56 protein-coding genes and 2 tRNA genes (2 of these 58 running past the window's edge) are annotated in these 55,637 nt (G+C 64.9%); 22 read left to right on the top strand and 36 right to left on the bottom strand.

Translation table 11 applies throughout. From position 1 onward, the window contains the following. Nucleotides 1–390, top strand: the final stretch of a protein-coding gene (locus EP380_RS05640) for an indolepyruvate ferredoxin oxidoreductase family protein (protein WP_127597269.1). 3,036 nt of this gene lie to the left of the window's left edge; only the last 390 of its 3,426 coding nucleotides appear in the window; its start codon lies off the left edge, out of view; the stop codon is at nucleotides 388–390. Nucleotides 391–460: 70 nt separating this feature from the next. Here the strand turns inward: EP380_RS05640 and EP380_RS05635 are convergent, their stop codons facing one another. From EP380_RS05635 to EP380_RS05620, 4 genes are all read right to left on the bottom strand, one after another. Then, entirely contained in the window at nucleotides 461–2,878 is a 2,418-nt protein-coding gene (locus tag EP380_RS05635) for a hypothetical protein (protein ID WP_127597267.1), read from the bottom strand. A gap of 218 nt (nucleotides 2,879–3,096) precedes the next feature. Next, complete coding sequence (locus tag EP380_RS05630; RefSeq protein ID WP_127597265.1) at nucleotides 3,097–4,218, bottom strand: hypothetical protein; 1,122 nt, start codon at nucleotides 4,216–4,218, stop codon at nucleotides 3,097–3,099. Between the two features lie 341 nt (nucleotides 4,219–4,559). After that, the gene (locus EP380_RS05625; protein WP_164749765.1) at nucleotides 4,560–6,155 is read right to left on the bottom strand and encodes a CYTH and CHAD domain-containing protein; all 1,596 of its coding nucleotides are present in this window, start codon (nucleotides 6,153–6,155) and stop codon (nucleotides 4,560–4,562) included. A 164-nt stretch (nucleotides 6,156–6,319) separates the two neighbouring features. After that, nucleotides 6,320–6,396, bottom strand: a tRNA-Asp gene (locus tag EP380_RS05620). Nucleotides 6,397–6,683: 287 nt separating this feature from the next. Here EP380_RS05620 and EP380_RS05615 point away from each other — a divergent pair. Further along, nucleotides 6,684–6,759: transfer RNA gene (locus EP380_RS05615), tRNA-Val, on the top strand. A 130-nt stretch (nucleotides 6,760–6,889) separates the two neighbouring features. On the opposite strand, the gene EP380_RS05610 is transcribed toward EP380_RS05615, so the two are convergent. Beyond that, entirely contained in the window at nucleotides 6,890–7,444 is a 555-nt protein-coding gene (locus EP380_RS05610; RefSeq protein ID WP_127597261.1) for a peptidylprolyl isomerase, read from the bottom strand. Nucleotides 7,445–7,495: 51 nt separating this feature from the next. Here EP380_RS05610 and EP380_RS05605 point away from each other — a divergent pair, with 51 nt between their 5' ends. Continuing rightward, nucleotides 7,496–8,005, top strand: a complete 510-nt coding sequence (locus tag EP380_RS05605) for an oligopeptide/dipeptide ABC transporter ATP-binding protein (protein ID WP_420845841.1) — start codon at nucleotides 7,496–7,498, stop codon at nucleotides 8,003–8,005. Between the two features lie 126 nt (nucleotides 8,006–8,131). Here EP380_RS05605 and EP380_RS05600 read toward each other — a convergent pair whose 3' ends face one another. The 8 genes from EP380_RS05600 to EP380_RS05565 form a co-directional block, all read right to left on the bottom strand. After that, the gene (locus EP380_RS05600; RefSeq protein WP_127597257.1) at nucleotides 8,132–8,977 is read right to left on the bottom strand and encodes a fumarylacetoacetate hydrolase family protein; all 846 of its coding nucleotides are present in this window, start codon (nucleotides 8,975–8,977) and stop codon (nucleotides 8,132–8,134) included. Nucleotides 8,978–9,049: 72 nt separating this feature from the next. Continuing rightward, entirely contained in the window at nucleotides 9,050–9,787 is a 738-nt protein-coding gene (locus EP380_RS05595) for an SDR family oxidoreductase (RefSeq protein ID WP_127597255.1), read from the bottom strand. A 3-nt stretch (nucleotides 9,788–9,790) separates the two neighbouring features. Then, the gene (locus tag EP380_RS05590) at nucleotides 9,791–10,468 is read right to left on the bottom strand and encodes an RraA family protein (RefSeq protein WP_238719742.1); all 678 of its coding nucleotides are present in this window, start codon (nucleotides 10,466–10,468) and stop codon (nucleotides 9,791–9,793) included. A 39-nt stretch (nucleotides 10,469–10,507) separates the two neighbouring features. Continuing rightward, entirely contained in the window at nucleotides 10,508–10,879 is a 372-nt protein-coding gene (locus tag EP380_RS05585; protein WP_106569840.1) for a RidA family protein, read from the bottom strand. A gap of 76 nt (nucleotides 10,880–10,955) precedes the next feature. Beyond that, nucleotides 10,956–11,738, bottom strand: coding sequence for a substrate-binding periplasmic protein (locus EP380_RS05580; protein ID WP_106569841.1), 783 nt, complete (start codon nucleotides 11,736–11,738; stop codon nucleotides 10,956–10,958). A 59-nt stretch (nucleotides 11,739–11,797) separates the two neighbouring features. Then, the gene (locus EP380_RS05575; protein WP_127597253.1) at nucleotides 11,798–12,544 is read right to left on the bottom strand and encodes an amino acid ABC transporter ATP-binding protein; all 747 of its coding nucleotides are present in this window, start codon (nucleotides 12,542–12,544) and stop codon (nucleotides 11,798–11,800) included. 25 nt (nucleotides 12,545–12,569) lie between these two features. Then, entirely contained in the window at nucleotides 12,570–13,235 is a 666-nt protein-coding gene (locus tag EP380_RS05570; RefSeq protein WP_127597251.1) for an amino acid ABC transporter permease, read from the bottom strand. A gap of 2 nt (nucleotides 13,236–13,237) precedes the next feature. Further along, a complete protein-coding gene (locus tag EP380_RS05565) occupies nucleotides 13,238–13,966 on the bottom strand; it encodes an amino acid ABC transporter permease (protein WP_164749764.1) in 729 nt (242 codons plus the stop codon). A gap of 255 nt (nucleotides 13,967–14,221) precedes the next feature. Here EP380_RS05565 and EP380_RS05560 point away from each other — a divergent pair, with 255 nt between their 5' ends. The 4 genes from EP380_RS05560 to EP380_RS05545 are packed head-to-tail and all read left to right on the top strand — an operon-like array spanning nucleotide 14,222 to nucleotide 18,435. Next, complete coding sequence (locus tag EP380_RS05560) at nucleotides 14,222–15,031, top strand: IclR family transcriptional regulator (RefSeq protein ID WP_127597249.1); 810 nt, start codon at nucleotides 14,222–14,224, stop codon at nucleotides 15,029–15,031. Between the two features lie 14 nt (nucleotides 15,032–15,045). After that, nucleotides 15,046–16,518 carry a M81 family metallopeptidase gene (locus EP380_RS05555; protein WP_127597247.1) on the top strand — a complete coding sequence of 491 codons (1,473 nt, stop codon included), beginning with the start codon at nucleotides 15,046–15,048 and terminating at the stop codon, nucleotides 16,516–16,518. After that, nucleotides 16,515–17,675 carry a M24 family metallopeptidase gene (locus EP380_RS05550; protein WP_106569847.1) on the top strand — a complete coding sequence of 387 codons (1,161 nt, stop codon included), beginning with the start codon at nucleotides 16,515–16,517 and terminating at the stop codon, nucleotides 17,673–17,675. The genes EP380_RS05555 and EP380_RS05550 overlap by 4 nt, the downstream gene beginning before the upstream one ends. 4 nt (nucleotides 17,676–17,679) lie before the next feature. Next, complete coding sequence (locus tag EP380_RS05545; RefSeq protein ID WP_127597246.1) at nucleotides 17,680–18,435, top strand: maleate cis-trans isomerase family protein; 756 nt, start codon at nucleotides 17,680–17,682, stop codon at nucleotides 18,433–18,435. 30 nt (nucleotides 18,436–18,465) lie between these two features. On the opposite strand, the gene EP380_RS05540 is transcribed toward EP380_RS05545, so the two are convergent. The 11 genes from EP380_RS05540 to EP380_RS05490 form a co-directional block, all read right to left on the bottom strand. After that, complete coding sequence (locus tag EP380_RS05540) at nucleotides 18,466–19,215, bottom strand: SDR family NAD(P)-dependent oxidoreductase (protein WP_127597244.1); 750 nt, start codon at nucleotides 19,213–19,215, stop codon at nucleotides 18,466–18,468. Between the two features lie 47 nt (nucleotides 19,216–19,262). Then, entirely contained in the window at nucleotides 19,263–20,126 is an 864-nt protein-coding gene (locus EP380_RS05535; RefSeq protein ID WP_106569849.1) for an amidohydrolase family protein, read from the bottom strand. Further along, on the bottom strand, nucleotides 20,123–21,040 hold the full coding sequence (locus EP380_RS05530) for a dihydrodipicolinate synthase family protein (RefSeq protein WP_127597242.1): 918 nt from the start codon (nucleotides 21,038–21,040) through the stop codon (nucleotides 20,123–20,125). Before EP380_RS05530 ends, EP380_RS05535 begins: the two co-directional genes overlap by 4 nt. A gap of 57 nt (nucleotides 21,041–21,097) precedes the next feature. Next, the gene (locus tag EP380_RS05525) at nucleotides 21,098–22,120 is read right to left on the bottom strand and encodes a LacI family DNA-binding transcriptional regulator (RefSeq protein ID WP_106569851.1); all 1,023 of its coding nucleotides are present in this window, start codon (nucleotides 22,118–22,120) and stop codon (nucleotides 21,098–21,100) included. A 33-nt stretch (nucleotides 22,121–22,153) separates the two neighbouring features. Further along, the gene (locus EP380_RS05520) at nucleotides 22,154–22,660 is read right to left on the bottom strand and encodes a DUF3830 family protein (protein WP_127597240.1); all 507 of its coding nucleotides are present in this window, start codon (nucleotides 22,658–22,660) and stop codon (nucleotides 22,154–22,156) included. Nucleotides 22,661–22,883: 223 nt separating this feature from the next. Further along, complete coding sequence (locus EP380_RS05515; RefSeq protein ID WP_127597238.1) at nucleotides 22,884–23,219, bottom strand: RidA family protein; 336 nt, start codon at nucleotides 23,217–23,219, stop codon at nucleotides 22,884–22,886. Between the two features lie 73 nt (nucleotides 23,220–23,292). Beyond that, on the bottom strand, nucleotides 23,293–24,135 hold the full coding sequence (locus EP380_RS05510) for a fumarylacetoacetate hydrolase family protein (protein WP_106569854.1): 843 nt from the start codon (nucleotides 24,133–24,135) through the stop codon (nucleotides 23,293–23,295). Between the two features lie 96 nt (nucleotides 24,136–24,231). Next, nucleotides 24,232–25,014, bottom strand: a complete 783-nt coding sequence (locus EP380_RS05505; protein ID WP_127597236.1) for a substrate-binding periplasmic protein — start codon at nucleotides 25,012–25,014, stop codon at nucleotides 24,232–24,234. Between the two features lie 77 nt (nucleotides 25,015–25,091). Continuing rightward, nucleotides 25,092–25,865 (bottom strand): amino acid ABC transporter ATP-binding protein, encoded by a 774-nt coding sequence (locus EP380_RS05500; protein WP_106569856.1) that lies wholly within the window; start codon nucleotides 25,863–25,865, stop codon nucleotides 25,092–25,094. Nucleotides 25,866–25,867: 2 nt separating this feature from the next. Then, a complete protein-coding gene (locus EP380_RS05495; RefSeq protein WP_106569857.1) occupies nucleotides 25,868–26,533 on the bottom strand; it encodes an amino acid ABC transporter permease in 666 nt (221 codons plus the stop codon). Nucleotides 26,534–26,545: 12 nt separating this feature from the next. Continuing rightward, nucleotides 26,546–27,319, bottom strand: a complete 774-nt coding sequence (locus EP380_RS05490; RefSeq protein ID WP_106569858.1) for an amino acid ABC transporter permease — start codon at nucleotides 27,317–27,319, stop codon at nucleotides 26,546–26,548. A gap of 223 nt (nucleotides 27,320–27,542) precedes the next feature. Between EP380_RS05490 and EP380_RS05485 the strand changes: the two genes are divergently transcribed. The 8 genes from EP380_RS05485 to EP380_RS05450 all read left to right on the top strand — a co-directional run bounded on the left by EP380_RS05485 (nucleotide 27,543) and on the right by EP380_RS05450 (nucleotide 36,295). Beyond that, nucleotides 27,543–28,280, top strand: coding sequence for a maleate cis-trans isomerase family protein (locus EP380_RS05485; RefSeq protein ID WP_127597234.1), 738 nt, complete (start codon nucleotides 27,543–27,545; stop codon nucleotides 28,278–28,280). Between the two features lie 302 nt (nucleotides 28,281–28,582). Continuing rightward, nucleotides 28,583–29,623: an ABC transporter substrate-binding protein gene (locus tag EP380_RS05480; RefSeq protein ID WP_127597232.1), complete on the top strand. Its 1,041-nt coding sequence runs from the start codon at nucleotides 28,583–28,585 to the stop codon at nucleotides 29,621–29,623. Nucleotides 29,624–29,786: 163 nt separating this feature from the next. Continuing rightward, entirely contained in the window at nucleotides 29,787–30,614 is an 828-nt protein-coding gene (locus EP380_RS05475; protein WP_127597230.1) for an ABC transporter permease, read from the top strand. 11 nt (nucleotides 30,615–30,625) lie between these two features. Further along, nucleotides 30,626–31,402: an ABC transporter permease gene (locus tag EP380_RS05470; protein WP_238719741.1), complete on the top strand. Its 777-nt coding sequence runs from the start codon at nucleotides 30,626–30,628 to the stop codon at nucleotides 31,400–31,402. 5 nt (nucleotides 31,403–31,407) lie between these two features. Then, on the top strand, nucleotides 31,408–32,469 hold the full coding sequence (locus EP380_RS05465) for an ABC transporter ATP-binding protein (RefSeq protein WP_127597228.1): 1,062 nt from the start codon (nucleotides 31,408–31,410) through the stop codon (nucleotides 32,467–32,469). Nucleotides 32,470–32,530: 61 nt separating this feature from the next. Then, nucleotides 32,531–33,853, top strand: coding sequence for an amidohydrolase family protein (locus tag EP380_RS05460; RefSeq protein ID WP_127597226.1), 1,323 nt, complete (start codon nucleotides 32,531–32,533; stop codon nucleotides 33,851–33,853). Between the two features lie 106 nt (nucleotides 33,854–33,959). After that, nucleotides 33,960–35,372 carry a dipeptidase gene (locus EP380_RS05455; RefSeq protein ID WP_127597224.1) on the top strand — a complete coding sequence of 471 codons (1,413 nt, stop codon included), beginning with the start codon at nucleotides 33,960–33,962 and terminating at the stop codon, nucleotides 35,370–35,372. Next, nucleotides 35,369–36,295, top strand: coding sequence for a nucleoside hydrolase (locus EP380_RS05450; RefSeq protein ID WP_127597222.1), 927 nt, complete (start codon nucleotides 35,369–35,371; stop codon nucleotides 36,293–36,295). Before EP380_RS05455 ends, EP380_RS05450 begins: the two co-directional genes overlap by 4 nt. 7 nt (nucleotides 36,296–36,302) lie before the next feature. On the opposite strand, the gene EP380_RS05445 is transcribed toward EP380_RS05450, so the two are convergent. After that, nucleotides 36,303–37,493 carry an amidohydrolase gene (locus EP380_RS05445; protein WP_127597220.1) on the bottom strand — a complete coding sequence of 397 codons (1,191 nt, stop codon included), beginning with the start codon at nucleotides 37,491–37,493 and terminating at the stop codon, nucleotides 36,303–36,305. A gap of 87 nt (nucleotides 37,494–37,580) precedes the next feature. On the opposite strand from EP380_RS05445, the gene EP380_RS05440 reads away from it, so the two are divergent. Then, nucleotides 37,581–38,324 carry a phosphoribosyltransferase gene (locus EP380_RS05440; protein WP_127597217.1) on the top strand — a complete coding sequence of 248 codons (744 nt, stop codon included), beginning with the start codon at nucleotides 37,581–37,583 and terminating at the stop codon, nucleotides 38,322–38,324. Nucleotides 38,325–38,449: 125 nt separating this feature from the next. On the opposite strand, the gene EP380_RS05435 is transcribed toward EP380_RS05440, so the two are convergent. The 5 genes from EP380_RS05435 to EP380_RS05415 all read right to left on the bottom strand — a co-directional run bounded on the left by EP380_RS05435 (nucleotide 38,450) and on the right by EP380_RS05415 (nucleotide 45,117). Continuing rightward, on the bottom strand, nucleotides 38,450–38,725 hold the full coding sequence (locus EP380_RS05435) for an HU family DNA-binding protein (RefSeq protein ID WP_106569869.1): 276 nt from the start codon (nucleotides 38,723–38,725) through the stop codon (nucleotides 38,450–38,452). Nucleotides 38,726–38,922: 197 nt separating this feature from the next. Continuing rightward, a complete protein-coding gene (lon, locus tag EP380_RS05430; protein WP_106569870.1) occupies nucleotides 38,923–41,349 on the bottom strand; it encodes an endopeptidase La in 2,427 nt (808 codons plus the stop codon). A 317-nt stretch (nucleotides 41,350–41,666) separates the two neighbouring features. After that, on the bottom strand, nucleotides 41,667–42,944 hold the full coding sequence (clpX, locus tag EP380_RS05425) for an ATP-dependent Clp protease ATP-binding subunit ClpX (RefSeq protein WP_106569871.1): 1,278 nt from the start codon (nucleotides 42,942–42,944) through the stop codon (nucleotides 41,667–41,669). Between the two features lie 289 nt (nucleotides 42,945–43,233). Further along, nucleotides 43,234–43,878 (bottom strand): ATP-dependent Clp protease proteolytic subunit, encoded by a 645-nt coding sequence (locus tag EP380_RS05420; RefSeq protein ID WP_106569872.1) that lies wholly within the window; start codon nucleotides 43,876–43,878, stop codon nucleotides 43,234–43,236. A gap of 135 nt (nucleotides 43,879–44,013) precedes the next feature. Continuing rightward, a complete protein-coding gene (locus tag EP380_RS05415; protein WP_127597215.1) occupies nucleotides 44,014–45,117 on the bottom strand; it encodes an NAD(P)/FAD-dependent oxidoreductase in 1,104 nt (367 codons plus the stop codon). A gap of 163 nt (nucleotides 45,118–45,280) precedes the next feature. Here EP380_RS05415 and blaOXA point away from each other — a divergent pair, with 163 nt between their 5' ends. Next, nucleotides 45,281–46,090, top strand: a complete 810-nt coding sequence (blaOXA, locus tag EP380_RS05410; RefSeq protein WP_127597212.1) for a class D beta-lactamase — start codon at nucleotides 45,281–45,283, stop codon at nucleotides 46,088–46,090. Between the two features lie 98 nt (nucleotides 46,091–46,188). Beyond that, nucleotides 46,189–47,433: a cytochrome P450 gene (locus EP380_RS05405; protein WP_127597209.1), complete on the top strand. Its 1,245-nt coding sequence runs from the start codon at nucleotides 46,189–46,191 to the stop codon at nucleotides 47,431–47,433. 6 nt (nucleotides 47,434–47,439) lie between these two features. Here the strand turns inward: EP380_RS05405 and EP380_RS05400 are convergent, their stop codons facing one another. Beyond that, nucleotides 47,440–47,931 (bottom strand): MarR family winged helix-turn-helix transcriptional regulator, encoded by a 492-nt coding sequence (locus EP380_RS05400; RefSeq protein ID WP_106569874.1) that lies wholly within the window; start codon nucleotides 47,929–47,931, stop codon nucleotides 47,440–47,442. An 87-nt stretch (nucleotides 47,932–48,018) separates the two neighbouring features. Here EP380_RS05400 and EP380_RS05395 point away from each other — a divergent pair, with 87 nt between their 5' ends. Then, nucleotides 48,019–48,981, top strand: coding sequence for a DMT family transporter (locus EP380_RS05395; RefSeq protein WP_127597207.1), 963 nt, complete (start codon nucleotides 48,019–48,021; stop codon nucleotides 48,979–48,981). Between the two features lie 715 nt (nucleotides 48,982–49,696). Here EP380_RS05395 and EP380_RS05390 read toward each other — a convergent pair. The 5 genes from EP380_RS05390 to EP380_RS05370 all read right to left on the bottom strand — a co-directional run bounded on the left by EP380_RS05390 (nucleotide 49,697) and on the right by EP380_RS05370 (nucleotide 53,602). Next, nucleotides 49,697–50,983, bottom strand: coding sequence for an O-acetylhomoserine aminocarboxypropyltransferase (locus EP380_RS05390; RefSeq protein ID WP_106569876.1), 1,287 nt, complete (start codon nucleotides 50,981–50,983; stop codon nucleotides 49,697–49,699). Between the two features lie 129 nt (nucleotides 50,984–51,112). Continuing rightward, nucleotides 51,113–51,496 (bottom strand): VOC family protein, encoded by a 384-nt coding sequence (locus tag EP380_RS05385; RefSeq protein ID WP_106569877.1) that lies wholly within the window; start codon nucleotides 51,494–51,496, stop codon nucleotides 51,113–51,115. 33 nt (nucleotides 51,497–51,529) lie between these two features. Further along, entirely contained in the window at nucleotides 51,530–52,135 is a 606-nt protein-coding gene (locus EP380_RS05380) for an RNA polymerase sigma factor (RefSeq protein ID WP_127597205.1), read from the bottom strand. Nucleotides 52,136–52,203: 68 nt separating this feature from the next. Beyond that, on the bottom strand, nucleotides 52,204–52,725 hold the full coding sequence (locus EP380_RS05375; RefSeq protein WP_127597203.1) for a CoA-binding protein: 522 nt from the start codon (nucleotides 52,723–52,725) through the stop codon (nucleotides 52,204–52,206). 52 nt (nucleotides 52,726–52,777) lie between these two features. Then, nucleotides 52,778–53,602, bottom strand: coding sequence for an enoyl-CoA hydratase (locus tag EP380_RS05370; RefSeq protein WP_106569880.1), 825 nt, complete (start codon nucleotides 53,600–53,602; stop codon nucleotides 52,778–52,780). 134 nt (nucleotides 53,603–53,736) lie between these two features. On the opposite strand from EP380_RS05370, the gene EP380_RS05365 reads away from it, so the two are divergent. The 3 genes in view from EP380_RS05365 to EP380_RS05355 are tightly spaced (at most 15 nt apart) and all read left to right on the top strand, a layout consistent with a single transcriptional unit that may run on beyond the window. Further along, entirely contained in the window at nucleotides 53,737–54,597 is an 861-nt protein-coding gene (locus EP380_RS05365) for a crotonase/enoyl-CoA hydratase family protein (protein ID WP_127597201.1), read from the top strand. Between the two features lie 13 nt (nucleotides 54,598–54,610). Continuing rightward, nucleotides 54,611–55,402: a GNAT family N-acetyltransferase gene (locus EP380_RS05360; protein ID WP_127597199.1), complete on the top strand. Its 792-nt coding sequence runs from the start codon at nucleotides 54,611–54,613 to the stop codon at nucleotides 55,400–55,402. A 15-nt stretch (nucleotides 55,403–55,417) separates the two neighbouring features. Then, a protein-coding gene (locus EP380_RS05355; protein WP_106569883.1) for a PaaI family thioesterase crosses the window boundary here: on the top strand, nucleotides 55,418–55,637 show its start. Its footprint extends 224 nt past the window's final position; 220 of the gene's 444 nt are visible here — the first part of the coding sequence; the start codon lies at nucleotides 55,418–55,420; its stop codon lies off the right edge, out of view.

Here is a 55,637-nt window from a genome sequence, read left to right as displayed (position 1 = left end):
CTGAAAGACGAGTTCGACGGCGAGTTCCGTATCGTCCATCATCTCGCGCCGCCCTTCCTGCCCGGCGGCAAGGATGCACGCGGCCGGCCGCTGAAACGCGCCTTCGGTCCCTGGATCCGCCTGCCCTTCTGGCTACTTGCGCGTATGAAAAGCCTGCGCGGCACGGCGATCGATCCGTTCGGCCACACCGCAGAGCGGCGCATGGAGCGCGCGCTGATTAGCTGGTACGAACACAAGATCGACCGCGCGCTTGGCGAACTCGCGCCCGACACGCAGGCCCGGCTGGCCGACGCCATGGCGCTGCCGATGCAAATCCGCGGCTACGGGCCGGTCAAGGAGGAGGCAGCGGCAAGGACCAAGGCCGAGATGGAGGCCGTGCTGGCCGGGTAGGCGCATTCACGGCCGGCATCCCTCCGCCACACCGTGCCCGGACGGGCGCCTCCCCCCGCGTCGCCCGCGATCAAGCCCGTTGCGGAACGCCCTTGCGCTCCACCGGCGTTGCGTGCGCGCCCTGCAGCCGGCCGACGAAACTGATCGCCTCGGCGATGTCGCGCGCCGTCGCCTCGTCGATATAGGTGGAACGATCCGGCGGCAGAAACTGCGTCCAGTAGCCTATGATCTGCGGCGCGGGCGCCCGGGCGATCATCTGGCCGTTCATGACGTAGCTGTTCATGCTGTCTTCCTCCGAGCTCGCGGCCTCGGAGCGCGAAATCGAAAACACCAGAAACCCGCCGCCCTGGCTCTTGACCGATTTCGACGTGCTGCGCAGCGCCTCGGATTCGGCCATGTCGATCTTGACCTTGATCGACACGTCCTTGGCCAGAAGCACGGCCACCGGATAGGCGGGGAAGGAATAGTTTTTGAGAACGTTGAGCAGCTTTTCCTCGCCCTTGTCGCCCATGAATTGATAGTTTTCGAGCTGGGTGTCGGGTGCGAGCGGCTTTTGCAGCGTGCGGAAGAAATCCGAGGTGTGGGTGAAAACCTCCGGCTTCATCCAGGCCCTGTCGATCAGCACCTTTTTGCACAGGAACCCGATCTGGATTTCGTCGGACGCCTGCATGAAGCGCTCGGCGAACTCGGTTCCGCTCACCTCGGTCGTGCCGCCGCCGCTGCCCAAAAACAGGTTCACGCCCCACTGCATGCGGTCGAAATAGGTGTTCATCGTCTTCGACGTCGCCAACTGGTCCTTGGAGATGGTGACGGTGAGCTGTGTCCAGCGGTTGTTGGCCGGGTAGTCGAGCTTGTTGGGGAAGGAATTGGTGCCGAACGCGTTGGTGTCATTCAGGTCGATATTGGGGTTTTGTTCCTTCAGCTTCTCGTTTTCCGGCGAATAGAGATAGTCGTAGTAGACGTTGGAGGCCGACGCCATCTGCCGTTCCAACCGCTCGATCGCCGCCAGCTTGGTCTCGAGCTGCTTGACATAGGCGTCGAGCCATTCGAACTGGATGCGGTTGGCGTCGGTCTGCAGAAATTTCGTCGCCGCTCCCGCCAGGGCCCAGCCGCTGTCGATCAAGGTTTGTTGCGCGTCGACGAGCTTGCCTTGGCCGGTGCCCACCTGATCGGCGATGTCCTTGATCATCGCCCAGTCCATGGTCTGCGGCACACCCTTGCTCGGTTCCGACTTGCCCAGATTGGTGCCCAGCTCGTTGATTTCGTCGGTCAGTTCCTTCTGCTCGTTGCTGTCGGTCACGTTGGCCAGCGGATTGCCGCGCGATTCCATGACGTCGCAGAATATCTTGACCGCGGTGACGGCGTTTTCGGTATAGGTCTTAATCAGCGCCGACTGGGCGTCGCTGAAGGCCTGGCCCGCCTTCTGGAAGGCATCCGCATCGGCTTTCACCGTCGCATCGTCGATCTGCGGGATGATCGCCATCCAGGTGCGGATCTCGAGCTCAAGCTGCGTGCGCGCGACGTCGAGCGCCTGTTGCTGGGCTTCCGGATCGGCCAGAAGATCGATGAACTTGGTCGAAGGCTTGATTTCCTTCGGCCATGAATACGGCACGCCGCGCGTGGGGTAATAGTTCATCCCTTCCTGGTAGGGAACAGGGATGACGGCGTTGCGCACGAGCTGCTTGGCCTCGTTCAATCCGCCGTCGTCGCTGGTGTCGAGCACGGTGATGGCGTCCTGCCAGGCCGTCAGCGGAAATTCGACGACGAGTTGATCGTATTTGGCGTTGATTTCCTGAATATGGCCGTCTGCGTTGACGGCATACCAGGCCAGATATTCGTCCCAGGCACGTGTAGGATCGAGCGGATTGTCGGCCTTGAATTTGGCCCGCATCTCGGCCTGCAGCTTGCCCCAGTTCTGCTTGGCCCTGATCCATTGCTGGAACAGATAATCGAAATAGTCGACCAGGCGGATGGTGACATCCTTGCCGTCGATCACCACGTCCACCTTGGTTTGCAGGCGCTCGCGAATGATTTCCTGCAGGCGGATCAGGTCGACGCTCGGCATGGGGCCGAGTTGCGCGACGGCCTGCTTGTAGCGATCCGACACCCGCGTCCCGTCGGGCTGGGTGATCGGCGCCGGGGGCACATATTGATCGAGGATCTGCGAGGTGCGGATGAGCGCGCGCTCGGGCATGTTGCCGGCCGTCTCCTCGCTATCCTCCCATCCGAGGTGTCCTGCATCGAGCACGGTGCCGGGCCAACACAGACAAAACATCTGGGTCGGGTTCTTGTTGGCGAAACTGGCGATGATGGCGTTGTAGATCGCCTCGGAAAAATCCTGCGCCGGCGGCGGCGCGGCCTTGACGCGGGTCTGGCCATTGGGTCGCGGCGTTGTCTTGGCGGTTTTTTCGGCCTGTTTGGCGTTCGCGGCCGGCGACGACGCATCGGCCTTGGCCACCTTGCCGGATTCCTTTTCGGTTTCGGGCATCCCATCCTCTCCCCTTGTTCAGCGCCGCGCTTGGCCGCGCGGTCATGGTGGCGATCGCCTTGTTTGCCCTCCGGCAGCCGCACGCATCCAACCGTCGCCCCGACCCCGGCCGCGAAGGCTGAAGCCTGGCTTCACGGATGGTCGTGTCGTTCGCGCGCCGTTTCGAAAACCGACATCCGCCGGTCGTTGCCATGCCCTCGTCAGGCGGTTTCGCCGCGTTAGTGCAGCATCTTCTTGTTACAGCCCTTGGCGTCCGGCGTGGCGTTGCAGGCCTGCAGCTTCTTCACCGAACTGTCGTAATTCTTGCTCCAGCTCGTCGGCTTGGCTCGCGGCGGCATCCAGTGGGTGTCATCGAATTCGCCGGTATCGAGCTGGTTCGGCGCCAGCTTGCCGGCCGAATAATCGGTGAACGAGCCGCTGGAATTGCCGAGCCCGAGGCTGTGGCAGGTCACGCACGCCCCCTCCTCGCCCGTCTTGCGCGGCTGAATGTCGAAGTAGCCGTGATATTGCTTCCAGCTCGCACCGAAATGGTCGAGCGCGACGATCTCGTAGGCTTCGCCGGAGCTACGCCGCGGTAGGCTGTCGGTCTTGTTGATCGTCACCTGATAGGCATAGGGCGTGCGCACATAGGGGTTGGCGTCGTGGCATTGGGCGCAGTTGATCTGTTCGACCACGGAAGGTTTGTCCCAGAACGCATCCGCGCCGGCCTCGAAGGGAGAAGGAATATCGGTTCCCGGGATCGCCTGCTGCGGGGCAAAGGCGCTGCCGGAGACGGTAAAGGCGGTCAGATTGGGGTCGGACAGCCGCTGGAAAAAGCAGGTTTTCTTGTTGGCCGGGCTGTAGACGATCATGGCGATATCGTCATATTCCGGCTTGATCTTCTCTTCCGCGAGGCTGCGATATTTGTAGTTGCGGCACAAAAGCGCGTAATAGGGCCAGTCCTTCTGATCCACGTCCTGCTGCTCGACCTGTCGCACCTGAAGGCGTGAGTTCGGCACGCATTGCCCGATTCCGCCGCGCGAGATGTCGAGGATGGGCGGCTTATCGCATGCCGTCTTGTCGGTGAAGTATTTCGAATCCGCCGGCGTGTCGGCGGGGATCGGCACCCCCTTCTGGCTTATCGGCAGAATAGGACCGTCAATGCATTGGAACCGCTTTGGAAAGGCGATCGGGTTTTTTCCGGAAAGCTCTGTCAAACATTGGTTTGCGTATTCGGAGAATTTTTGCTGCAACACGTCCCCTGCCACTTCGGAGCCGTCCTGAGCTTGCGCCTGTCTCAACCCGACAAGATCAGGCAAAAAGACGCTGAAAAACGATACAAAAACCACATTTCCGGCCACGACTCCACATAAATTGAAGCCGAAACCGCGACATCCCAGGGACATCTACGATCCCCTTTTGCACATAAAATGAACTCTACATCGATGGTTTCGGATTTTTACTTAAAATGCAACTAGAAAATGTATTTCATTGCTTATATTGAGATTTTCATACATTCGGAGTTGCAGACGGGACGAAAAGGGACGCCCGCGACGTCCGGACCGCGGCGGATCTTTGCGATCCGCGGCGGCGCTGCGGCGCTGCCGGCAGGTCAGGTTCTGCGACGGGTTGCCGTTGTCGGCAGGCTCTGTCGGCGACGGCCAGGCGGCGGCGTGATCCGCACGCGCCGCAAAGCCGCCCCTTATCCGGTCCAGGGCCGGCCGGCGGCGCGGAAGGCGTCCCACAAGGCACGCAGGCCCGCTTCCAGATCGGCCAGGTCGCGGGCCTGCCAGCCACGTATCGCGCCGCATGCCTCATGCCCGGCCGCCGGTGTTTCCGGCACGGCCAGCCGGTCGAGCAGAGCGGCGGTGACGGCGACGTCATTGTAACGGCCGAGCCCGTCCTGGAGAGCCGACAGCGTCTTGGCGTAGCGTTTTGCCCGCTTGCCCCTTGCGCACAACGGCAGCAGGAAGTCGGTGACGTAGCGAAGCTTCTTGACCGCCAGGCGCAATTCGTGGCGGGCTTCCGGTTCCAGCCTGTCGAAATGCCGCCCCTTGGCCAGCACCTTGCGGTGCTGGCGCGTCAGCACGGCGAGCGCATGGTCGGTCGCCGGCGCGGCAAGAGCGGCGCGCGCCTTGTCAGACAGTTCGGCGCGCCAACCCCGGCATTCGATCCAGCGGGCGAGCAGAAGCTGAAAGCGCTGGGCGCGACGGTCGGCCAGCGCGGTGCGGGCTTTATCGTAGCCCTCGGCGCGCAAGCGCTCGGCCGCGGCTTGCAGGACGGCGAAACCGGCAATCTCCGGGCAGCCCGAGGCGACGGGCGGCACGGTCTCGGCCAGGAAAACGTCCCACTCGCGGGCGTCGCCGTGCGCGCTGGCCAGCCAACGCGCCTCATCGGCGAACGCGCCGGCCTCGGACGAGTCGGTCAGCTTGCCCAGCAGCTTGAGGATGGCGCGCATGCGCCGCAGCGCGACGCGCAGCTGGTGGACCCCTTCGGGATGGCGACCGTCGACGGCGGCCGGCTTGTTGTGCACGAAATGTAGCAAGGCATCGACCAGCATAGCCGCGAAAACGTCGTCGAGGACGACCCGGCCGCGAAGGGCGCTTTTCTTCGCCTTCGCATAGGCCGGTGGCCGGCCGAGCGCCAGGTCGAAGCCGCGCGCCGCCTTGCTGCGGACGCTGAGCTCGGCCGGTCCGTGATCGAGAAGGCCGAGCGCCAGATCGTAGAGGGCCGATGCGGCGCCGCTTTCGAGCTCGAATTCGAGCTCGCAGATCGGCTCGCTCGCCGCTCCGGCCACGACGCGGCCTTCGTCGACGGCCAGTTCGATCACGGCGTCGGGCAGGTCGAGCTTGCGCGTGCGGCGCCTGACTTCGGTCGAAAACATCGGTTCGAGCGGGGCCGCGCCGAGCGCCGCGAAGAAGGCTTTGGGCAGGTGCGGGGCCAGCACCTCGATGCGCGGCTGCATGTCCGGCACCGGCGCCTCCCACTCGCTGCGCCCGAGCAGACCGCCATTGACGGGCGCCGTCGACTTGACCGTCATTGTGCAGGCCGAGCCCTTGCTGCGCACGCGCAGCGTAAAGCCGGCTTCCCAAAGGGACCGGTCGGGCGTGTCGTAATAGACCGAGTTCAGGCGGCGGACGGTCCCGGCATTGCGGGCATGACGCTCGATTACCGGCGCGCATGCTATCTCGGCCAGGCGCGCGGCGGGAACCACCAGCTTGAGCTCGATTTCCGTCGGCGCGGCGCGCGCGCCGGCCTCGGCGCCCGGATCGTCAAGGGTCTCGGCCGAAGCCGGCATCGAGCTTGCCTCCCTGTCGCGCAAAACCAACATTTCACACCTGGCACGCGCGGCGGCGACCGTGTCGTGGCGAACTGTCGGAAAAACGGCGACCAACGTCAAGACGGCGCAAGCCATAGGCGCTGCGCACTGCCTGTTTCAGGAAGACGGAATCGAGACAAGAATGGCGCGAGTGACGGGGCTCGAACCCGCGACCTCCGGCGTGACAGGCCGGCACTCTAACCGACTGAGCTACACCCGCGCTGCGACTTGCGTTGCCCACAGGCACCGTCGTCGTGGCGGCTGAATTAAGCGGTTCGCGAATGCCTGTCAAGCGCCCCGAGAGCGATTGTGCACGCCCTTGCCGGACCGAGGCGAGCGGCGTCGCGCCAACGACGCGGGCGGGTGGGTTTTATCCTGCCGCGGGCAGGCACACGGCAGGCTCAGCCTGCGACAAAAAACACGACACCGACCCCGGGCCGGCCATGCGTGCGCGCTGCCGGCGAAGGCTTGCACATTGCCCACGAAGCGCTTAAACCGCGCCGAGGCGGGCGATTAGCTCAGTTGGTAGAGCGCTTCGTTTACACCGAAGATGTCGGCAGTTCGAGCCTGTCATCGCCCACCATTTCAACTGCCTATTTCCGCAACGTCGCGCCAGACGAGGCCTTCTTGCTGCTACGCCCTCCCCCGGGGCCGCCAGCTTCGCTGGCAACACACATCGGCGACCACCGTTTTGGAGCGGGTCGATCGTCCGGTCACCGCGCTGCGTCCGGCGAAGCCATCCTGGCAACCCGGACGATACGGATCGGGGTTTCGAGATATTCCTTGCTTGTTGCGCGAGCGAACAGGCTTTCAATGGTCTGGCGGCCGGAGACAAGCTGGCCGAACGCCGCAAAGCCGGCGCGATCGGGATTGCGGCCGCCGCCCTCGTCCAGTTCGGGCTGGTCGCCGCGGCAGATGAAGAAACCCGGCCCCGCAGTGCCCGGCGCGCGCCGGGCCATCGACAGTGTCCCGTCCAGATGCCGCAGCCCGGTCTGCGAGGTCGGCTCGTGCGGGATCGGCGGAAATGGCGGTTCGGTGCCGTTGGTCAGGCGCCACCCCCATTGGATGACCTCGATCTTGTGCGGTGTCTCGGGCGGCTGATTGTGCATGGTGACGATCCGGTAGACCGCACTGCCGTCGAGATGGCCGCCATCGACATAGGCGAGAAAATTGCCGGCGCTGATCGGTGCGTTGGCCTCGTCAACAGCCAGCGTGAAGCTGCCAAGCTCGGTTTCGACCTCGACCCGTGTCGGGGCGGATGCGCTCATGTCGTCCTCGTTTTCATGCTGTGTGCCGCAGCGCGGCGAAAAAACGAGCCGGTGTCGGCGCTCGACGTCTCCGTGCAGGCTCAGATCATCAACCTGCTCAAGGACCTTCAGGCTCGCCTCGGCCTGGCCTATGTGTTCATCGCCCACGATCTGGCCGTCGTCCGCCACATGGCCGACCAGGTGGCGGTGACGTATCTCGGCTGCGTGGTGGAACGCGGGGACCGCAAGGCGCTGTTCGACGCCCCCGGCCATCCCTATACGCGCATGCTGGTGTCGGCCGTGCCGCGGGTGGGTAGTCTTGCGGGCGCCCGCAAGAGGGAAATTCTGGGCGAGATGCCGAGCCCGATCGACCCACCGCCCGGCTGCCATTTCCATCCGCGCTGCCCGTTCGCCGCCGAACGCTGCCGACGCGAGCCGCCGGCCCTGGCCGACAGGGCCGATCGTGGCCTCGCCTGCCACCGCGCCGATGAATTGCCGATTTTCAGCGACGACGCGAATCGGCGTGCACTCGGCCCAGGCGCAATGAAGCGCATGCAACGCTACGTCGACAGCACGCGCTGAGGCCGCTCTTGGATAGGCGGAATCCGCCGCTCCTCCGCATTTCGTGGCTTGGCCGGAGCCATTTGGCTCCGGCCGAGAGCCGTTCTGCTTTTTAACGGAAACGCAGAACGGCTCTCACTTCTTGTTTTAACGCGCGGCCACCACGGTCTGGCGCTGCGTCCCGAGCCCGTCAATGCCGAGTTCGACGACATCGCCCGCGCGCAGATAGCGTGGCGGCGTCTTGCCCATGCCGACGCCCGGCGGGGTGCCGGTGGAGATGATATCGCCCGGTTGCAAGGACATGAAGCGGCTGATGTAAGAAACCAGGAAAGCCGGCTTGAAGATCATCGTCGCCGTGGATCCGTCCTGCATGGTTTCGCCGTTCACCTTGAGCCACATCGGCAGCGCGAGCGGATTTTCGATTGCATCGGCCGGCACCAGCCAGGGTCCGGTTGGCCCGAACGTGTCTGCCGACTTGCCCTTGGTCCACTGCCCCTCGTGCTCGAGCTGGTAGGCGCGTTCGGATACGTCGTGCACAGTGCAATAGCCGGCCACGTGATCGAGCGCTTCGGCTTCGTCGACATATCTGGCCGTCCGCCCGATCACCACGCCGAGCTCGACCTCCCAGTCGGTCTTTTGTGAACCGCGCGGCAGGACGAGGTCGTCATTGGGGCCGCAAATCGCCGATGTCGCCTTCATGAACAGGATCGGTTCGGAAGGGACCGCGGCTCCCGCCTCGGCCGCATGGTCGGAATAGTTGAGGCCGACACAGATGAATTTCCCCGTACCGGCGACGCAAGGGCCGAGCCGCGGATCGCCCTCCACCTTCGGCAACGAGGAAGGATCGATCGTCTTGAGCCGGGCGAGCGCCCGCGGATCGAGCACCTCTCCAGCCAAGTCGTCGACGTGAGCCGACAGGTCGCGCAGCGCGCCCCGGTCGTCGACAAGCCCCGGCCGTTCCCGTCCGGGCGCACCATAACGCACGAGCTTCACATCAGTTCTCCAAATTTTTCGCAGGCAAGTCCGATGCGGCCCCGCGCGGCATCGGCGCGCGGGGCCAATGGATCAGGCGGTCCAGCCGCCATCGATGACATAGGCCTGGCCGGTGGTGAAAGTCGCCCCGGCCAGATGCAGGGCAAGATCGGCGATCTCGTCAGGCGTGCCGATGCGCCCCATCGGCTGGCGCGCGATGAAGGCCGCCCTGGCGGCCTCGTAGTCCCCGCCCGCCCGCATTCTTTGCTGGAGCGAGGGACTGTCGACCGTTCCCGGACAAATCGCATTGCAGCGGATGCCGCGGGCGACGAAATCGGCGGCCACGGACTTGGTCAGGCCGATCACCGCCGCCTTGGTTGTGGCGTAGACGAATCGGTTGGGAGCCGCCTTCACACTGGACACCACCGACGCGATGTTGACGATCGCGCCGTCGCCCTGCGCGAGCATGCCGGGCATAACAGCCCGAATGGTGCGCATCATCGCGCGCACGTTGACATCGACGGCACGGTCGAACTCCGCCTCCGTGGCGTCCATGATCGTGCCGGAATGCACGATCCCGGCGCAGTTCATCAACACATCGAACGGCCCGTGCTCGTCGACCAGCGCGCCGATCGCGCGTTCGTCGCATACATTGAGCCCGGCCGTGCGGATGCCCGCCGGCCCTTCCAGGCCGGCGAGCGCGCTGCGGTCGATGTCGGTGGCGAGCACATGCGCGCCCGCCGCAGCCATGCGCTCAGCGAAGGCCCGGCCGATGCCGGCGCCGGCCGCGGTGACGAGCACCCGCTTTCCCGTCAGGGGCGACACGGTCATGGCCTAAAGGATCCGGTGGCGCGTGAAGATCGTGCGCAGCGTTTCGCCGGCCGCCAGCTCGTTGCGTACCGTGGTTTCCGCGCGCACCTTGGCCAGCGCCACACCGACCACCTCGACGATCAGCGTGCGCGGCACGATCACCATGCCGTCCTCGTCGGCGAAAACCAGATCGCCGCTGTTGACGTCGACGCCGCCGATCTTGCCCGGCACGTCGTAAAGCACCAGCTTGCCGCGATATTTGGTGTCAACCGGCGTCGTGCCTGCACACACTACCGGAAAGCCCATTTCACGAATCATACGGGCGTCGCGCACCGAACCGTCGGTGACGAAACCGCCGGCCTTGAGCACCTGGGCGCGGGTCGACAGCAACTCGCCCCACGGCGCGATATGCGCCAACCCGTGGCAGGCAAGCACCGGCACCTCGTTCGGCTGCAGGCTGTCGACGAGATCGATCTCCTCGCCGTAGACGTCGAGCTCCTCACTGTCGTGATAGACCGGCATGTAGATGCCGACCCTGGCAAGGCCGCAGAGCGGCTTGGACACGTCGAGCAACCGCATGGCGCCGCGCGGCGACTGGTTGTAGAGACCGTGACGGTCGAGCGTGTCGCTCAAGACGGCGGCATAAAGCTCGCTGCGACACGATTCGATCGCGTCGTGAACGGTGGTCGGCATTTCGCTCATGAGATGGGCCTTTATATTGATGGATAGCTAGAGGTACGGTCAGACCGGTTTGTAGGCGACGACTTCGATCTCGATCTTGCCGTCGACGACAAGCGGCGAGACGACCGTGGAGCGCGCCGGCGGAGCGCTGCCGAAATGCTGCGCATAGACCTTGTTGAAGGCGCCGAAATCACGCGCGTCGTCGAGCCACACCGTGGTCTTGACCACATCGGCGAGCGTGCAGCCGCATTTTTGCAGAACCGCGACGATGCGCTGGATCGTCAGTTCGGTCTGCTCGGCGATGTTGCCGTTGATGATCGTGCCGGTCTCATCCAGCGCGGCCTGGCCGGACAGAAACAGAAAATCGCCGGCGCGCACGGCGGGCGCAAGCGGCAGGGGAGTTTTGGGGTCGACGCCGATCCGTTCGATCATGATGTCCTCGTCTTGAGCTTGGATAAAAAGACCCCGCCCGGCCGCCGGACGGCCTGGCGGGGTCGGGTGGAAAGAATTATTCGCTGAACATGGCCGACCAATCGGCCTTCAGGCCCTGCTGCTCGGCCGCTTCCTGCCAGATGTTGACCAGGCGCAGGAAATGATACTCGCCGCGCCGGATCCCGTAGGAATAGCCTTGCGGATCCAGCGGCTCGTCGGTTTCGAGAATGCGCACGTCGAGATTGTCGTTTTCCGCCACCAGCTTCTTGGCCGAAGCCGTATCGCTCACCATGGCGTCTGCACGACCGCTGGCAACGTCGACCAGCAACGTGGAAAGCTTGTCGGTGACCAGCGATTTCACCTCGGCGTTCTTGAAAAAGCGCTTGGCAAACCCCTCGTCGGCGGAGCCGGAGGTAACGACGATCACCTTGCCTTCCTGGTCGAGCGCGGCCAGATCGGCAATGTCGGTGTTGGGGCCGACGGTCACGCTTTTGGTCTCATGGCCGGAGGGCTCGCTGAACAGAATGCGCATGGCGCGCTCCGGCGTGCGGAACATCGGCGCCATGACGATGTCGCACTTGCCGGCCTCCAGGCTGGGGATCAACGTGCCCCAGGTGGCGTCGACATGCTCGACCTCGACTCCCATCGCCGCGGCCAGGTTCTTGGCGGCCTCGACATCGGACCCCTTCCATTCGTTGCTGGCCGGGTCCTTCACCGCCCAGGGAAACGCCTCGGCGTGACAGGCCTGCAGGACGCCGCGATCGCGGATTTCCTGGATCTGATTGTCGGCCGCGCCGGCGATCCCAGGTGCGGCGACCAGGGCGGCCAGCGCGGCCGCGATGAGCGTTTTGGATTTCATAGTGACTCCTCCAAGGTTGAACGTTTGTCTGTGGCGCCGCCGCGTGGCGGGCCGTCGTCTCACAACACCTTCGACAAAAACGCCTTCTGGCGTTCGTCCTCGGGCGCGGTGAAGAAGGTTGCGGGGGCGGCGTCGACCAGAAGCTGGCCCTCGGCCATGAAAAGGATGCGGTCGCCGACCTCGCGCGCAAACCCCATCTCGTGGGTCACGACGACCATGGTCATGCCGCCGCGGGCGAGATCGCGCATGACGTCGAGCACCTCGTTGACCATTTCGGGATCGAGCGCGGAGGTCGGTTCGTCGAACAGCATGATCTCCGGCTCCATCGCCAGCGCCCGGGCGATCGCAACGCGCTGCTGCTGGCCTCCCGAAAGCTGGGCTGGGTATTTATCGATCTGCTCGCCGATGCCGACCCGCGTCAGCAGCTTCTGCGCCGCCTCGTCGGCCTCGGCGCGGCCGAGGCCGCGTGCCGTCATCGGTGCCAGCACGAGGTTCTCGCGCACCGTCATGTGGCCGAACAGGTTGAAGTTCTGGAACACCATGCCGACCCGGCGGCGGATCGTCTCCAACTCGCGGCGCGGCCCCGGCAGGGTGTGGCCGAGCACATCGACCGTACCGCTGTCGATCGTCTCGAGCCCGTTCATGGTCCGAAGCAGGGTCGACTTGCCGCTGCCCGAGGGGCCGATCACGCAGACGACCTCGCCGGTCGCGATCGTGGTCGAGACCCGGTCGAGAGCGACGAACGTGCCGTAGCGCTTGACCACGTCCGTGCAACGGATCGCTAGCTTTGTCGCGCCGGCATTCATGGGCGTTGTGTCCAAGGAATGGAGATCATCGTGACGTCCTCTTGAAATGTCTGGTCTCGGCGCGGCGCACGTAAAGGCTGAGCGGGAAGATCAGCATGAAGAACAGCACCGCGACCGCCGTCAGGAATTCGAGATAGGCGAAGGTCTCGTTGCCCAATACGGTCGCCTGATAAACGATCTCGGCGACGCCGATCGTCGACAACAGGCTCGAGGCCTTCAGCAATTCAGTGAGAAAATTGACGAAGTTCGGCATCATCCGCCGAACCGCCGGCGGCAACACGACCCGCCGCCAGATCGTGGGTGCGGGCAGGCCGAGCGAAAAGGCGGCTTCCAACTGTCCCTTCTCGGTCGACAGGATCCCGGCGCGCAGGATCTCCGCGACATTGGCGGCCACGAACAGCGACAGCGCGACGATACCGCTGACCTCTGCCGACATGCGCAGCCCGAACAGGAGCGGCAAACAGGAATAGACCCAGAAAATCAGCACGACTTCCGGAATGGTGCGAAAAAAATCGATCACGAACACCGCGACCCGATAGCCGGGACCACGGCCCGACAGTTTGCCGAGGCAGAGCACGACACTGCCGACGGCCCCGAACAGGATTGCGTAAAACACGATGCGCAGCGTGACCAGCAGCCCCTGCAGGACAAGCGGATAATCGGCTTCGAGCGCGTTGAGGTCGAATGTCATGATCAGCGCCCCTCACGGCGGGCGAGCGAACGCTCGAGCCAATGCGTCGACTGGCTTATGGCGTAGCCGAACAAGAAATAGATCAGCGCGGCCAGCGTCAGGATTTCGATCGGCTTGAAGATTGCGTTGGCGATGCGCGTGGAGACTGTCATCAGCTCGCCGACCTGGAGCACGGTCAGGATGGCGGAGGCCTTGAAGAAGCTGATGGTCATGTTGACGAAGGGCGGGATCATCACCCGAAAGGCCGGGGGCAGGATGACGCGCCGCCAGCGCGTATAAACCGGGATGCCGAGCGCGTCGGACGCCTCGCCATAACCTGCGGGAACGGCCCGGATGCCGCCCCGTACGATCTCGCCAAAATAGGCGCTGGCCTGCAGTACGATGGCAATGACACCGCTGACGATCGCACTGGTGTTGATGCCGGAAACCAGCGGCAGGGCGAAGTGGATCCACAGCACCTGGACCAGAATCGGCGTATTGCGGAAAAGCTCGACATAACCGATGGCGAACCAGCGCGCCGCCGCCAAGGGCACTTGCGTCAAGACGGCCAGAATGGTGCCGAAAAACATACCGCAGGCTGCGGCGGCCGCTGTCAGAACCAGGGTCATCACCAGCCCCTCGGCCAGCGCGCCGCGATATTGCCACAGAACGGCGAAGTCGAGCCCGCCGACGATCCTCCAGTTGAGATTGACCAGGGCGAGCGCGATCAACCCCACGAGGCCCGCAGTCAAGCCGCCGCGTATCCAACGTCCGCCCGATGCTTCGATCAGCTCTCCGAAAAGGCCCATGCCCTTGCCTGCCCGCCTGTCACGGCTTTATATCAAAACGATGATCCGTTATTTCCGGTACAGCGTTCCAGTTTTTCATTGACATGTCGAGTCCTTTTTGCGTTTTTTATCGCTAAGGTGGTCAGCGCCGCCGCCGTGCGGCGCGAAAACACCCGGTCGCCTGGCCCAACCCGACGACCGCATTGCTTCAGGAGTGTGATGATGTCCCGAGACCTGCAGGCCGAGGATGCCCCGATCCGGGCGATCTTGAACGCCATGGACGCGCTGGAGTTCATCGCTCAGTCGCGCCAGGGGGTTGGCGTGCGTGAACTGGCCCGCATCCTGCGCCTGACGCCGGCGACCGCAAGCCGGGTGGTCGCCTCGCTGCAGGCCAGCGACATGCTGGACCAGGACCCCGACACGGCGCGCTACCATCTGGGGCCGCGGGCTCTGAAAATCGCCGCCGACCACAGTCGCAGCATCAATCTTCACGGCGTCGCCGAATCCTATCTGCGCGACCTGGTCGACGCGACCGGCGAGACCATTTTCCTGGGCGTTCTCGACGGCGCGGAGGTTGTCGTCATCAACCGGATCGATTCGCCGCAGCCGCTGCGCATGGCCGGCGAACTCGGCACCCGCGAACCCGCCCACTGCACCGCCCTTGGCAAGATTATGCTTGCCTCCAAGCCGACCCACGAACGCGCCGACCTGGTCGCCCACCTCGCTCTGGAGCCGGGGGCCGGCAACCGGGTCATGACGCGCGAGGCGCTGGAGGCCGTGCTGGAGGAAACGGCCGGGCGCGGCTGGGCGCTCGACGACGAGGAACATTTCGAGGGCGTTCGCTGCGTCGCCGCCGGCATCGTCAATTCCGAGGGCCGGACCATTGCCGCGATCAGCGTGTCGGGGCCGGCGGTGCGGATGACGGACGCGAAAATAGCCGCGACCGTGCCGACGCTGCGCGCCATGGCGGCGGCGATCTCGCGCCGCCTCGGGTACCGTCCGGCCGACGCCGTCAACGCCCCGCGCTGAGGAGAGGCTCAGCAATGCGTGTCGCGATCGGCGGTTTTTATCATGAGACGAACACCCGCGCGCGCACCGTCACGCGCCTGACGGATTTTCAGGCCTATCAATATGCCGAGGGCGCTGCCCTGGTGCGGACTTTCGCCGGCACCAACAGCGAAATCGGCGGCATGCTCGACGGGGCGGCCGAGGGCGGGCACGAAACGGTGCCGCTTCTGTTTGCCGCCGCGGTGCCGTCGGGCCCGATCGAGCGCGCCTGCTACGAGCAACTCCTCGGCCGTTCGCTCGCCCTGCTGGCCGAGGCAGGGTCGGTCGACGCGGTCCTGCTTTCGCTGCACGGCGCGGCCGTCGTCGAAGGCATCGACGACCCCGACAGCGCCTTCGTCGCCGCCGTGCGCGCGGCCGTCGGCCAAGACGTGCCGATCGGCGTCACGCTCGACTATCATGCCAATATCGGCTCCGAACTGTTCAACGCGGCAAGCTTCATCTCCGTCTACCGCACCTACCCCCATACCGACATGGCCGATCGAGGCCGGGAAGCGGCACGCGTCACGCTGGCGCCCGACGGGCCGCCGCCGGGCGTGATGCGCAAGCTGCCGCTGATCACGGTGCCCCTGGTTCAGGCGACCGGCGATGCCGGCATGGCCGGCGCCATGCGCGCGTTTGCCGACGCGCTGGCGACGCCGGGCGTGGTCAGCGCCTCGCTCGCCATGGGCTTTGCCTATGCAGACAGTCCCAATCTGGGCGCGACCGTTTTGGCCTATGGCGGCGAAGCGGCGCAGCGCGCCGCCGACCGGCTGGCGCATGCGGTGTGGGAAGAACGCGCGACCCTGCTGCCAAAACTGGTCGAGCTTTCCGCGCTGCCCGCCGCCCTGGCCGCCGACGGTCGGGGCCCGACCATCGTCGTCGACCCCTCGGACAATGTCGGCGGCGGCAGCGCCGGCGACGGCACCGCCTTGCTCGAGACGCTGCTTGCCGCCGGTATCGGCGGCGCCGTGGTGATCACCGATCCCGAGGCGGTCGCGGTGGCGGGGACCGCCGGCCTCGGCGGCGCCTTCGACGGCCTCGTCGGCGCGAAAGCCGATACGCTGCACGGCAGACCGGTGCGGCTGCGCGGCCAGGTGAACTGGCTCGGGCAGGCCTCCTTCACCAATACCAGCAGCTACATGACCGGTTTCGTCACCGCGATGGGCGACTGCGCGGTCGTCTCGCACGGCGACCTGCATGTCGTGCTGACCAGCCGGCGCACGATGCCCTTCGACACCGGCATTCTCACCGCCGTCGGCCTTGCCCCCGAAGCGCAGCCGGTGATCGTGGTCAAATCGGCGATCGCCTGGCGCGCCGCCTTCGCCCCGATCGCACGGCGCGTGCTCGTCGCCGACACACCCGGCATCTGTCCGGCGCGGCTGCGGGCCGAACACTACACCAAGGTGCCACGGCCGATCTGGCCACTCGACCCCGATATCGACCTCAATCAGGAAAGCCCCACACCATGAGCGTCACCCGTGAGGATGTGTTTTCGGCCGCGGAGTTCGAGCGGCGTCGCGACCGCGTTCGCAGCGCTATGCGCGCACAAGACCTCGACGCGATCGTGCTGCACGACCCGTCGAACATCTACTATCTATGCGGCCACCACACCCTCAATATCTGGGATTACCAGTGCCTCGTGCTGCCGCTCGATGGCCTGCCGTTCATGGTGCTGTGGCAATTCGAGCAGGGCCGCTTCAACGCCAGCGCGAGCGCCTGCGAGGCGGTCTATTTCGACAACGGCGCCGAACCTGTGGCCGCGACCGCCGCAGCGCTCGCCACGCACGGCCTGGCCAAGGCGCGGATCGGCCTGGAGGCGGCGGGCGGCTTTCTGAGCCCTGCCCGCCACGCAGCCATCGTCGAAGCCTTGTCCGGGGCTCGCATCGCCGACGCCAGCGGCCTGGTGGAAGACGTGCGCGCGGTCAAATCTACGGCTGAGCTCGACGTCATGCGCCAGGCGCAAACCGTCACCGATGCGGCCATGCGCGCCGCGCTCGGCGCCATCCGGCCGGGCGCCAGCGACCGCGACATCACCCGCGCGATGGCCGACGCGCTGATCGCAGGCGGCACACAGGGCTTTTCGATCTTTCCGATGGTCGCCGTCGGCGCGCGATCCGGCGTGCCCCACCATGCCCAGATCGGCGCCACCGTGGAGAACGGCGACACGGTGTTTCTGGAATGTTCGCCGGCGCTCCATTGGTACCATGCGCCGCTGATGCGCACGGCCGCGCTGGGGACGCCGCGCGACCCGTTCGTGGAGGAGGTGGCGGCGGTCGGCACCGAAGCCATTGAGGCGATGATGCAGGCGATGAAGCCCGGCGTGGCCGCCTGCGAGGTCGCCGAGGCCGGCGCGCGCGTCGTCGACCGCATCCGCGACGGGATCCTGTTCCACGATTTCTACGGCTATTCGGTCGGCATCGGCTTTCCGCCGACCTGGATCGTCGGCGGCACGATGCAGATTACCCGCGACAACCCTCGCCCACTCGAGGCCGGCATGACCTTCCATTTTCCTATGACGCTGCGCAAGCTCGGCGTGTTCGGCGTCGGCCAAAGCCGCACGGTGGTCGTCACCGAGACCGGCTGCACGGCGCTCAGCGCCCTGCCGCTTGGCCTCGACAGGGTCTGAGGCCATGACGCAAACAAAACTGCGCCTCGGCCTGGTCTTCCCCGGCGGCGGCTGCGAAGCCGATTTCTACCGCTTCGAACGCGGCACCGGCGAGGCCGTCCGGGTCTATTTCGCGCAGGCGCGATACGGCGCCGTCGAAGGCGCCGACCACCATCCCGACGCGCTGCGCGAGACGGCGCGCGTCGACTGGATCGTACAGGCCGCGCATCGCTTGTCGCAGGTTCCGCTCGACGCCGTGGTCTGGGCCTGCACCAGCGGCAGCTTCATCAACGGCCGGCGTTTCGCCGAGGAACAGGCACGCGGCATTGCGGCGGCGACCGGTGTGCCGGCGACCAGCACCTCGCTCGCCTTCGCGGCCGCCGCGCACGCCCTGTCGGCGCGCAAGGTCAGCCTGCTTGCCACCTATCCCCAGGACACGGTGGCGTTCTTCACATCGTTTCTGGCCGAATACGGCATCACGGTCGAAAACAGCCGCAGCCTCGGTTTCGACAGCGGCTGGATATCGTCCGGCTTCGACGGCGACGCGCTGCTGCGCGCGGCCGAACAGGCAATGGCGCCCGGCACCCAGGCCCTGCTGATTCCCGACACCGCGCTTCCCACGCTCGGCGTCATCGACGCTCTGGAAAAACGCCTCGGCCTTCCCGTCCTCAGCGCCAACGCGGTCACGCTCTGGCACGGCATGCGCACCGGCGGACAGGTCGTGCCGGTCAGCGGGTTGGGAACGCTGCTCGCGGATTTCGCAGAGATGCCGGCCGTGTAGGCGCGGCAGGCACCCCAGGAGGAGCCCCACTCAATAGGTGGCGCGACCGCCCGAGATGTCGAAGACCGCTCCGGTGCTGAAGGAGCAGTCGCCGGAGGAGAGCCACAGACACATCTTGGCTGCTTCCTCGACGGTGCCGAAGCGGCCCATCGGCACTTTCGACAACATGTAGTCGATGTGCTGCTGCGTCATCTGGTCGAAGATTTCCGTCTTGATGACCGCCGGCGTGACGGCGTTGACGCGTATCCCGGTGCCGGCCAGTTCCTTGCCGAGTGACTTGGTCAGGCCCAGAACGCCGGCCTTCGAGGCGCTGTAGGCGGCCGCGTTGGGATTGCCTTCCTTGCCGGCAATCGAGGCGATGTTGACAATCCGGCCGTAATCGGCCTTCTGCATGGCCGGCAAAACCGCCTGGCAGCACAGAAACGTGCCGTTCAGATTGACGTCGATCACCCGCCGCCAGGCGTCGGCGTCGTATTGGGCGACGGTGTCGTTGGGACCGGTGATGCCGGCCGAATTAACCAAAACGTCGACACGTCCGGTTTGCGCCAGCAGGCCCGCCACGGCCGCCTCGATCTCAGGCTTGGCTGTGATATCGAGCGCCGACGCGCTGACCCTGTCTGTCCCGATCCCCTCGGCCGCCCGGTGCACGCGCTCGTGGTTGTTGTCCCACAGACAGACCCACGCGCCGGCGGCGTGGAAGCGCCGCGCGAGTTCGAGCCCGATGCCACCGGCCCCGCCGGTGATGACCACGCTCTGTCCGGTGAAGTCGTATTCGACCATCGTCATCTCCATAAATACTTGTGCGGCAAGGCTCGTCCGCGACGGGTTCAAATGGGGGCGTGCCACCATTTTTCGAACGGGTTGCTGTACAGGATCGTGTCGATGACCTCGGCACTGACTGGCGGCACGCGCGGGCTGTCGTGATCCTGCGAACAGACCAACAGCCCGTCGACCGCCTCGTCGAAGGTCGAGAACGGGAAATCCGTGCCAAAAAACACCTTGTCGGCGATCGAATAGTCTTGGATCTCGGCCAGGCATTTCTGCAGAATCCACGGCCTGTAGCACAGGCCGGTGATTTCGCCGTAGACGTTCGGGTTCTTGCGTACGATCACCGCCGCCTCGGCCGTCCAGGGATGGCCCATATGCGCCATGATGATCTTGAGGTCGGGATAGGCGAGCGCGACAGGGTCGACATGCAGCGGGCGCCCGAACTCGATACGGGATTTCGGCGGAAAGGTCGTGCCCATGTGCAGCGTCAGCGGCACGTCATTGGCCTGGCAATATGCATAGACCGGCTGCATGCGCGGGTCGTCGAGCCCGACGCCGTTGTAGATCGGGCCGAACTTGACCCCCTTGAACTTGAGCTGCTCGACCGAGTGCCGGAGCCGTTCCATATAGTCCGGGCGGCGCGGATCGACATAGGCGAAACCGACAAATTTTTCGGGATATTTCGCGACCGCGGCGGCGGTGGTTTCCTCCGCGCCCTGGATGCCGATACTGTCGCCATATTGCGGACTGAACACGATGACGCGCTCGAAACGCGCCAGTTCGCGCGCCAGCGTATCGGCGTCGCTGGCCGGCGGAAGGCCGCCCGGCCGCACGCGAGCCAACTGCTCGTGGTAGACCGGCAGATACTGCTCGGGGTCCCATACATTGACGTGGCAGTCGTAGAGGGGGCGCTTGGTAGTCATGCCGCTTGTCCCGCTTGTGCCAGCACGGTCTGCGCCCAGGCACGGACCCGTTCGCGCCCGAAAGCGCTTGCCATGCTGTGCGGCGCACGGCTTTTTCCACTCAACGCGCTTACACGCTCCGCGATCAGGGGCTTGCCGTAGACCAGCAGCGTATCGATCGATTCCATGATCATGTGCCACAGTGGCAGCACCTGCTTGTAAAGCGCGACGGCGCGCGCCTTGTCGCCTTCGTTACCCGACATGTAGAGACGGTAGATTCGCGAAGAGATGTCGCCGGTCTCGGCTCCGGGGATGAAACCGGCGCAGCCGGCCTCGATGCAGTCGATCATGCCGACGCCGGCCTGACCGTTGAAGACGTCGAACGCCCCCTCGGTGCGGGTGATGAAATCGCCGACACCCAGTGCCGACATTTCCGTCTTCATCATCGTTAGATTCGGGTGCTGGGCCTGCATTTCGACAAGGCTCGCGACCGAAAAGCCCTGCCCGAGATATTCCGGCGCGATCTGGATGCCAAGCGGCAGGTCGATGCCGTCGGCGACCGTACCGAAAAACCGCATATGCTCGGTTTCGGAAACATCGCGCACAGCTGCCGGCTGCAAGATCAGCCAACTTGCCCCGCACTGCTTGGCCAGCCGACCGAACGCGATCTGGTCGCGTGCCGTCCGCTCGGCAACCGTCACGGCCAGCGGTACGCGCCCGGCGATCGTCTCGCCTGCGCATTCGACAACACGCGCGCGCTCGCCGGCCGAAAGTTTGTGCACCTCGCCGGCCAGTCCCAAGATGGTGATCCCGTCCGCGTTCCAGCCGATCAGGGCCTCGATCTGCGCGCGCAGCGCGGCAAGGTCGAGCTCACCATCCTCGTCGAAGAAGGTGTAGGCCATCGGGTAGACACCCTTGAAATTCGTTCTCGACACAGTTTTCACCAGCCTTTCGATCTAAGCCGCGCGGTCGAACCGCAATACGGCGCGTGTTTAGGTTGTTTGGCCCTGAACCAGCTCCACCGGCAGCACGATGTCGCGGTCCTCGAACTCGCCGTCGTCGATGCGGCGGGTCAATGCGGTCGCGGCCGTGCGGCCCAGTTGCTCGGCAGGAGAGATGACGGTCGTCACCTTGGGAGAGAAATAGCGCCAGAAATTGAACCGGTTGAACCCGGTCAGCATGATCTGATCCGGCAGTGTCAGGCCGCGCTGTTCCAGCACGGTGTGGGCAGCTATCGCCATCTGGTCGTTTGCGGCCAGAATGGCGTTCGGCTTGCCGCCCTGGTCGAGGTAATTGGCCAGCGCCACCTGCACGTCGGCGTCCTTTTCGCTTTCCGACACCAGCACGCGCATCTCCACGTCCGGTCTCGAATGGAGCGCTTCCCTGACGCCGCCGACACGCTCGCTGATCGCCGGCCACTCGACCTGCGGTACGACCACCAGCACCGACCGGGCACCGCGCGAGACCACGTGTTCGGCCAGCAGGCGGCCGCCGCCGCGATCGTCCTGGCGGATCGAACAGATGTCCGGCTCGGCGCGCTGGACGCCCTCCTGGAACAGAACGATTGGCTGACGCAGGCTCTTCAGAAGTTCGCGCAGATTGTATTTCGTCGGCTGGCTGCCCGACAAAAGCAGGCACAGCCCGTCGGTCTCCATGCGGCGAAACGCCTTGGCTTCGCTCAGTTCGTCCGTGAACACGCCCTGTATGGTCAGCGAATAGCCCTGCTCCGCCAACTGGGCGCACAATCCGTCCGCCAGCGCGGCAATGAACGGATCGCCAAGGAATTTGCGCTCGTCGTAAAGCACGATGAAGCCGATCGAGAACATACGCGAGGACCGCAGGGCGCGCGCGGTGGCGCTTGGCCGGTAGCCGAGTTCGTCGATCGCCGCCTTGACACGCCGCCTGGTTTCCTCACCGACCAAGTGATCGCGACCGTTGATGACGTTGGACACGGTCATCACCGAGACGTCCACGGCCGCCGCGATCTCCTTCATGGTCAGCTTCTTCTTGCTCATGACAGCGCCTTCACGCCCTCTCCTGCGGACCGGTCACCCGGCCTCGATCCACATCTGCCTGCCGGCGGCGCCCTTGAACCACACGTCCCGGCACGCGGCGGCCATGGCGTCGATGTCGTCAAGCTTTTCGGCCGTGGCGATGATCGTGCCGGGAATCGGTCCGTGCGGCCCCGACAGAAGACTGTTTCCGGATTCGTAGAAATAGGCCAGGTCGAGCGCCAGCTCGCCGTCGGCGACGCCCGGGATCCCCGGTGGCAGAGGCACGCCTTGCGGAAGCGGCAAGTACACCAGGTCGCCGCGCGAGGGATATACCGACAGGCTTTCGGCGGCCGGAACGGGGTCCGGCATCTTGCACAGCGTATAGATTTCGTTGTTGGCGTATTTGGCGTGCCATACCTGATGCCGGACTGGCAGCAGGTCGAGCACGGCCTTGCAGGTCGCCGGCGCAGAGTCCCAGCGCAGCCTGAGCCGGATGGACAAATCCACTCCGGAAAGACCGATGCGCACATGCGTCGGACGATCGCTACCCGTGATTGTCATATGTGATCCCCGTAAAATCGCGACATCTTCATCTAGCTTGTAACTTTAACGATAAATGTACGTATAGTCAAGCAGTTCGCACCAAAACCCAGCACCAGGAAGTCGACCGGCCCGAGACGGAAAGGCCCGAAAACTCCGGCGTCCGCCAGCGGCGGCGGCAGAACGCGCGCGGCGAACGACGCCGTCGACGTGGCCTTTTCCACCCGGCGATACCGGGCGGCGCTCAAAGCGGCTTGTAGGCGATCGCCTCGATCTCGACCTTGGCGTCCACGACCAACGGGGAAACCAACGTCGAGCGCGCCGGCGGCGCATCCTTGAAATATTCAGCGTAGACCTTGTTGAAAGCGCCGAAATCGCGTGCGTCGTCGAGCCAGACCGTGACCTTGACGATGTCTTCGGCCGTGCACCCGGCATCCTTCAGCGACGCCAGCAGACGATCGAGCGTCAAACGCGTCTGCGGGACGATGCCTCCGTCCAGCACGTAACCGTCCTTGTCGAGGGCGGCCTGCCCCGAGGCGAAGACGAAGTCACCGGCCCGCACGGCGCCGGAAATGGGCAAAGGGGTTTCCAAAGGATAACGTGTAATCACGGTTCTCGATCCTGTGTGTGTTGGTTGAACAATGTCGCGACGGTCAGGCCGTGACACGCTGTCGCTGTTCGCCGAGCCCCTCGATGCCCAGCCGCATCACGTCGCCGCCGCGCAGGAAGCGTTGCGGCGTCATCCCGAGGCCGACGCCCGGCGGCGTGCCGGTGGAAATGACATCGCCCGGCTGCAAGCTCATGAACTGGCTGACATAGCTGACCAGTTCGGCCACGCCGAAAATCATCGTCGCGGTGCTGCCGTCCTGAACCCGTTCGCCGTTCAGTTCGAGCCACATCGGCAGAGCCTGGGGATCGCCGACCTCGTCTGCGGTCACCAACCAGGGGCCGAGCGGACCGAACGTGTCGGCACTCTTGCCCTTGACCCATTGTCCGCCGCGCTCGATCTGGAAGGCGCGCTCGGACAGATCGTTAACGACGCAATAGCCGGCGACGTGGTCAAGCGCGCTTTGCAGCGGCACCGATTTGGCCGGACGGCCGATCACCACGCCGAGCTCGACCTCCCAGTCGGATTTGAGCGAGCCCTGGGGCAGCACGACATCGTCGTTCGGACCGACAATGGCGCTGGTCGCCTTCATGAACAGGATCGGCTCGTCGGGAATGGCCATGCCGGATTCGGCGGCATGGTCGGAATAGTTCAAGCCGATGCACACCATCTTGCCCACCCCACCGACACAGGGCCCCAACCGCGGATTGCCCGCGACCACCGGCAGTGCCCCGCCGTCGGCGATCTCAGCTATCCGGGCCAGCGTGTCGGGCAACAGGGTTTCGCCGGCAATGTCGGCGACGACCCCGGACAGGTCGCGAAGTTGGCCGTCATTGTCGAGCAGTCCGGGGCGTTCCTCGCCCTGCGGGCCAAAGCGCAGCAGCCTCATTGGTAAAATCTCTCATATTATGCGGTTTCGAGGGGATGGCCCGACCTGCCAGCGGCGAGCCAGTCGGGCCATCCGGCTTTCAGGACGTCGACGCGCTCACTGGGCGAATTCGTCGTGCCATTTCTGCTTCAGGCCCTGCTGGTCGGTGTTGATCTGCCAGATGTTCACCAATTGCTGGAAGCCGTATTCGCCCATCGGCAGGGCGTAGGAATATCCTTGCGGATTGAGCGGATTGTCGGGCTCGATAATGGTCAGGTTCATCGCCTCATTGGCGCCGACGACCGAGCGCAGCGTGGACGTGTCGGTCAGGAAAGCATCGACGCGACGGCTGGCTGCCTCGATTCCCAATGTGGAAATCTTGTCGGTCACCAGCGCCTGGATCTTGGCGTTCTTGAAAAACCGGCTCGCAAAGGCTTCGTCGGCCGAACCGGAGATCACCGCCACCGTCTTGTCGGCCTGATCCAGGTCGGCATAGCTCGCAATGCCGGAATCGCCGCGTACGGCCACGCCCATGGTTTCGTAACCGGTCGGTTCGGTGAACAGCACGCGCATCGCGCGTTCGGCCGAACGGAAGATGGGCGCCATCGCGATATCGCATTTGTCGGCTTCCAGCGACGGGATCAGCGTGGCCCAGGTCGCATCGACATGCTCGATCCCGACACCCATCGTCTCGGCGAGATGGGCGGCGGCGCGAATGTCGGAGCCGACCCATTCGCCGCTCGCCGGATCCTTGACGCCCCAGGGTGCCGCTTCGGCATGACACACGCGCAAGGTGCCGTTGTCGACGATCTTCTGGATCTTGTCGTCCGCGGCGAAGGCGGCGGTTGCGCAAAGCAACGCCGCTGCCGCCGCCGTGACGAGGCTAAAGGTCTGTCTCATGGTGTTTTCTCCCTTTTACCGTGAGCTGATATGTTTGACGTCCACAATCGCCGGAACCGCCCGTAGGCGGCGCCCGGCTAAAGAACCTTCGACAGAAAGGCCGCGTGCCGCTCATCCTTGGGAGAGGCGAAAAACGTTTCTGGATCGGCGTCGACGGACAGGACGCCGTCGGCCATGAAAAAGACCCGGTGGGCGACTTCACGCGCGAATCCCATTTCGTGGGTCACGACGAGCATGGTCATGCCGCTGGCGGCCAGGTCGCGGATCACCTCGAGCACCTCCTTGACCATTTCGGGGTCGAGCGCCGAGGTCGGCTCGTCGAAGAGCATGATTTTCGGCTCCATCGCCAGGGCCCGGGCGATGGCGACGCGCTGTTGCTGGCCGCCGGAGAGCTGGCCGGGATATTTGTCGACCTGATTGCCGATCCCCACCCGGTCGAGCAGTCTTTCGGCCCGCGCGTTGGCTTCGTCGCGCGAAACCTTCAGCGCCGCGGTCGGACCGAGCGTGATGTTTTCGCGCACCGTCAAATGCATGAACAGATTGAAGCTCTGAAACACCATGCCGACGGAACGGCGCAACTGCTCGGTCTCCTTACGTCGGCCCGGAAGCGTGTAGTCCAGGATCCGGATGCGGCCCTCGTTGATCGGCTCCAGACCGTTCAAGGTGCGAATGAAGGTCGATTTGCCGCCGCCGGAGGGGCCGACGATGCAGGTCACGTCCTTCTCGCGGATTTCCGTCGAAATCCCGCGCAGGACCTCGAACGAGCCGTAGCTCTTGCGGATGTTCTCGACGCTGATGACGACGGGCGTTTCGGCCGCGGCGCTGCTGGTTTCCACTCGGCTTCCTTCCATCATTAGTGTCCCGCCTTGCCCGCGAGTTTCTGGTTGGCGCGGCGCACATAAAGGCTCAGCGGGAAAATCGTCACGAAGTACAAAACCGCGATCGCGGACAGAAATTCGACATAAGCGAAGGTCTTGGAGCCCAGGACCGACGCCTGGTAGGCCATTTCCGCAACGCCGATCGCCGAAAGCAGGCTGGTTGCCTTGATCAGTTCGGAGAGAAAGCTGACCAGCGCCGGCATCATGCGGCGAATGGCCGGCGGCATGATGATGCGCATCCAGATGACTCGGACCGGAATGCCGAGCGCCAAGGCGGCCTGCACCTGCCCGCGACTAGCGGAATTGATGCCGGCGCGGAATATCTCAGCCAGATAGGCCGACGCGAACAGGCTGAGCGCCAGGATGCCGCTGGCTTCCGCCGTCAGGCGAAAGGAAAACAGCAGCGGCAGGCAGGAATAGACCCAGAAGATCAGGACGACTTCAGGAATGGTGCGGAAGAAATCGATATAGGCGACGGCAAACCGATACGGCCAGCCCCGGCCTTCCAGCTTCATGAAACAGGCGACAAGCCCCAGGACCGTACCGATCGCGAGAGACACGGCGCAAATGCGCAGCGTCACGAGCAAGCCCTGCAGGATGAGAGGGTAGTTGTTTACCAGGTGCTGGATTTCAAAATTCATCACACCCTCCGCTCATTTCGCCGCGCGTTCGAGACGCAGGGTGAGTTGGCTCAGGATGTAGCCGAGAACGAAATAGATCACGGCAGCCGCGGTAAACAGCTCGATCGGCTTGTAGACCGCATTGCTGATCCTGTTGGTGATCGTCATCAGTTCGCTGACCTGCAACACCGACAGGATGGAGGTCGCCTTGAAGAAGCTGATCGTGAGATTGACCAGCGCCGGGATCATGGACTTCAGGGCCGGCGGCAGGATCACCCGCCCCCACGTCGTGCGTGCCGGCAGCCCCAGGGCGTAGGCGGCCTCCCACTGCCCCTTGGGGACGGATTCGATGCCGCCCCGCACGATCTCGGAGAAATAGGCGCTGGCCTGCAGGGCGATCGCGATCGTTCCGCTTTGCAACGCCGTCGTGTTCCAGCCGGTAAAGACCGGCAGCGCGAAGTGAATCCAGATCAGTTGAACCAGGATCGGCGTATTGCGAAACAATTCGACATAGGCAACGACGACCCAGCGCACCAGCGCCAGCCGCGATTGCGACAGCGCGGCGAGCACGGTGCCCGCCGTAAGGCCGCACAGGCCGGCGATGGCGGTCAGGTAAAGCGTCACCATCAGCCCCTTGGCGAGCGCAAGCCGGTAGTCCCACACCACCGAAAAATCCAGTGAGGCGAGAAGCTGCCAATTGACGTATTTCCAGGCAGCGACGCCGATCAGCGCGAGCGTGGCCATGACGGCAACCAAGCCCCAAGGCGAGCGCTTCTCCTCGACCTGCTCCTCCAGTGCGAACATCATGCCTCCCGTTCACGATCAGGTATTTAGCCTTGATTGAGGTCTTATTTAACGTTAAATGTAGCTGTAAACCCGCTCCCCGTCAAGAGAGCTTCGAAACCCGGCCTTGGCGGCGCGCGGACCGCGCCAAAGACAGGGCGTAAAATGGGTCCCTTTTGGAACCCGAACGCAGCTCCGGCGCACGGAGCAACCAACCGGCCGACCCCGGCCTTCGGAGGACATACGGATGAATGAGTGCGTGCGGATCGGGATGATCATCCCCAGCGGCGGCCCCGAGGCCGACTACTACGCGTTCGAGCAGGCGGCCGACGCGGGCGTGAAGCTCTATTTCACCATCTCGCGGATTGGCGGCGCGCACGGCAACGACCACGATCTGGACGCCTTGCGCGAGACGGGTCAACTCGCCTGGATCACCGAGGCTGCCCAACGCCTGCGCGGCTTCGATCTCGACGCCATCACCTGGGCCTGCACCAGCGGCAGCTTCATGTCGGGAAGCGCGTTCGCCGCCCGCCAGGCCGAGGCGATCGGCCAGGCGGTGGAGGCGCCGGCGACCAGCACGTCCCTATCCTTCGTGGACGCCATGCGCGGTCTCGGCCTGCGCAAAGCCAGCGTTCTGGCCACCTATCCAGAGCCCACCGCGCGCGCGTTCTGCTCGTTTCTTGGCGAGGCCGGACTGTCGGTCGACGCACTCACCTGTCTCGACATCCCTACCGGTTGGGATGTTCCCGCCCTCCCCACCGAGACGATCGTCGAAAAGGCCGTCGAAGCGTTTTCGTCCGGTTCCGACACGCTGCTCATTCCCGACACCGCAATGCCCAGCCTGCATTTCATCGAAACACTCGAGGATAGGCTCAACGTGCCGGTGCTGACGGCCAATGCAGTGACGCTGTGGGGAGCACTGGAACTGACCGGACGCCGACCCTCGGTGTCTGGGTACGGCACCCTTCTCGGCCGGGCAGTTTAACGGCCGCGCTCCGCGCAGCATCAACGACCGGGCTTGCGCCGACCGCGGCGGCGCCTCCCCGTCCGACCGCCGGCGCGGCCGACGCCAGCGGCAACCCTAACGACGATGGGAGCGATTTCGGTTGCCGCGCGGCCCGGCTGCCACCATGGCGATTGTTTTTTCGATTTTTTGTGCCGTCTGACGGTTTTCCAATTGGAAAACCCGGTCCGGACACGGTTTTGCCTTGCCGCACGCGGGAAGCAAAAATAGTCTTTTTTGCCGCCGTCGACCTCCCGCGGCGAAACCGAAACAGAGGGCAAGACATGATCGGCACCTATTCGCGCATCCTCGCCGGCGCCGCCTGTGCGGCGGCCATGCTGGCGGCAGGCCCGGCAGTGGCGCAGTCCAAGACGCTGACGATTTCCTGGTGGGGCTTCAACGGCGACAAGCTCAACGAGTACATCGTCCAGCCGTTCCAGAAACAGTGCGGCTGCGAGCTGGTCTTCGAGACCGGCAACAATGCCGACCGGCTGAACAAGATCAAGATCCGCAGCGGCGGCGGCGTCGACGTCGCCTATTTCACCGATTCCTATTCGCAGATCGGCATCGAGGAAGGCCTGTTCCAGCCGATCGATCGCTCAAAAATCCCGAATATCGACGGGCTCTACGAGATGGCGCAGGCGCCGCAGGGCGAATACGGCCCGGCCTACTCGATCGGCCGCGTGGGCATCGTCTACGATTCGGCCAAGGTCGAGCCGGCGATCACACGCTGGAGCGATCTGTGGCGCGACGACCTGAAGGGTCAGATCTCGCTGCCCGGCATTACCACGACGGCCGGCCCGATGGTCGTCATGCTGGCCGGCGACAAGGCCGGCACCGACGCCTTCGAGGACGACGGTCCGGCTTTCGCCGAGATCGAGGCGCTGAAGCCGAACGTGGTCAAGAATTACAAGACCGGCTCAGAGATGATCAATCTGTTCTCGACCGGCGAGGTGACGGTGTCGCTCGCCCAGGACTTCGCGTTGGCGCAGTTGCAGGCGGCCGTGCCGACCGTGGTGTGGGCCGACCTGGAGGACGGCGCAGTGGCAACGCTGAACACGGTCAACATTCCCAAGGGCGCCGCAAACGTCGAGCTCGCGCACGAATTCATCAATTTCATCCTCGACCCCGAATTGCAGAAAACGCTTGCCGCCAACGGCGTCGACGCACCGGTGGTGAAATCGGTCGAACTGACGCCGGAACAGGCTAAGCAGTGGACCTATGGCGCGGAGATGATCGATAATCTGAAGCGTGTCGACTACGCCAAGATGAACGCCGCCAAGAGGGGCTGGATCGACCGCTGGAACGAAATCTTCGGTATGTAGGGCGGCCTCACACCCGTCCTTGGGTCAAAACCCGCGGCGGATGCGGCGACATGGATGGGGACGGCGGCGGCACCGCCTCCCTTTCCAAACCCTCAGCGTGCCACGGCAGACAGCGTCCACACCCAGCCCGCGACGGCTCTACTAGAACGCGGAAATTTCGACCATGCCCAAACGTTTCGCCGGCTGGATACTCGCCTTCCCCGCGACCGTCTTGGTGGCGCTGTTCCTCATCGTGCCGGTCACCCTAACGATCGCCACCACGTTCGGCGACGGCTCGGGGCCGGTCGCGCCCTATCTCGATTTCTTCAACAGCGGCTTCCGCCGCACGGTGTTGTGGCGCACGCTCGAGGTCTCGCTGGCAACGACGGCGATCTCGCTCTTGCTTGGTTTCCTGACCGCCTATGTGGTTTCGCGCGCGCCCGGCCGGCTGAAAAGCATCCTGATCATCGCCGCCGTGTTCCCGCTCCTGACCGGCGTGGTCGTGCGCTCCTTCGCCTGGCTGATCATTCTGGGCAAGAACGGCATTTTGAACAATTTCCTGACCTGGATCGGCGTCATCGGCGAACCGCTGTCGATGCTCTATACGGAAGGGTCGGTCATCGTGGCGATGGTCTATCTGTTCACGCCGCTGATGATCCTGACGCTGGTCGGGGTGCTCGAGAACATCCCCGACGACGTCATCCAGGCCTCCGCCTCGCTGGGCGCCACTCCGGTCGCAACCTTCCGCCAGGTCATCTTCCCGCTCGCCGTGCCGGGCCTGATCGTCGGCGCCGTGCTTGTCTTTACCGGGTCCTTCACCTCTTACGCCACGCCCCAGCTCCTCGGCGGCGAGCGTCAGATGATGATGGGCACGCTGATGTACCAGGCCGCAATGGTCAATTTCGACTGGGTCAGCGCCTCCACCATCGCCACGATCATGGTCGTCATCACCGTGTCGGTGGTGCTGGCCATGACCCGCATCGCCAAGCGCCTCAACCCGATGACGACGTGATGAACACATCCATGCCCCGCTCTCTCGTCGCCTTCGCGGCGGTGGTCTATATCTTCCTGGTCGGGCCGCTGATCATCGTGATCGGCGCGGCCCTCAGCGACACCTCCTATCTGACGTTTCCGCCGCAGGGCCTGACCTTCAGGTGGTTCGAGAATATTTTCGAGATCAGCGCCTTCCGCCGTACCATCGTGACCAGCATGCAGCTCGCCTTTTTGGCCACAGGCCTGGCGCTACTGGTCGGGATACCCGCCGCCTACGCACTCAACCGCCACCGCATCCAGCTGCCGTCCTGGCTGTCGACGGTGTTCGTGCTGCCAATCCTGGTGCCGGAGATCGTGCTTGGTTTTTCCTTGCTGAAATCCGTTGCCGTCGGCGCTTCGCTGCCGATCTTCCTGTCGCTTCTGATCGGCCATACGCTGATCGTGCTGCCCTATTGCGTGCGGGTGATCTCGGCCAGCCTGTCCTCGTTCGACTTCTCGATCGAGGAGGCCGCGATCAGCCTCGGCAGCCGGCCGGCAAAGACCTTTTTCACCATCGTGCTGCCGAATGTGCGCTCGGGCGTGATCGCCGCCTTCATCCTGGCCTTCATCACCTCGATCAACGATGTGTCGACCTCGCTGTTTCTGACCGGGCCAGGCATCTCCACGCTGCCGATTCAGATTCTCGCCCATGTCGAGCAGTTCTTCGACCCCACGATCGCTTCCGTATCCGTTTTGCTGATGGTGCTGACCGTCGCCGTGATGGCGATCGTGGAACGCACGCTCGGCCTGACCTTCCTGACAAAGTAGACACGATGACCCAGCCGCTTTCCGTCGAAAACGTCACCGCCCATTACGGCACCACCAAGGTGCTGGAGGACCTGTCGCTATCGGTGGCAGCCGGCGAACTGGTTTCGCTGCTCGGTGCGTCGGGTTGCGGCAAGACGACCACGCTGCGCCTGATTGCCGGCTTCCTGGAACCGACAGCGGGCCGGATCACGCTCGGTGGCCGCGACCTGACCCGGCTGCCGGCCTATCGGCGCGACATCGGGCTGGTGTTCCAGAACTACGCCCTGTTTCCGCATCTGAGCGTGCTCGACAATGTCGCCTTCGGGCTCAAGCAGCGCGGCGTCGGCTCGAGCGAACGCAACGGCAAGGCACAGGCCATGCTCGAACGCGTCGGCCTGTCGGGGCTGTCGGACCGCCTGCCCGGTGCGCTGTCGGGCGGCCAGAAGCAACGTGTGGCGCTGGCGCGCGCGCTCGTCATCGAACCGCCGCTTTTGATGTTCGACGAACCGCTATCCAATCTCGATGCCAAGCTCAGGGTCGACATGCGGGTGGAGATCCGCCAGTTGCAGCGCGCCAACGGCACCACATCGGTCTACGTGACCCACGACCAGGAGGAAGCGTTCTCGATCTCCGACCGGGTGGCGATCATGAATGCCGGGCGCCTGATGCAGTTCGACACGCCCGAAAATCTCTATCAGCGGCCGGCCAACGCCTTCGTCGCGCGTTTCGTCGGCTTCGAAAACCTGATCGCGATGCGCGTCGTGGCGCGCGAGGGCGACCAGATGACGGCCGAGGCGGCCGGCGGCACCCGGCTCGAGCTCAGCCAGGCCCGGTTCGGCGACATCCCCGACCGGTTCGTGCTGGCGACGCGGCCAGACGGGCTGTCCGTCAGCGCCGACCCGAACGCGCCGGGCATTCCCGCCAAGCTGGGGCTGCGCACCTATCTCGGGCGCGCCTACCAGTATCAATGCGAGACCGAAACCGGGCGTCTGATCGCCAACGGGGCGCTGTCGACACCGCTGGAACCCGGCAATCCGGCGCGGCTGGTGCCGGTGCCCGACCAGTGCTGCGTGCTCGACGCGGAGTGATGGCCGAGAACAGCCCGTTGATGCCTTCACCTGACATGCCCCAACCCGACCGGGACCACTCATGACCCTGCTGATCACCAACGCCACGCTGCTGCCCTGCACGCCGGAGATGCCGGTGATCGAGAACGGGTTTGTGCAGATCGAGGGCGAGACGATCACCGCGACGGGCGCCGGCCCAGCGCCCGCCATCGACGGCGCCGAAACGTTCGACGTCGATGGCGACATCGTCATGCCAGGCATGGTCAACCCCCATTGCCATATGGCGATGACGTTGTTTCGCGGCCTCGGCGAAGATGTCGACGACCGGCTCTATCGTTACGTGCTGCCGCTGGAACGCAAATTCGTCACACCGGAGATGGTGCGGGCCGGCACAAGGCTCGCCGCGCTGGAGCTGATCGCCGGCGGCGTCACCACGGTGGCGGACATGTACTATTTCGAAACCGAGGTCGGCCGTGTGATCGACCAGGCCGGCATGCGCGGCGTCGTCGGCCAGACGATCGCCGATTTCGACCCGCCCGACCACACCACCATCGACGCCGGCTTCGCGTTGACCGAAGACCTTGTGGCCGAATTTACCGGCCATCCGCGGGTGATCGCCTCGATTGCGCCGCATGCGCCCTATTCGACCGATATCGCGGTCATGAACCGGGTCGCGCGCTGGGCCGACGCCCACCCCGACGTGCCGGTGCAGATCCATCTGGCCGAGATGGATTCGGAAATGGACTGGTGCGCCAAGAATCACGGGCTTCGTCCGGTCGAATTGGTCGAGAAAGCCGGGTTGCTGCGCAAAGGGTTGATCTGCGCCCATTGCCTGCACGTGTCGCAAAGCGACATCGAGAAGATGGCGCGCGCCGAAGTCTGCGTTGCCCACAATGCGCGCTCCAACGCCAAGGCCGGCCGCGGCATCGCGCCGGTGGAGGCGATGCGGGCGGCCGGCCTGCCGGTCGGGATCGCCACCGACGGGCCGATGAGCGGCAACACGCTCGACCTGTTCTCACAGTTCGCGCCGGTCACAATGTTCCAGAAGCTTCTCGGCCACAGCCGCAAGCCGATGCCCGGTGTGGACGTGATCCGCATGGCCACGGTCGAGGGCGCGCGCGTGCTCGGCCTCGATGCACACATCGGCACGCTGGAGCATGGCAAGCAGGCGGACCTGATCCGCATCGACATGACGGCCCCGCGCCTGCAGCCGGTCTACGATCCCTATGCAACGCTGGTATTTTCGGCCATGCCGGATGATGTGCGCGACGTCATGGTGGCCGGATCGTGGCTGATGCGCGACCGCACCGTGCTGACGCTCGAACGCAAGCAGGTCTTGCGCGACGCGCTGCAGGTGGCCACGCGCTTCAAGGCCGAGATGACGCGGATCGACGCCGGCGGCTGAACCTGGACCACGACAAGCCGGCCCGCTGGCCGGGCGCCGGCATTGCGCTTGGCCAGCCCGTCCGGCATGGATCGCCGACGCGACCCGCAATCGACAGGAGACGACAATGCCCGCCCCGACCGAACAACTCGATGCCGTTCTCGCGCATATCGACGCCAATCTGGACCAGAGCCTGGAACGGCTTTTCCAGTTGATCCGCATCCCCTCGGTTTCCACCGACCCGGCCTATGCCGACGACTGCCGGCGTGCGGCCGACTGGCTTGCGGGCGCGCTCGCCGAGATTGGTTTTGAGGCGTCGGCGCGGCCGACCCGGGGACATCCGATGGTGGTCGGCCACGCGCCGGCGAGGCCGGGGCCGCATGTGCTGTTCTACGGCCATTACGACGTGCAGCCGGTCGATCCGCTGCCGCTTTGGAATTCGGACCCGTTCGAGCCGACGCTGGTGCCGCAGGACAATGGCGACACCCATATCGTCGCGCGCGGCGCCTCCGACGACAAGGGGCAGTTGCTGACCTTCGTGGAAGCCTGCCGCGCCTGGCAGGCGGTGGCGGGCGCCTTGCCGATCCAGGTGTCGATGCTGTTCGAGGGCGAGGAGGAATCCGGCAGCGCCAGTCTCGGGCCGTTCCTCGACGAGGCCGGCGCGGAGTTGAAGGCCGATGTCATGCTGGTGTGCGATACCGACATGTGGGACGACAAGACCCCGGCGATCACCACCATGCTGCGCGGCATTGTGCAGGAAGAAGTGACGGTGCGCTGCGCCAGCCGCGACCTGCATTCGGGCATGTTCGGCAATGCCGCCCGCAACCCGCTGCAGGTCCTGTCGGAGGCGATCGCCACGCTTCGCGCGCCGGACGGCAGCGTCACGCTGGACGGATTTTATGACGGCGTCAAACCGCTGCCGGCCGACGTGGCGGCGCGCTGGAAACGGCTTCCCTTCGACGAGGAGGGGTTTTTGAAGGATATCGGCCTGTCCATCCCGGCCGGCGAGACCGGCTATTCGGTGCTGGAACAGGTCTGGGCGCGACCGTCCTGCGAGATTAACGGCCTGTGGGGCGGCTATACGGGCGACGGCTTCAAGACCGTCATCCCGGCCGAGGCACACGCCAAGATTTCTTTCCGCCTGGTTGCCGGCCAGGACCCCGAAAAAATCCGCGCGGCCTTCCGCGCCCATGTGCGTGCGCATGTGCCGGAGGATTGCAGCGTCGATTTCGTGGTCCATGGCGGCAGTTCGGCCACCGTGATGCCCATCGACAGCCCGTTGCTGCAAAAGGCGCTCGGGGCACTGTCCGAGGAATGGAACTGCGAGGCGGCGGTCGCCGGCACTGGCGGTTCGATCCCGATCGCGACCGTCTTCAAGGACCGGCTCGGCATGGATTCGCTGCTGGTCGGCTTTGCGAAGTTCGACAACCGTATCCACAGCCCGAACGAAAAATACGACCTGTCGAGCTACCACAAGGGCATCCGCTCCTGGGCGCGCATCCTTGCCGCCTTTGCCGCAACGGAGACCGAAAGAGCGTGAACGACACCGCGCCCCGGCCGGTCGTCATCGATACCGACCCCGGCATCGACGACGCGATCGCCATCCTGACCGCCCTCGCCGCACCCGCCTTCGACATTCGCGGCGTGACGACGGTCGCCGGCAATATCGGCATCGAGACCACCACGCGCAATGCCGGCCGCATCTTGGCGCTGGCCGGGCGCGGCGACATTCCGGTGATCGCCGGGGCGGCCGAGCCGCTGGCGCGCAAGGGTTTTGATACCGCCGAGATTCATGGTCGCGACGGGCTCGGTGGAGTGCCGTTTCCCGAACCCCATGCGCCACCGGCCGGCGCCGACGCCGCCGGCTGGATCGCAGCCACGCTGGACGCGGCTGCGCCCGGCACGCTCGATATCCTGGCGCTCGGGCCGCTGACCAATCTGGCGCTTTTGCTGCGAGACCGGCCGGACACGGCCCAGCGCGTCGGCCGCATCATCGCAATGGGTGGCGCCATCGACGAGCCCGGCAATATCGGGCCGCGCTCGGAATTCAACCTGGCCGCCGATCCTGAGGCGGCGGCGGCCGTGCTCGGCAGCGGCCTACCGGTGACGCTGATCCCGCTCGACGTGACACGCCGCGTGCGCGCCGCGCGCGCCTATGTGGCGTCGCTGCGCGCGGCCTCCACCACGGCAGCAACCGCCTCCGCCGACCTGATCGAGGCCTATTTCACCACCACGACGGGCGGCACCAGCCGGCCGTTGCACGATCCCTGCGTGATGCTGTTCGCGCTCCGCCCCGACCTGTTCGACTGCGAAGACCTCACCCTGTCGGTCGATACCGGCGAAGGACCTGACGCCGGCGCGCTGGCGCCCGGCGAGGTGGACGCGCCCAGCGTGACGGTGGCGCTGCGCGTCGACGCCGACCAGGCGCTGGCGCTGCTTGCCGACATGCTTGGGAAACGCTGAGGCGGGCTCAGTCGGCTGCCAGTTCGATTTCCACCAGCCGGGTCCAAAAGGCGACGCCGGAGGCAATCGCGGCGTCGTTGAAATCGTAGCGGCTGTTGTGATGGAGCGCATCGTTTTCGGCCGGTCCGTTGCCGAGCCAGACATAGGCGCCCGGCACCACGGCGGAAAAATGCGCAAAGTCGTCGCCGGCCGTCGACGGGGCGAAGGTATTCACGATCCGCCCGGCACCCAGCGCCAGTTCGGCCGCACGCCGGGCACGCCGCGTCGTTTCGGGATCGTTCATCACCGGCGGGATCTGCCTGATGTAGCGGTAATCGACCTCGATGCCGAACATCGACGCGACGCCGCGCGCGAACACGCCGATCTCTTCCTCGAGCAGGTCGCGGGTCTCCGGCGTGTAGGCGCGGGTGGTGCCGCCGATACGCACTTCGTCGGGAATGACGTTAAGGGCGTCGAAATCGCCGGCCGAAAGCGCGCAGGCACTGACCACGGCCGGCTGCAACGGGTCGACACGGCGCGCCACGATCGATTGGACCGCTGACAGGAAATGGCCGGCGGCGGTGACGGCGTCGCGTCCGAAATGCGGCTTGGCGCCATGCGTGCCCTTGCCCCGGAAGGTCAGCGTCCAGCGGTCGGAACTGGCCAGTTGCGGGCCTTCGACCGCCGCGATCTGATCGGTGGCAAGCCCCGGCATGTTGTGCAGGCCGTAGACGGCATCGACCGGAAAGCGATCGAAGAACCCGTCCTCGATCATCGCCTTGGCACCGCCCCGGCCCTCCTCGGCCGGCTGGAAGACGAAATGCACGGTGCCGGCAAGATCGGGATGGTTTGCAAGCGCACGCGCCGCCCCCAGCAGCATGACCGTATGCCCGTCATGGCCGCACGCATGCATCCGCCCTTCGATCGTCGAACGGTAGGGTCGCTCGTCGGCCGTTGCCGCCTCGCCCATGGCAAGTGCGTCCATGTCGGCGCGCAAGGCGATACGCCGCCCGCCCGCACCGCGCGACAACGTGCCGACGACACCGGTCCCGCCCAGGCCGGCGTGAACCGCCAGACCCGCCTCGTTCAGGATGCGGCGAACGAGTGCACTGGTGCGCTCCTCCTCGAAACCGAGTTCCGGATGGGCGTGGAGATCGCGCCTCAAGCGGGTGAGAAAGGCGATTTCGTCCTCGCCGGCATGGTTTTCCGCTCCCGTCATCCCTAAACTCCATCCGCCGTGGGCCGACCCGGTCGCGCCGCGCAAAACCTTGTTTCGAGGTCTTTTTTTGCAACAGAAAGGACGCGATTGCCACTGAAACCGCACGAATTCTGGCAGGAACTCTATCCGCCGGGCTTTTTTGCCTGCAAGGCGCAGACGCGCCACGACACGCTTTATCCGGCGGTATTGCCCGACGGGTGCCAGATCGCGCTGCCGATCCGCCCCCTGCCCGGCAAAAGCCGGCTCGCGGTGGCTTCGCTAATCGTCAATCAGGCGAGTTTTGTCGTCGAGGAGGCGCTGGCCGGGCACATGATCGACGCCATACGCCCGTTCAAGCCCGAGATCGTCGTCGGCGTGCCGACCCTCGGCCTGCCGCTCGCCCACGCGGTGGCGCGCGGCCTCGGCCACAGCCGCATGGTCGCGCTCGGAACCTCGCGGAAATTCTGGTATGATGACGCGCTCTCGGAACCGCTCGCCTCGATCACCAGTCCGGGACACACGCGAAATCTCTATCTCGATCCGCGCCTGCTGCCACTTCTGCAAGGCAGGCGGGTCGCGGTCGTCGACGACGCGATCTCGACCGGCCGCTCCACGGCGGCCGTGGTCAAGCTGCTCGGCAAGGCAGGAACAAGGCCGGTCGTGCTCGCCTATGCCATGCTTCAGACCGCACGCTGGCAGGCCGAGCTTGAAACGCTCGAAGCCGGTCTTTGCCGACGGGTGCGCGGCGCGTTTGAAACACCGCTGCTGGAGGCCGTGGGAGACGGAGGCTGGCGTGCGCTCGACACAGCCTCCGAAGCCCGGGCTCTGTCATCAGACCCCCACAATGAATGAAGCCGGGACGTGCCCGGCTTCATTGATCGTCCCCCGACAAAACCGACGAGAAGCAACCAGGCTCCACCCCGCTCCCGGCATCCGCTGCTCGGCGGGCTTTCCGGCGGACGCCGCGCCGCAAAAGCCTAGCTGTTGACGGCGTCCTTGAGGCCTTTGCCGGCCGAGAATTTCGGGACGTTGCGGGCCGGAATCTGAACCGGCTGGCCGGTCTGCGGATTGCGTCCGGTGGACGCCTCGCGCCGGGACACTTCGAAATTGCCGAAGCCGATCAGACGGACGTCACCGCCATTTTTCAGTTCGCCGGTGATCACCGAGAATACGGCTTCGACGGCCGATTGCGCGTCTCCCTTGGAGAGGTTCGCCGCCTCGGCCACGGCCGATACGAGTTCGTTCTTGTTCATGAAATCCTCATTCGTTCAAAAACCGCATTTATGGCGACTCAACCCGCCGCGCCCGAACTCTAGTGACAAGTAAGGCCCCAACCAAGCAGCAAATCGGCTAAAGACCGCATTTGCGGGGTTTTTCGATCGTTTTCCAACGAAAAGCCGGGCAAGAGGGCCCGGCTTTCCTTGTTCTACAGTCGCCTCGGCGGCGAGGACTAATGCGCCAGGTTCTGCGCACCCGCCTCGTCGGCCTTGGCCTTGGCCGCCTCCGCGGGTTCGGCCGGCTCGGTCCATTCGATCGGCTCGGGCATCTTCATGAGCGCATGCTCGAGCACCTCGCCGACGCGGGCGACCGGAATGATCTCCAGACCGCTTTTGACGTTGTCGGGGATCTCGGCCAGGTCCTTGGCGTTTTCCTCCGGGATCAGCACCTTCTTGATGCCGCCGCGCAGGGCCGCCAGAAGCTTTTCCTTGAGCCCGCCGATCGGCAGCACGTGGCCGCGCAGGGTGATCTCGCCGGTCATGGCAACCTCCTTGCGCACCGGAATGCCGGTCAGCACCGACACGATCGCCGTGACCATGGCCACCCCCGCCGACGGACCGTCCTTGGGCGTTGCGCCTTCCGGCACGTGGACGTGGATGTCGCGCTTGTCGAAAACAGGCGGCTCGACGCCGAAATCGACCGCACGCGAGCGCACATAAGACGCCGCGGCCGAGATCGATTCCTTCATGACGTCGCGCAGATTGCCGGTCACGGTCATCTTGCCCTTGCCGGGCATCATCACGCCTTCGATCGTCAACAGCTCGCCGCCAACCTCGGTCCAGGCGAGGCCTGTGACCACACCGATCTGATCCTCACCCTCGGCCTGACCGAACCGGTAGCGCGGCACACCGAGATAGTCGGCGAGATTGTCCGATGTCACCTCGACCGATTTCGCGTCGGTCTTGAGGATCTCGGTTACAGCCTTGCGGGCGAGCTTCATCAGTTCGCGCTCGAGATTGCGCACGCCGGCTTCCCGCGTATAGGTGCGGATCGTCAGGCGGATGGCCTCGTCGTCGACCGAAAACTCCTTCGGCTGCAGCGCGTGATCGCGGATCGCCTTGGGCAACAGGTGGCGCTTGGCGATCTCGACCTTCTCATCCTCAGTGTAACCGGCGATACGGATGATCTCCATGCGATCCATCAAGGCCGGCGGGATGTTGAGCGTGTTGGCTGTGGTCACGAACATCACGCTCGACAGATCGTATTCGACCTCCAGATAGTGGTCCATGAAGGTCGAATTCTGCTCGGGATCGAGCACCTCCAGCAGGGCCGAAGACGGATCGCCGCGGAAATCCATGCCCATCTTGTCGATCTCGTCGAGCAGGAAAAGCGGGTTGGACTTCTTCGCCTTCTTCATCGACTGGATGACCTTGCCGGGCATCGAGCCGATATAGGTGCGGCGATGGCCGCGGATTTCGGCCTCGTCGCGCACGCCGCCGAGCGCCATGCGGATGAACTCACGACCGGTCGCCTTGGCGATCGACTTGCCAAGCGAGGTCTTGCCGACGCCGGGCGGGCCGACGAGGCACAGAATCGGACCCTTGAGCTTCTTCTGCCGGCTCTGCACGGCGAGATATTCGACAATCCGCTCCTTGACCTTCTCAAGCCCGTAATGATCGGTGTCGAGCACCTCCTGGGCGAAATGCAGATCCTGCTTGACGCGGGAGTTCTTGCCCCACGGGATCGACAGCAGCCAATCGAGATAGTTGCGCACGACGGTGGCCTCGGCCGACATCGGCGACATGGTGCGCAGCTTCTTCAGCTCCGCGCTCGCCTTCTCGCGCGCTTCCTTCGACAGCTTGGTCTTCTTGATGCGCTCCTCGAGCTCGGCCATCTCGTCGCGGCCGTCCTCGCCCTCGCCGAGCTCCTTCTGGATCGCCTTCATCTGCTCGTTGAGGTAATATTCGCGCTGCGTCTTCTCCATCTGGCGCTTGACGCGGCTGCGGATGCGCTTTTCGACCTGGAGCACCGAAATCTCGGCCTCCATGAAGCCCATCGCCTTTTCCAGGCGCTCGCGCACGGCAAGCGTTGCCAGCATTTCCTGCTTTTCGGGGATCTTGATGGCCAGATGCGACGCGATCGTGTCGGCAAGCTTGGAATAATCCTCGATCTGGCTGGCGGCGCCAACCACTTCGGGCGAGATCTTCTTGTTCAGCTTGACGTAATTTTCGAAGTCGGCGACCACCGAGCGCGCCAGCGCCTCGATCTCAACCTCTTCTTCCTCGGGCTCGGCCAGCATTTCGGCGCGAACCTCGTGGAAGTCGCCGCGATCGGTGAATTCGGTGATGCGCGCGCGCGAGGCGCCCTCCACCAGCACCTTCACGGTGCCGTCGGGCAGTTTGAGAAGCTGCAACACGTTCGCAAGCGTGCCGACCTCGTAGATCGCGTCGGGTGCGGGATCGTCATCGGCGGCATTCATCTGGGTTGCGAGCAATATCTGCTTGTCAGCGCCCATCACGTCTTCGAGCGCCTTGATGGACTTTTCGCGTCCGACGAAAAGCGGCACGATCATGTGCGGGAACACCACGATGTCGCGCAGGGGGAGGACGGCGTAAACACCGCCGGGGGCAGAGCCGGTGGGCGCTGGGGCTGTGGTCATAGTCTTGCCTTTCATTCCGCGGCCACCCTTAAGCCAACCGCGAATCCCATTGTAACGGCACCGACCCGTTCCGCCTATCTCTGCTTCGCGCCACGCGAAGCCCAAGCACGGTCGGATGAGGCGCCGTCTCGTCCTATCTTAGTTGGAGGCCCGGCAGTCAAAGATCAAGGGCGGCCGGCCACCCAAGCACTGCGGCGCCACGACAAACGCAAAAGGTACGAAAACGGCACGAACCATTGCGGTCCGACGGCGCGTACGCGCCACCCTTTAGGCCCGGTCTGGAGGCCGAAACGGCGGCACGAGCCGCCACCGATCGGTCAGGCGCTGGCGTTGGCCTTTTCCTTTTTCGGCTCGGCGTAGATGTAGAGCGGCCGGGCCTTGCCGGTCACCACGTCCTCCGAGATCACGACTTCCTGAACGCCTTCCAGGGCCGGCAGCTCGAACATCGTGTCGAGCAGGATCGATTCCATGATCGAGCGCAGGCCGCGCGCGCCGGTTTTGCGCTCGATCGCCTTGCGGGCGATGGCGAGCAAGGCCGATTCATGGAAGGTCAGCTCGACATTTTCCATCTCGAATAGGCGCTGGTACTGCTTGACCAGCGCGTTCTTGGGCTCGCTGAGGATCTGGACCAATGCTTTTTCGTCGAGATCCTCTAGCGTCGCCAGCACCGGCAAGCGGCCGACGAATTCGGGGATCAGGCCGAAGCGCAAAAGGTCTTCCGGCTCGACCAGCCGGAACAGCTCGCCCGAGCGGCGATCTTCCGGCGAGGCCACTTCCGCGCCGAAACCGATCGAGGTCTTGCGGCCGCGGTCGGAGATGATCTTGTCGAGGCCGGCGAAGGCGCCGCCGCAGATGAACAGGATGTTGGCGGTGTCGACCTGAAGAAATTCCTGTTGCGGATGTTTGCGGCCGCCCTGCGGAGGCACGGCGGCGACCGTGCCTTCCATGATCTTCAACAGCGCCTGCTGGACGCCCTCGCCCGACACGTCGCGGGTGATGGAGGGATTGTCCGACTTGCGCGAAATCTTGTCGATCTCGTCGATATAGACGATGCCGCGCTGGGCCCGCTCGACATTGTAGTCGGCGGACTGCAGAAGCTTCAGAATGATGTTTTCCACGTCTTCGCCGACATAACCCGCCTCCGTCAGCGTGGTGGCGTCGGCCATGGTGAAGGGCACGTCGATGATGCGCGCCAGGGTCTGGGCCAAGAGCGTCTTGCCGCAGCCGGTGGGTCCGATCAGCAGGATGTTGGACTTCGACAGTTCAACGTCGTTGCCCTTGGAGGCGTGGGCCAGGCGCTTGTAATGATTGTGCACGGCGACCGACAGCACGCGCTTGGCGTGGCTCTGTCCGATGACGTAGTCGTCCAGGACCTCGATGATCTCCTGCGGGGTCGGTACGCCCTCGCGCGACTTCACCATCGAGGTCTTGTTCTCCTCGCGGATGATGTCCATGCACAGCTCGACGCATTCATCGCAGATGAACACGGTCGGGCCGGCGATCAGCTTGCGAACCTCATGCTGGCTTTTGCCGCAAAACGAGCAATAGAGCGTGTTCTTGGAATCGCCGCCACCGCTGCTGCTGACCTTGCTCATGCCTTCAGTCCTTTTCGGTCCTTCCCGGCAAGCGCCGGCGAGGAGGATATGTCTTTGGGAAACCGGGAGGACTTGTCGAACTCACCCGTTACCCCGTTCGACTACGAAACACACTTTGCGCGAAGCGGCAACAACTCGCCAAACCCCGCCCGAGGGTATTCCCCCGAAACTCAACATAGGCTTAACGTAGGGCCTCCCCCCGCAGGAGGGAACACCCGAATGTGACAGAATTGCCGCAGGATGTTTCAAAATTGCGTCAGGCGCGCGCTTTGGCGCGCGCTCTGCCAGGTCAGCCTTCAGGCTTGTCCTTGGCCTCGGTCTCGATCGCCGAGCGGCTGGCGATCACCTTGTCGACAAGGCCGAACTCGAGCGCCTCCTCCGCGGTCATGAAATGGTCGCGGTCGAGGGTCCGTTCTATGGTCTCGTAGTCCTGGCCCGTGTGCTTGACATAGACCTCGTTGAGACGGCGCTTGAGCTTGATGATGTCCTGGGCGTGACGCTCGATGTCTGAGGCCTGGCCCTGGAAGCCGCCTGAGGGCTGGTGCACCATGATGCGCGCATTGGGCGTGGCGAAACGCATGTCCTTGTGGCCGGCGCACAGCAGGAGCGAGCCCATCGAGGCGGCCTGGCCGATGCACAGCGTGGAGACCGCCGGCTTGATGAACTCCATCGTGTCGTAGATGGCCATGCCGCTCGTCACCACGCCGCCGGGCGAGTTGATGTAGAGCGAGATTTCCTTCTTCGGGTTTTCCGCCTCCAGAAACAGAAGCTGGGCGCATACCAGCGTGGCCATGCCGTCCTCGATCGGGCCGGTGATGAAGATGATGCGCTCCTTCAGAAGCCGCGAGAAAATGTCGTAGGCTCGTTCGCCACGATTGGTCTGCTCCACAACCATCGGAACGAGGTTCATCGCGGTCTCGACTGGGTCTTTCATCAGGTATCCCCCTTCCGGTAGCTGGATTGCGCCGGTGGCTTGATTCGGCAAGGCTCACTCCGCGCTAGATAAGGGGCCCGGTCCCGCTTTCGCAAGGCCGGGTACGCCGCGCCCCCGGGAAACGGCCGGAATGGTTTACGCAGGCTCGGCCCGCAGCCCGGCGCGCAGACGGGCGAAATCGGGCCGCTCGACATGATCGGCCACGCGACGGCCGACATAGGCGCCGAACTTGTAGCCGTGGCCGGAACAGGCCGACACCACCAGGCAGCGGCCGCGCTCGGCGGCGAAGAAGGCCTCGTCCGGGGTAAAGGTATAGGCGCAGGTGACGACCAAGGAGACCCGATAGTCGGCGATGCGCGTCAGCGGCGGTGCGAACAGGTCGCGGATCGCCTCGCCCTCGCCGGCCTCGGGCGTTCGCCGCGCGTCGGCGTCGGGCGAGGCGAAGCGGTGCAGGCCGGAGCCGAATTTCAACCCGCCATCGCCAGAGGGCGGGATGATGTAGCCGTCGGTGGCCCCGCCGACATCCAGCACGACGGGTGCGTCCGCCCAGGCGCCTGCCAGTTCAGCGGGCGGGTCGAGATAGACGACCGCCGTGCGGTAGACGGCCAGCGAGCCGGCCAGATCGGGGAAAAGCTTGGTCACCCAGGCGCCGGCGCAGACGACCACCTTCTGCGCGGTGAGCGTGCCACCGTCGGCCAGATGCACGCGGCCTTTGTCCTCGTCAACGGCGACGACACGGGTATGCTCGCGCACATCGACGCCTTTGTCGCGCAGCCAGCCCAGCAGGTCGGCGGCGATGCGCCGGCAGTGCAGCGCCCCGCCCTCAGGCGAGGCATAGGCGTAACGGATCGCGCCCGCGTCGAGAAACGGCCAACGCGCGGCCGCCTCGTCCGGCTGGAAAAGCGCGAACGGATAGCCGCCGGCCTTCAGGCCTTCGAGAAAATCCTCCGCCTCGTCGCCCTTTTGGCGCGACACGCACAGGAACCCGCGCGGATCGAGATGGTTGCGGCCGAGATCGGACCAAAGCGCGTCCCAGGCATCATAGGCCTCGGTAATGGCATCGCCGTAGCCGCTGACCGAGCCATAGGCGCGGCGGATGATGCGGTGATGGTCGCCGGAGGCGGCAAGCGGATTGGGGATCTGCCCCTGTTCGAGCACGGTGATGGCGTGGCCGCGCGCGGCAAGCGCCCAGGCCGTGCACAAACCGGCGATGCCGGCGCCGACGACGATGATCTGCATCCGTGCCTCCCCGACCGCGCCTCCGCCAGCCCTGTCGCCGACAAGCACGATCTGGATCGCTGATAGCGGCAAACGCGGCCCGGCGAAAGCCGCGACCTCCCGCTTCACTTGGCTTTAACCCGCCCCCGGTCCTTATTTCGAACAAACCTTGGAAAGGACCTCGATGATCCGCTCATGCCTGTTTTGCCTGTCGCTGCTGGCGGTCCTGGTCCCTTCGACGGCGTCGGCAAAAACACTGTGCACGGTGATCGTCGATGCCGACACCGGTGCGCGCCTGCTGGAAGACGGCACGTGCGATCTACGTGCGACGCCGGCTTCCACGTTCAAGGTCGCGCTCGCCGTGATCGGGTTCGACGCCGGCTTCCTGACCGACATGAAAGCGCCGGTGCTCGCCTACCGGGAGGGAGAGGCCGACTGGGGCGGCGAAAACTGGCGGCGGCCGACGGAACCGACGCGCTGGCTGAAATATTCCGTCGTGTGGTATTCGCAACGCATCACGCACGCGCTCGGCGAGGATGCGCTGACACGTTATGCGCGCGCTTTCGGCTACGGCAATGCCGATTTTTCCGGCGATCCCGGCAAGAATAACGGGCTCGAACGGGCCTGGATCAGCTCGTCTCTGGCCATTTCGCCCCTGGAGCAGGTGGCGTTCCTGCGCAAGCTCGTCACCGGACGCCTGCCCGTCAGCCAGGCCGCAATGGACAAGACGCTGCGGATCGTGGCGACGACCCAAACCGGCGGCTGGCGCGTTTCCGGCAAGACGGGCGGCGCCTACCCGCGCAAGGCGGACGGCAGTTTCGACCGGGCACGCGGTTTTGGCTGGTTCGTCGGCTGGGCTGTCCGCGGCGAGCGTCGCCTGGTCTTTGCCCGTCTGGCCCAGGACCAAACGCGCCAATCCGGCTCGCCCGGCATCCGGACCCGCGAAGCGTTCTTGAAGGCGTGGCCTTCGCTTGCCGCGACGATCGCCCCATAGACCGGTCGCCAGAACCGATCGCCGGGCATGCGCGCGCCGAGCTCTGGACCACAACACAAACATGGCGCCGAATGGCGGAGCTGGGCTATGGGGTGGGGATGAGCCTTGAGACCGCCCTTGTCGCCGGCGCCGACCTGACCCAGCGCCGGCTATCGCTTTCGCCACGCGACCCCGCCTTCGTCCAGGATCCGTACGGGGCCTATGGCTGGCTGCACGCCCATATGCCGGCCTTTTACTGGCAGGAATACGGGTTCTGGTGCTTTGCCGGCTTCGACGCGGTCAACCGGCTGCTGCGCGACCGGCGCTTCGGACGCGAAAACCGCTGGGGACCGCCGGCGATCGTCGGCGACGAACGCGCCCATCTCGCCGATTTCGATGCGGTTGAGGCACGCTCGCTGCTGGAGTTGGAACCACCGGCACACACAAGGCTGCGCAAGCTGGTCAACCGCGCCTTCGTCTCGCGCCAGGTCGAACGGCTGCGCCCGCGCGTCGAGCAGCTCGCGCATACGCTGATCGACCGTTTCGAGGCCGACGGCGAAGCCGATCTGCTCCCCGCCTTCGCCACCCCGATCCCGGTGACGGTGATCGCGGAGATGCTGGGCGTACCGGTCGAGATGGGCGACCGGCTGGTTGCGTGGTCGAACCGGATGGTGGCCATGTACACGCTGACCCAGGACCGCCGGACCGAAGAGGAGGCCAACCGCGCGGCACGCGATTTCGCCGCCTTCCTGCGCGGCTATGTCCGCGAGCGGCGCGAGGCACCGGGCGACGATCTCTTGAGCCTGTTGATCGAGGCCAGCGCGGACGGCGAGCAGCTCGACGAGGACGAATTGATCTCGTCGGTGATCCTGTTGTTGAACGCCGGCCACGAGGCGACCGTGCACCAGACCGGCAATGCGGTGCGCACGCTGCTGGCCGAGGGCGGCGATCCGCGCCGTTTTTTCGAAACGCCGGATACAACAGCGGCCACGGTCGAGGAATGCCTGCGGATCGACGCGCCGCTGCACATGTTTACCCGCTACGCCTACGAGACGGTGGAGATCGAGCCCGGCATCACGGTGGAACCGGGCGAGCGGATCGGTCTGCTGCTGGGGGCGGCCAATTGCGATCCTGCCGCCTTTTCGGCGCCGCGCCGCTTCGACCCGGCGCGCACCGACCAGAAGAACGTTACCTTCGGGGCCGGCATTCATTTCTGCATCGGCGCGCCGCTCGCCCGGCTCGAGCTCCAGGTCGGGCTCAAGGTGCTGTTCGACCGGCTGCCCGGCCTCCGGCTGGCCGAGACGCCGCGCTATCGCGACATCTATCATTTCCACGGTCTGGAGCGGCTGAACGTACGCTTTTAGCGCCGTTCACCTTTCGGGAAGACCTGCCAGCAATTTGGCAAGCAGGGCGTCGAGTTCCTCCTGCTCGGCGCGGCTGAGGGCCGCAACGACCCTGGCCTCGTTCTCGACATGGGCGCTCACCGCCTCGTCGATCAGCGCCCTGCCCTTTTCGGTCAGGCCCGCTTGCAGGGCGCGGCGGTCGCGCGGGTCGGGCGCGCGGGCGATCAAACCCTTGCCTTCCAACCGGTCGAGCCGGCTGGTCATGGTGCCAGAGGTGACCATGGTGGCCGTATAGAGCTCGGTCGGGCTCAGCGCATAGGGCGGGCCGGCGCGGCGCAGGGTCGCCAGCACGTCGAAATCGCCGGCCTGGAGCCCGAACCGGGCGAAAACCGGGTCGAGATGATCGCGCGCGATCGCGCGGGCGGCGATCGCGATCCGGCCGAGAACCGCCATCGGCAGGGTATCGAGATCGGGACGTTCGCGCTGCCATTGCGCGATGGCGAGAGTGACGCGATCCAATCTTTTCTCTCCTATTTGACTTGACGAAAAGTATCTTGATACAAAGATAAATGTCAATCGATAGCGAGCAGAACCGGACCACACGCCATGCCCCCTCCCGCCACACCCCGCTCAGCCCCGCTGCTCGCGTTCGGCCTGCTGGTCGTCGTTGGCCTGTTCATCGGCCTGACGGCCAATCTGGTCAAGCTCGCGACGGCAGCCGGCGCGACGCCCTTCGCCTTGCTGTTTTGGTCCACGCTCGGCGCCGGCCTGGTGCTGGCCGCGGCCGCCGCGCTCGCCGGCCAGTTGCCACGCGCAGGCCGCCGCACCGGCGAATATTTTTTCATGTCGGGCCTGCTCAGCCTGGCGCTGCCGAATTTTTTGATCTTTTCGGCCGTGCCGCATGTCGGCGCCGGGTTCGCCGCAATCTCCTTCGCGTTTCCGCCGCTCTATACCTATGCGCTGGCGATCGCGTTCGGCCTGGAACGGTTCCGCACGGTGCGCGGCGCGGGCATCCTGGCGGCCCTGGTCGGCGTCGTGATCCTCGCCGCCGCCAAGACGATGAGCGGCGACAGCGCGCCGATATGGATCGCGGCGACGCTGCTGGCCCCGGTCATCATCGCCGCCGGCAATATTTACCGCACCATGCGTTGGCCGCAGGGCGCTGGTTCGCTGTCATTGGCGCCAGGCATGTTATTGGGCGCGGCCTTGCTGCTTGGCCTTGCAAGCCTGGCCGCCACGATCCCGCTTTCGCTCCCGGCAACGCCGGCCGTGCTCGGCACGCTGGCTGCCCAGATCGCGACGTTTTCGGCGATGTATCTGCTTTATTTCGTGCTGCAAAAAGTCGCCGGCCCGGTCTATCTCAGCCAAATCGGCTCGGTGGGCGCAATCAGCGGCGCTGCGGTGGCGATCTTGGTTCTGGACGAGAGCGTGCCGCAAGGCCTGCTGCCGGCCGCCCTTCTGATCGGCGTCGGGATTTTTCTGCTGTCCAAGCGCTCCGGGCCGACCGACACGCCGCCCCCGCGCAACCGGCCCGTCTCAAGCGCAACGCCGTGTCGCACGACAGGTTGAGCGCGGCGTAGACAATGGATCGGAGCAGGAGTTCAGCGGGCAAAAGACGCACGGAGCGCGGCCGACGACGTCCCGATCCGAGACAGAACGAGCCCTTGAACGGGCCAAGCCGGTCCGCAGACAAGGAAAGCACTGGGATCGCTCCCAGTGCCTCCCTGTTCGGATCAGCGTTCATCTTGCCTCTGGTCCGAAGACCATCCGCCAAGCGGTACCGCTGAACCGGACGATTTCGGCAACGGCGTTTCCCGAAGGATTTCCCTTCCCGAAACCCGCCCGCAGCCCACAAGGACCTGCAAGCACGCCATCGAAGGACTTGACCGGCCTTCACGGCAGCATCGGTTCCGCTTTCCGCGTTCCAGACCGCTTTCAGCGGGTCCGCGGGACCCTGGCTCCGCATCGTCTGGCGGGTCGCCCCGCCGTCCCATCCGGGCCAGCACGGGCTCAGGTTTGCCTTTCGGTTTTCCCCGCGGTCCGGGCGGGACGTCCAAGCACCTGAGATGACCTCACGCTACGCCTGCCGCGCGGGCGCGACAAGGTTTGACCACCTGTGGAAAACGGGGATCAAGGGGAAAACTTGCAAGAATTTGCGCGATGGACCCTTCGCGCGCAATCTTCCCGGCCATCGACGGGCTTTCCGGCAACATCTTGCGCCGACGGCATCGCAGTCGGCCTGCATGACCGGCGACGAACGCCGCCGGTCCTTTTCTCCTTGCGGTCAGCCGGCCTTGGCGAACGCCTGGTCGAGATCGGCAATGATGTCGTCGGCGTCCTCGATGCCGATCGAAAGCCGCACCACGTCGGGGCCTGCGCCGGCGGCGGTCTGCTGTTCGTCCGACAATTGCTTGTGCGTGGTCGAAGCCGGATGGATGATCAGCGAGCGAACGTCGCCGATATTGGCCAGGTGCGAGAACAGCTCGACATTTTCGACCACTTTCACGCCGGCGTCGAAACCGCCCTTCAGCCCGAAGGTAAACACTGCGCCGGCGCCCTTGGGCGAATATTTCTTCATCAGCGCATGATTGGGGTCGGACGGCAGGCCCGGATAGGATACCCAGTCGACCAGCGGGTGTTTTTCCAGCCATTCGGCAACCTTCAGGGCGTTGTCGCAGTGACGCTGCATCCGCAACGCCAGCGTCTCGATGCCCTGCAGCAGCAAGAACGCGTTGAAGGGCGAGATCGACGGCCCAAAATCGCGCAAGCCGAGCACCCGGCAGGCGATCGCGAAGGCGAAATTACCGAACGTTTCGTGCAGCACCATGCCAGCATATTCCGGCCGCGGTTCCGACAGCATCGGGTAATTGCCGGATTTGGACCAGTCGAACGTGCCGCCGTCGACGATCGCCCCGCCCATGGAATTGCCGTGGCCGCCCATGAACTTGGTCAGGGAATGCACGACGATGTCGGCGCCGTGTTCGATCGGCCGCAGCAGGTAGGGCGAGGCCATGGTGTTGTCGACGATCAGCGGCAGGCCGTGCTTGCGCGCAATGTCGCCGATCTTTTCCAGATCGACGAACTTGCCGCCGGGATTGGCCAGGCTTTCGACGAAGATCGCCCGCGTCTTGTCGTCGATCAGGCCGTCAAAGCTTTCCGGCTCGTCGGTATCGGCCCAGCGCACTTCCCAGCCGAAATTCTTGAAGGCGTGGCCGAACTGGTTGATGGAGCCGCCATAAAGCTTGTTGGCGGAAACGAAATTGTCGCCCGGCCGCATGAGGGTGTGGAACACCAGCAACTGGGCGGCGTGGCCGGAGGCGGTGGCGAGCGCGGCGGTGCCGCCTTCGAGCGCGGCGATGCGCTCCTCGAGCACGGCCTGGGTCGGGTTCATGATGCGGGTGTAGATGTTGCCGAACGCCTTCAGCCCGAACAAGGAGGCGGCGTGGTCGACGTCGTCGAAGACGAAGGAGGTGGTCTGGTAGATCGGCGTGGCGCGCGCGCCGGTTGCCGGATCCGGCTGCGCGCCGGCATGGATGGCAAGTGTGTCGAATCCGGGCGTGCGCTGAACCATTTACTATCTCCCTGAATGGATGTGCGCGCCATACATCGCAAAGGGAGGGCGGCTTGGCAAAGCAGAAATTTGCGTGGCACGTGAGCATCCGGGATCAAACCCGTCGCCGCAAGCCGCCCTTTCGGTTGACTATTTTCGCGAACGGGGCTTTTCGGCCGCCTGGTAGAGGCCGAGACCGAAGCCGTCGGGGTCTTGAAAGTCGGCGCTCCATCCCCCGGGCGCCTCTTCGACCGGGGTCACGATGGTTACTCCCTGTTCGGCGAGCGCTGCGACGATGTCGTCGATGCCGCCGTCCTCGAGGTCGAAGACCAGCGCCGGCGTGTTGCCGCGACTGGCCTCCATCTCGAAAAAGACCATGTCGAGACCGCTATCCAGCGTGCCTTGCAGCCAGAAGGGCTCGGCCCCCTCCTGCCGGACCAACCCCAGCCCGAGGACGTCGTTGTAGAAAGCTTCCGTGCGGACGATATCCGAGACGTAGAAGACGATCGAAGCGCGATGCGGTTTGGGCAGCATGTTCGGGAGTTCCTTGTTGGTGACGTGATACGCCTATCGTTGCCGCGCCCGCGACTTTTGTGAGCGCCGTATCAGAAAAATGTGCCCGTCCGGATCATGGCTGGCGAAATCACCGTTGTTACGCGCCAGATAGGGCCGCAATCCCTGCCTTATGCGTCCGTACGGCAGATCGAGGCTGAGACCGGGCAGTCCGCCCGGCAGCCGGCTGCCGCTTTGTGCGAGCGCCTTTCTGAGCGCCGAGACGCGCTGGCGCACCGCAGTGTCGGTGAGCCCGAGCAGGTAGGCGATCTCGCGCCGTGTGTGGCCCGACAGCGCCAGCGCGGCGACGACGCGCAGCGATTTCGGCAGGGCGGACGGAATGGGCGCGTCGGTCCCGGCATCATCATGCGCCGGCTCGGCTTGCTGCTGCCATTGCCTCTCGCGGATTTTTCGCCGCATGGCGCTGCGCGCGTCAAACGCGGCGCGGTTGCGGATCGCCCCGGCGATCCATCGCCGGTTTTCCGGCTTCGACATGTCGATCCGACCGACCGCAAAGGCGGAGAGAAGCACCTCCTGGACAATGTCTTCTGCTTCGTCGGGGCGACGCGCATGGCGCCGTGCGGCCTCCAGAAGCGTGGTATAGTGGCGTGCATGATTCATGCGTGTAAGCCTTGGTGCGGATTGCCGGAAACTACGCCCCTGCCGCCCCGCGCCGCAAGGCTGGCGCACTATCGCTTGACGATGCCAAAACTCTGGTAGCCGTCGCGCATCAGCGGTTTTTTGGCCGAAATCACCCGGCTGTTGACACCGTTCCAGCCGATTTCGCCGGAAAGTCGCGCATATTCGATCTTCGGACAGCGATCCATCACCACCTTGATGCCGGCCGCCTCCGCGCGCGCGGCGGCCTCATCGTGACGTACGGTGAGCTGCATCCAGATCACTTTCGGCAACGGGTTAAGCGCAAGCGCCTCCTCGACGAGGCCGGGCACGGCATCGCTGGCGCGAAAAATGTCGACCATGTCGATCGGCTCGGGAATGTCGGTGAGCCGTGCAAAAACCGGCCGACCGAGAATGGTGCCGCCGGCCTTGCCGGGATTGACCGGGAAGACCGTGTAACCCTTGTCGATCAGATATTTGGTCACGAAAAAGGACGGTCTGACATCGTTGGCCGAGGCGCCGACGATGGCGACGGATTTCACCGCGTTGAGAATATCGGCGATATAGGCGTTGTCGTATGCGTCGTGGTTCATGCCATGCCTGTGCCGGAAGCGGCGGGATCGATCAAGCCCGGGCGCGCCATCGCTACTTGCCCGTCCACTCGGGATCGCGCTTGTCGAAGAAGGCGTCGAGGCCTTCTTCGGAGTCGCGGGTCATGAAACCATCGACCATGACGGCGGAGGCGTAGTCATAGGCCTCCGACAGGCGCATATCGGCCTGTTCGTAGAAGGCGCGCTTGCCGCGGGCGATCGCCACCGGCGATTTGGAGGCGATTGCGGCGGCGTATTTCGCCACCACCTGGTCGAGATACTCCTCCGGCACGACCCGGTTGACGAGGCCGAACTCGCGCGCGGTCGCCGCGTCGATCATCTCGCCGGTCAGGAGCATCTCCATGGCGTGCTTGCGCGACAAATTGCGCGACAGCGCCACCATCGGCGTGGAGCAGAAGCCGCCCAGATTGACGCCGGGCGTGCAGAAACGTGCCGTTTCGGAGGCGATCGCCAGGTCGCAGCTCGCGACGAGCTGGCAGCCGGCGGCCGTCGCCACGCCGCCGACCTTGGCGATCACGGGCATGGGCAGGCGCACCACCGTCTTCATCATCTCCGAACAGCGCCGGAACAGTTCTTCCAGAAAGATCCGGCCACGGTCGGGATCGCGCCGGTGCGCGGCCATCTCCTTGAGATCGTGACCGGCGCAAAAGATCTTGCCGGTCGCGGCAAGCACCACGACCCGCACGGCCCGGTCCTCGCGCGCCGCCAGCAGCGCCTCGTGCAGCGCGGCGATCATCTCCGTCGACAGGGCGTGCGCGGGCGGATTGGCCAGGGTCAGCGTCATGACGCCGTCGCTGGTCGCCACGTCGAGCAGCCCGTCGGACGCTTCGCTGCTCGCGAGGTTCACGATCTCGGCCATCGGCCACCTCCCTTTTCATCCTGTTGATCGCTGTTCGTCAGCCATGACTATCATGCCGGGGCTTGAAGATCAGCCGGGAAACGGCAATTGTGATTGACGTTTACGAAAACGGAAGAGACGTTGGGGAGGAGCGGATGGCGAGAGTTCTGTATGAAAAGGACGGGCGCATCGCCCGCATCACGCTCAACCGGCCGGAGGTTCTCAACGCCATCGACGACGACTTGCCGCGCGAACTGGCAGAATGCGTGGCGCGCGCCAATGACGAGCCGGGCGTGCACGTCATCGTGCTTGCCGGCGCCGGGCGCGCCTTCTGCGCCGGATACGATCTCGCCTACTATGCCGAGGCGGCCGGCGGCGACGGCAATGCGGTGACCCAGGATATGCCATGGGACCCGATGAAGGATTACGCCTTCATGATGCGCAACACGGAACTGTTCATGTCGCTGTGGCGCAGCCACCGGCCGGTGCTGTGCAAGGTGCACGGCTTCGCGGTCGCCGGCGGCTCCGACATCGCGCTGTGCGCGGACATGATCGTGATGGCCGAGGACGCCGAGATCGGCTACATGCCGGTGCGGGTCTGGGGCTGTCCGACCACGGCGATGTGGGTCTACCGGCTGGGACCGGAACGCGCCAAGCGCATGCTTTTTACCGGCGACCGGATCACCGGCAGCGAGGCCGAGCGGCTCGGCCTGGTGCTCAAGGCGGTGCCGGCCGACCGGCTCGACGACGAGGTCGACGCACTCGCCGAACGCATGGCGGGCGTACCGGTCAACCAGTTGATGATGCAGAAGCTGGTGGTGAACCAGGCGATCGAGGCGATGGGGCTGAAGCAGACGCAGATGTTCGCCACGCTCTTCGACGGCATCACCCGCCATTCGCCGGAAGGGCTCAATTTCAAACATCGCGCCGAAGAGACCGGCTGGAAACAGGCGGTGCGCGAACGCGATCTCGGCACGTTCGACTGGACCGAGAACCGGCCGATCAATCCAAAATAGGAGGCCCGGTCCGATGAGCGGCTATGTCGGCGACGAAAATCAGCGCCTCCTTCAGCAACGCGCGGAACTCGACTACGACTGGACGATGAACACGCCGGGCGCATGCAATATGGGACGGTTGCTCGGCACCGACGATCCAGAGCAGCTGGGCGCGGTCGAGATTGCCAGGGTGCTGGAACGCGACGGGGCGTTCGCGTTCCGCATGATCGCACCCGACACGGCCAAACAGACGAGCCTGCAGATGGCGCAACTGGGCTACCATGTCGCTTACTGGGACATGTTCAGTGCCGACGCACACACTGCCCTTCAAGGGAGCGAGGCCGTGTTGGACGGCGCGCGCGCCAGCGATGTCACGGTCGTGTGGCTTGACGCAGATGCGGACGACGCGGAGGCAGCGCGCTTTCAACGGCTGATGCACGAGAACGGTATCACCCCGTTCTCGGCCTCGTTCCTACGGGGAAATTTCGGACATGCCGTGACGGTCGGGCTGGAGGACGCGTCCGGCGTCTTGCTCGCCTGCGGCCATGCGTATCTCCCGCACAATCGCTTCAGCCGGTATGCGCGCCACGCCTGGTGCGGGCTTATCGCCGTGGCGGTGGCAGCCCGGCGCCGAGGCCTAGGGACGCTGGTCAACGCGATATCGGTTCGAGACGCGGTAAGAACGCTGGGAGCCACGCATATCTACGAGTTCGTTTCACCAACCAACACGGCATCCCGACGGATGGTCGAAGCCTGCGGGCTCACGCCGAATACCGGGCTGCAAGGCGGTATCGCGACCCGCGGACAAGCGCGCTTCACCCGCTAGAGCCAGGAGCAGCCAATGACGATCCACGAACCGAAACTCGACGCCGACCAGATCAACGCGCTGTTGCGACGCGCCTATCCGCAACTCAATGCCGAATTTTCCGATTATGTCACGCTCGAGGTGTTCGCCGGCGGCTGCACCGTCAGGCTCAATGCGAACGAACGCCATTTGCGGCCGGGCGACACGGTCTCGGGTCCGTCCCTGTTCACGCTCGCCGACATTGGCGGTTATGTGT

It is taken from the genome of Nitratireductor alexandrii (genome assembly GCF_004000215.1).
Taxonomy (GTDB): Bacteria; Pseudomonadota; Alphaproteobacteria; order Rhizobiales; family Rhizobiaceae; genus Mangrovimarina; species Mangrovimarina alexandrii.
The sequence above is the reverse complement of the archived record's forward strand: the minus strand, read 5'-3'. Positions and strand labels throughout refer to the sequence as shown.

What these genes read in the sequence shown, in the direction of transcription:
- EP380_RS05495 (WP_106569857.1), bottom strand. Translation starts at nt 26,533, where the DNA reads ATGAATTTTGAAATCCAGCACCTGGTAAACAACTACCCTCTCATCCTG.
- EP380_RS05475 (WP_127597230.1), top strand. Translation starts at nt 29,787, where the DNA reads ATGCCCAAACGTTTCGCCGGCTGGATACTCGCCTTCCCCGCGACCGTC.
- EP380_RS05575 (WP_127597253.1), bottom strand. Translation starts at nt 12,544, where the DNA reads ATGAATGCCGGCGCGACAAAGCTAGCGATCCGTTGCACGGACGTGGTC.
- EP380_RS05365 (WP_127597201.1), top strand. Translation starts at nt 53,737, where the DNA reads ATGGCGAGAGTTCTGTATGAAAAGGACGGGCGCATCGCCCGCATCACG.
- EP380_RS05550 (WP_106569847.1), top strand. Translation starts at nt 16,515, where the DNA reads ATGAGCGTCACCCGTGAGGATGTGTTTTCGGCCGCGGAGTTCGAGCGG.
- EP380_RS05580 (WP_106569841.1), bottom strand. Translation starts at nt 11,738, where the DNA reads ATGAAATCCAAAACGCTCATCGCGGCCGCGCTGGCCGCCCTGGTCGCC.
- EP380_RS05460 (WP_127597226.1), top strand. Translation starts at nt 32,531, where the DNA reads ATGACCCTGCTGATCACCAACGCCACGCTGCTGCCCTGCACGCCGGAG.
- EP380_RS05375 (WP_127597203.1), bottom strand. Translation starts at nt 52,725, where the DNA reads ATGAACCACGACGCATACGACAACGCCTATATCGCCGATATTCTCAAC.
- EP380_RS05415 (WP_127597215.1), bottom strand. Translation starts at nt 45,117, where the DNA reads ATGCAGATCATCGTCGTCGGCGCCGGCATCGCCGGTTTGTGCACGGCC.
- EP380_RS05635 (WP_127597267.1), bottom strand. Translation starts at nt 2,878, where the DNA reads ATGCCCGAAACCGAAAAGGAATCCGGCAAGGTGGCCAAGGCCGATGCG.
- EP380_RS05500 (WP_106569856.1), bottom strand. Translation starts at nt 25,865, where the DNA reads ATGGAAGGAAGCCGAGTGGAAACCAGCAGCGCCGCGGCCGAAACGCCC.
- EP380_RS05490 (WP_106569858.1), bottom strand. Translation starts at nt 27,319, where the DNA reads ATGATGTTCGCACTGGAGGAGCAGGTCGAGGAGAAGCGCTCGCCTTGG.
- EP380_RS05435 (WP_106569869.1), bottom strand. Translation starts at nt 38,725, where the DNA reads ATGAACAAGAACGAACTCGTATCGGCCGTGGCCGAGGCGGCGAACCTC.
- EP380_RS05370 (WP_106569880.1), bottom strand. Translation starts at nt 53,602, where the DNA reads ATGGCCGAGATCGTGAACCTCGCGAGCAGCGAAGCGTCCGACGGGCTG.
- EP380_RS05360 (WP_127597199.1), top strand. Translation starts at nt 54,611, where the DNA reads ATGAGCGGCTATGTCGGCGACGAAAATCAGCGCCTCCTTCAGCAACGC.
- EP380_RS05465 (WP_127597228.1), top strand. Translation starts at nt 31,408, where the DNA reads ATGACCCAGCCGCTTTCCGTCGAAAACGTCACCGCCCATTACGGCACC.
- EP380_RS05560 (WP_127597249.1), top strand. Translation starts at nt 14,222, where the DNA reads ATGATGTCCCGAGACCTGCAGGCCGAGGATGCCCCGATCCGGGCGATC.
- EP380_RS05610 (WP_127597261.1), bottom strand. Translation starts at nt 7,444, where the DNA reads ATGAGCGCATCCGCCCCGACACGGGTCGAGGTCGAAACCGAGCTTGGC.
- EP380_RS05485 (WP_127597234.1), top strand. Translation starts at nt 27,543, where the DNA reads ATGAATGAGTGCGTGCGGATCGGGATGATCATCCCCAGCGGCGGCCCC.
- EP380_RS05445 (WP_127597220.1), bottom strand. Translation starts at nt 37,493, where the DNA reads ATGACGGGAGCGGAAAACCATGCCGGCGAGGACGAAATCGCCTTTCTC.
- EP380_RS05525 (WP_106569851.1), bottom strand. Translation starts at nt 22,120, where the DNA reads ATGAGCAAGAAGAAGCTGACCATGAAGGAGATCGCGGCGGCCGTGGAC.
- EP380_RS05590 (WP_238719742.1), bottom strand. Translation starts at nt 10,468, where the DNA reads ATGAGCGAAATGCCGACCACCGTTCACGACGCGATCGAATCGTGTCGC.
- EP380_RS05405 (WP_127597209.1), top strand. Translation starts at nt 46,189, where the DNA reads ATGAGCCTTGAGACCGCCCTTGTCGCCGGCGCCGACCTGACCCAGCGC.
- EP380_RS05385 (WP_106569877.1), bottom strand. Translation starts at nt 51,496, where the DNA reads ATGCTGCCCAAACCGCATCGCGCTTCGATCGTCTTCTACGTCTCGGAT.
- EP380_RS05555 (WP_127597247.1), top strand. Translation starts at nt 15,046, where the DNA reads ATGCGTGTCGCGATCGGCGGTTTTTATCATGAGACGAACACCCGCGCG.
- EP380_RS05510 (WP_106569854.1), bottom strand. Translation starts at nt 24,135, where the DNA reads ATGAGGCTGCTGCGCTTTGGCCCGCAGGGCGAGGAACGCCCCGGACTG.
- lon (WP_106569870.1), bottom strand. Translation starts at nt 41,349, where the DNA reads ATGACCACAGCCCCAGCGCCCACCGGCTCTGCCCCCGGCGGTGTTTAC.
- EP380_RS05545 (WP_127597246.1), top strand. Translation starts at nt 17,680, where the DNA reads ATGACGCAAACAAAACTGCGCCTCGGCCTGGTCTTCCCCGGCGGCGGC.
- EP380_RS05395 (WP_127597207.1), top strand. Translation starts at nt 48,019, where the DNA reads ATGCCCCCTCCCGCCACACCCCGCTCAGCCCCGCTGCTCGCGTTCGGC.
- EP380_RS05595 (WP_127597255.1), bottom strand. Translation starts at nt 9,787, where the DNA reads ATGACCGTGTCGCCCCTGACGGGAAAGCGGGTGCTCGTCACCGCGGCC.
- EP380_RS05390 (WP_106569876.1), bottom strand. Translation starts at nt 50,983, where the DNA reads ATGGTTCAGCGCACGCCCGGATTCGACACACTTGCCATCCATGCCGGC.
- blaOXA (WP_127597212.1), top strand. Translation starts at nt 45,281, where the DNA reads ATGATCCGCTCATGCCTGTTTTGCCTGTCGCTGCTGGCGGTCCTGGTC.
- EP380_RS05520 (WP_127597240.1), bottom strand. Translation starts at nt 22,660, where the DNA reads ATGACAATCACGGGTAGCGATCGTCCGACGCATGTGCGCATCGGTCTT.
- EP380_RS05455 (WP_127597224.1), top strand. Translation starts at nt 33,960, where the DNA reads ATGCCCGCCCCGACCGAACAACTCGATGCCGTTCTCGCGCATATCGAC.
- EP380_RS05570 (WP_127597251.1), bottom strand. Translation starts at nt 13,235, where the DNA reads ATGACATTCGACCTCAACGCGCTCGAAGCCGATTATCCGCTTGTCCTG.
- EP380_RS05535 (WP_106569849.1), bottom strand. Translation starts at nt 20,126, where the DNA reads ATGACTACCAAGCGCCCCCTCTACGACTGCCACGTCAATGTATGGGAC.
- EP380_RS05540 (WP_127597244.1), bottom strand. Translation starts at nt 19,215, where the DNA reads ATGGTCGAATACGACTTCACCGGACAGAGCGTGGTCATCACCGGCGGG.
- EP380_RS05480 (WP_127597232.1), top strand. Translation starts at nt 28,583, where the DNA reads ATGATCGGCACCTATTCGCGCATCCTCGCCGGCGCCGCCTGTGCGGCG.
- EP380_RS05585 (WP_106569840.1), bottom strand. Translation starts at nt 10,879, where the DNA reads ATGATCGAACGGATCGGCGTCGACCCCAAAACTCCCCTGCCGCTTGCG.
- EP380_RS05380 (WP_127597205.1), bottom strand. Translation starts at nt 52,135, where the DNA reads ATGAATCATGCACGCCACTATACCACGCTTCTGGAGGCCGCACGGCGC.
- clpX (WP_106569871.1), bottom strand. Translation starts at nt 42,944, where the DNA reads ATGAGCAAGGTCAGCAGCAGCGGTGGCGGCGATTCCAAGAACACGCTC.
- EP380_RS05625 (WP_164749765.1), bottom strand. Translation starts at nt 6,155, where the DNA reads ATGCCGGCTTCGGCCGAGACCCTTGACGATCCGGGCGCCGAGGCCGGC.
- EP380_RS05505 (WP_127597236.1), bottom strand. Translation starts at nt 25,014, where the DNA reads ATGAGACAGACCTTTAGCCTCGTCACGGCGGCGGCAGCGGCGTTGCTT.
- EP380_RS05420 (WP_106569872.1), bottom strand. Translation starts at nt 43,878, where the DNA reads ATGAAAGACCCAGTCGAGACCGCGATGAACCTCGTTCCGATGGTTGTG.
- EP380_RS05470 (WP_238719741.1), top strand. Translation starts at nt 30,626, where the DNA reads ATGCCCCGCTCTCTCGTCGCCTTCGCGGCGGTGGTCTATATCTTCCTG.